The following is a 45,249-nucleotide window of genomic DNA, read 5'->3' on the forward strand; positions in this document are numbered from 1 at the left end:
ACTTTAGAAATGAGGAAGAGCTGAAGCAACCTTCATTTCTTCAGGAACAGTGACAATAACTTGATGAGCTTTTAAATGATATTTATCAATAATCCATTGGCGAAGTGTTTCTTTAGAGACATTAGCAGTACCTCGGAATTCATGTCCATTATCATGAGCTGTCCAGTTTCCCATTTTCTTGAAATCGGTATTCTTAAGTAAGTTAGGATATTGATCTAGTTCCTTAAGTTGAACAATAGTAAAAATGTTATCGTCACGTACAATGACGTTTTTCTTTAAAGCCTTACTAAAGTACCAGAAGAGAATAGCAACAGCACTAACTCCAACAACAAGTCCAGCAAAAGCAATTAAAAACTGTATGAAATTCATAATATTGCCTCCTTATGAGACATAGTATACTCTTTATCTAAAGCGTTTTCAAGCAAAAGATAACTTATTACTTTCCGTAGTATTATGGAAAAAGAATGCGTTTTCATTGTTATTTATGGAGTTTATAATAGAAGTATCAAAGTCAGGAGGAAAAACGATGACTACTTTTAAAGATGGATTTTTATGGGGTGGTGCTGTAGCTGCTCATCAACTTGAAGGTGGATGGCAAGAAGGTGGTAAGGGTATCAGTGTTGCTGATGTCATGACAGCTGGTCGCCATGGAGTTGCCCGTGAAATTACACCAGGTGTTTTGGAAGGTAAATATTATCCAAACCATGAGGCCATAGATTTTTACCATCGTTACAAAGGTGATATAGCGCTTTTTGCTGAAATGGGATTTAAGTGCTTCCGAACATCAATTGCTTGGACACGTATTTTCCCAAAGGGTGATGAATTAGAGCCCAATGAAGAAGGGTTGCAATTTTATGATGATCTTTTTGATGAGTGCTTGAAGCATGGAATTGAACCTGTAATTACTTTATCCCATTTTGAGATGCCTTATCATTTGGTTACAGAATATGGTGGGTGGAAAAATCGCAAATTGATTGATTTCTTTGTTCGCTTTGCAGAAGTCGTATTCAAACGTTATAAAGATAAAGTTAAATACTGGATGACCTTTAATGAAATCAACAATCAGGCCAATTACCAGGAAGATTTTGCACCATTTACGAACTCAGGTATTGTATACGAGGAAGGTGACGACCGAGAAGCTATTATGTATCAAGCAGCACACTATGAGTTAGTAGCCTCTGCTCGAGCAGTAAAAATTGGCCATGAAATCAATCCAGATTTTCAAATTGGTTGTATGATTGCGATGTGTCCTATTTATCCTGCAACTTGTAATCCTAAAGACATTTTAATGGCCATGAAGGCTATGCAAAAACGTTATTACTTTACTGACGTACATGTTTTTGGTAAATATCCTGAACACATTCTCAAGTATTGGGAACGTAAAGGAATTTCAGTTGATTTTACAGATCAAGATAAAGAGGATTTACTTGGAGGAACAGTAGACTATATTGGATTTAGTTACTATATGTCTTTTGCTATCGATTCTCATCGTGAGAATAATCCTTATTTCGATTATCTTGAAACAGAAGATTTGGTTAAAAATAATTATGTTCAGGCATCTGAGTGGGAGTGGCAAATTGACCCAGAGGGATTACGTTATGCATTAAACTGGTTTACGGATCATTATCATTTACCACTATTTATTGTTGAAAATGGTTTTGGTGCTATAGACCAAGTTGAAGCAGATGGCATGGTTCATGATGATTATCGAATTGATTACCTAGGAGCTCATATTCGTGAAATGAAAAAAGCTGTAGTTGAAGATGGTGTTGATTTAATGGGATATACTCCTTGGGGCTGTATAGACCTGGTTTCAGCCGGTACCGGTGAGATGAGGAAACGTTACGGATTTATCTATGTGGATAAAGATGATGATGGACAGGGAAGTTATGAACGCTCACCGAAGAAATCATTTAATTGGTATAAAGAAGTTATTGCATCTAATGGTGCAACGGTAGAATAAAATTAAGAAGCTGGGCGTATTCCCAGCTTCTTTAGTAAACATAGGAGAATAAATATGATTGGTAGTATTGCAGCAATTTTAACAACATTTGCCTTTTTACCACAAGTTGTGCGTGTGGTAAAAACAAAAGATACTGAATCAATTGCCTTAGGGATGTATGTGATGCAGGTTATTGGTATTGCTTTGTGGCTTGCCCATGGCCTTCATATTGGTGACCTACCTTTGATTTTGGCTAATAGTGTTTCCTTTTTACTATCTGGGATTATTTTGATTTATAAATTGAAGTACAAATAATTATTTTCCGTATCGTTGAGGAAAAATCAGCAATGGTAATTGTAAGCGTTTTACTTTATAATTAAAATGTAAATAAGAAATAACCCAATCAGGTATCAATTTGATGGGATTAGATTAAAGGAGAAAATCTTATGGCAAAAGCGTTGATTATTTGTGCGGCAGGAATGTCTTCATCACTCATGGCGAAGAAAACAACGGAGTTTTTAAAGGGGAAAGGTCAGGATATTGAGGTTGACGCTATTAGTGCTACTGAAGGCGGAAAAGCTATTGCAGCATCAGAGTTTGATTTGTACCTTGTAAGTCCTCAAACAAAAATGTATTTTAAACAGTTTGAAGAAGCAGGTGCTAAAGTCGGAAAACCAGTTGTTCAAATTCCACCTCAAGCCTATATTCCAATCCCAATGGGAATTGAAAAAATGGCTAATTTGATTGTAGAAAATATCTAATCTTCATTAAAGAAATAGTGCAAAAAATAGGTATTAGTTAATATTATCTATTAGCTAAATTATAAATGATTCATAATATGACTTATGCTCAATAAAAAGAATTTAAGGTGTGAAAATATCCTATAATAGAAGGTGAGAATATCATTTTTAGGAGGATATGAGAGTGTCAAATACTAGAGAAAAGAGCATCCTTCAATTCTTGTTAAAGCACAGGGAACGTTATGTTACAAGTAAGGAACTAGCTGAATACTTGACCTGTTCGGATAGGACTGTACGTAATCACTTAAAATCAATTGATCAAACCTTAGACCTTCAAGGTGTTAGCTTAGTGTCAAAACAAGGACAAGGTTATAGACTATTTTTTGAAAGTCAAGAAGCTCGCCAAAGCTTTCGCCTGATTTATGAATTAGGGGATGATTATAATACAAAATCGTCCATGGCTCAAGGTGATGATCGGCTAGCCTTCATTTTAAATAAGCTCTTGTTTGAACAGGTTCCGGTTCTTTTTGATGATTTAGTTGAGGAGCTATATGTTAGTCGATCAACTTTATGTAATGATTTTAAAAAGATTCGCCAGATGCTAGCTGACTACAGCCTAACTATAGAAAGTAGAGCGAATAAAGGTGTCTACGTTTCTGGTGAAGAACGAGACAAACGTCGCTTTATTATGAGTTATTTCTTGGAGAACCAGTTTTTTAAAGCATTACACTCTTATGTGAAGTCAAATTTTTTTGACCAAAATCTTCCATTAGAGGAATTGGCAAAGATTGTTTTAGAAGAATGTCAGGAAGCTAATCTGAAGTTATCGGATTTTGTTTTACAAAATTTAGTTGTTCATATAGCTTTAGCAATAGGCCGTATCAAGTCTGGTTTTGAAATTAGTAACTTAGATTGTCAGATGGCAGTTAACGACATCGAACGTCGGGTTGCTAAGAAGATTCTTTCAAGAGTTAGTAAGGTAACCAATCAAGAATTTCCAGTTCAAGAAATCGATTATATTACCTTACATCTGTTAGCTAAAAGTCAGTTACCCCAAAACAACCAAACAGAGTTTTCTAAAGAGGCACTGAGAGACTCGTTGGTCCAAAGTTTTGAAACCTTAGGGTTAGACGATATATACCACTTTTCCTCAGATTTTCAACTTGTTGAGAGTCTTATAACCCATTTGATGACCTTACAGGTACGTTTAGCCAGTCATATTAATCTTAGTAATCCATTGGTTGATGAGGTTAAACAGAATTATAGTGATGTATTCTTCATGACCAAGGAAATTCTTGCAAATATGGAAGCTTTTTCACAGGCTACTATATCTGACGATGAAATAGTTTATGTCTGTCTTCATTTCTTGGCTGCTATCGAACGTCGAAAAGAAAACCATAAATTTTCAGTATTGGCGATTTGTGCGACAGGATTTGGGGCTGCTCAAATGCTTAAAAATCGTCTTGAAGCTGAGCTTGGGAATCGTATCGAGGTTGTAGATGTCATAGGTTATTATGAGTTGAGTCAAGAAAAGATAGACGGTATTGATTTTATTGTATCGGCTGTTGATTTATCAAACCTTTACTTTCAGATACCCGTTTTTACAGTGAGTGTCTTTCTTAAAAACGAAGAAATATCTCAGATCCGTCACGCTATGGACCAGATGCAAGTTTCGAGAATTGGAAATCGTTCAGAAGTAGCTCGGATTAAAGACGATAATTTTAAACAATACTTTAGTCAAGATAACTTCTTTGTATGGACGAAATGCGATAAAACACGACTATTGGAAGAAATGGTTGAAGGTCTATCTGTCGGTGAATCAGATGATTTCAAACAATCTTTACTTTACGAAATTAAACAGCGTGAGGAATTAAGTTCTGTCGTCTTTTCCAAAAGAGTTGCGGTTCCACATCCCATTAGGCCTTTGGGGAAAGAAGTTAAAGTATCAGTTGCTATCTGTCAAGAACCTATATCTTGGGATAATCAAAGTTCACATATTCAACTTGTTTTTCTTTTATCACCATCATTATATGGTAATGATGGGTTGAAGGATGTGACGAAGAAAATAGTTTCCTTAACAGAAAATGATGACTTACAAAAGCAATTAATCAATTGCAAGGATTTTGAAGATTTTATTACAATATTTGAAAAAATAACATAGGAGGTTCATATGAATCAAGAAGAACTACAGGTTGCAGCCTTTGAAATTATTCTTCATTCAGGCACTGCTAGAACAGAAATTCATGAAGCGTTTGCCGATATGCGAGAAGGACGTTTTGACGAAGCGGAAGCTAAGTTAGACCATTCAAATGAAGAAATTTTAGAAGCACACCATGCACAAACAAAACTTTTGCAAGACTATGCAAGTGGTGTAGAAATTAAGATTGAAATTATCATGGTCCATGCTCAAGACCATTTAATGACTACAATGACTCTATTGGAAGTGGCAAAAGAAATGCTGGTTCTTCATAGAAAGGTTGGCTAAGCATATATAGTTAAACAAGGAGAAAGACAATGACAAAAAAAGAACAACTAGAAATCGAGCGTCAACGTCGGGAGACAGCATTAAAAAATACTTTCTTTAATCGCTACCTTCTTCTACGTTATACAATAGCACTCTTCTTTTTTGGCAATATCTATTGGCTTTTAAACCAATTTATTCGTCCTTCTTTTGTTATTGTTCTCCCTATCACACTAATTGTATTAGCGATTTTGGCTACTGTTGAGCAGTTTCGATTGTATGGCAAGCGTGATGAACGTTTGAAGGTGACTCAGATGTTTATTCGCTCACAGGCAGTTATTCAGATGGGACTACTTGTTCTAACTTGGACGAGTTTGTTCACAACTCTTTTCCCAATTTTTGAAAATAATCAAGCTGCACGTTTCTTCGTTTTCGTTATTCTTTTACTAGGTTTTGGCCTATGCTTGTTAAATCTTAAAAGAATTCAAGAAATATATGAACGTAAAGATAAGGCTTATCAACGCTTTATCCAGTTAGAAAAGAGTTCTGTGACCTTATAGCACCTTGCAAAAGGATAACTATTGAAATAAATTTATAATTATTATTAAGGAGGTCCGATTATGGATCAACAAAACGGATTATTTGGTTTCCTTGAAAATCATGTCATGGGACCAATGGGGAAACTTGCTCAGTTTAAAGTTGTACGTGCAATCACGGCAGCAGGTATGGCAGCTGTACCATTTACTATTGTTGGCTCAATGTTCTTGGTATTTAGTATTTTGCCACAAGCCTTCTCATTCTGGCCAATTGTAGCTGATATTTTCTCAGCTTCATTTGATAAGTTTACTTCTCTATACATGGTTGCTAACTATGCTACTATGGGTTCTCTCTCACTTTACTTTGTTCTCTCACTTGCTTATGAGTTAACCAAAATCTATGCAGAAGAAGAAGAATTAAATATGAATCCTCTAAACGGTGCTCTTCTTGCGCTCATGGCTTTCATTATGACAGTTCCACAAATCATTTTTGACGGTGGAATGATGAAGGCTGTAGGTAGCCTAAAAGAAGGTGCAGTCGTTGTTGACGGTTGGGCAATGGGTAATGGAGTTACTCGCTTTGGTACTACTGGTATTTTCACAGCTATTATCATGGCTATTGTGACAGTCCTTATTTATCGTACATGTGTAAAACGTAATTGGGTTATTAAAATGCCTGAAGCTGTTCCAGAAGGAGTTTCACGTGGATTTACAGCCTTGATTCCAGGATTCGTCGTTGCATTTGTAGTTATCTTTATTAATGGTGCACTCGTAGCGCTGGGAACTGACATCTTTAAAGTTATTGCTATTCCATTTGGGTTTGTTGCTAACCTAACTAACTCATGGATTGGATTAATGATTATTTATCTTTTAACTCAACTTCTCTGGATTGTGGGGATTCATGGCGCGAACATTATCTTTGCTTTCGTTAACCCGATCGCACTTGCTAACATGGCAGAAAATGCTGCTGGTGGACACTATGCTGTAGCTGGTGAATTTTCTAACATGTTTGTTATCGCTGGTGGATCAGGTGCAACTCTTGGCCTTTGTCTATACATTGCTTTTGCTGCTAAGTCAGAGCAACTAAAAGCGATTGGACGTGCCTCAGTTGTTCCAGCATTGTTCAACATTAATGAACCTTTGATTTTTGGTTTGCCAATTATCTATAATCCAGCATTAGCAATTCCATTTATCTTGGCGCCAATGGTTACAGCTACTATTTACTACTTTGTTAATGCATTACATTTGATTAATCCTGTTATTGCACAAGTTCCATGGCCAACGCCAGTTGGAATCGGAGCCTTCTTAGGAACTGCAGATCTCCGTGCGGTTGTGGTTGCTCTTGTCTGTGCAGTTGCTGCCTTCCTTGTTTACTTCCCATTCATCCGTGTTTACGATAAGAAATTGTTAAAAGAAGAACAAGAAGCTTAATTTATGATTAAAGATCTTAACGTTTGTTAAGGTCTTTTTTGTTATACTAATGGTATTCAATAAAACATTTGTTAAGCAGGAGCAAACCAATGAACAAATTCTTAAGAGTCTTATTTATCCTAGTCATCATCGCCATGACTGGTGCCATTATTTTTCAGCTATTCTTTCCCACCTATATGGGAAGTCATTCGGGTTACGGTATTTCAGTTGGATGGCAGAGGGAGATTGGTATTTGGAATGTGGCGGTTCTGGTCATCCTCCTTGCCGTTAACTTAAAGTACGATTGGTTTTATCTGAGAGCAGTTCTGATTGCTTTGATTCTGGGAGGCCTAGGTATTGGAACCAATCATTTCCTTAGCTATCTTCAATACCATCACTCTGTTAATGCTGTTGGAGCTTTTGAGAATTATCTTTTAGTTCTTGGCTGGATTGTCGGTTGGTGGCTAGAAAATTCTTCAAGAAAAACAGTTTAATTTTTCTGAAGTTATCGCCTGGCTGGCAACTCCCTGTGTTATAATAAATAGGCATTATCATAATCGAGGAAAACACATGTCTAAACAATTAAAAGGTAGTCTGATGGTCATAACTGCTGGGATTGCCTGGGGAATTTCAGGGGTTTCTGGTCAATACCTGATGGCTCATGGGATTAATGTCAATCTTTTGACGAGTTTACGTTTGATTCTGGCTGGTACTTTACTAACGGCTTCGGTCTTTTTTAGGCAGCGAGACAAATTAGTACAAGCCATTAAAGATAGGAAAACCTTAGTAAGTATCGCCTTATTTGCTCTCTTTGGTCTAGTCTTGAATCAGTATGCCTATCTCAGTGCTATTCAGTATACTAACGCTGGAACTGCGACAGTTTTACAGTATGTCACGCCAGTTCTTATCTTGGCTTTTGTGTGTGCTAAGAACCGCAGATTTCCAACGGTCTCAGAGTTAGTGGCGATTATCATGGCTATTGTGGGAACTTTTATCATCGCAACGCATGGTCAGGTGACAGAGCTAGCCATCACACCTATTGGTTTGTTCTGGGGCCTCTTTTCGGCGGTCACCTATGCACTCTATATCCTACTGCCTGCTAAGGCTATTGAAAAGTGGGGCAGTCTGATTGTCATCGGTCTAGGAATGTTACTCGGTGGTCTGGTCTTTCCGATTGCTATCCAAGCCTGGAAGTATGAGTTACCCTTGACTGGTGGAAATCTTTTAGCGCTCTTTGGGTTGGTCTTCATCGGGACAGTTTTTGCTTATACAGTTTTCCTCAAGGGAACAACCATGGTTGGCGCTATAAAAGGAAGTCTCCTGGCCTCGGTAGAACCTGTGGCATCGGTCATTTTAACGGTCTTAATCATGGGTGACCACTTCTTTGCCATTGATGTGCTTGGAATGATTTTAATTGTTCTTGCTGTTATCCTCATTTCGCTTAAGGATTTAGTAGCCCTTAAAAAACAAGAGAAAATTCAAAGATAAAGATAGAGCCCAAGTGATTGTGGCTCTTTTTCGATACCGTTGTGTCAAAGATGTTCTTAAAAAATAGGACTTAAGTCCCACACATAAACCTTAAAAATATGGTAAAATAAGAGGTAAACTAACATTTTGGAGAGAAAATGAGTATAGACGATTACAGGCCCCATTTTATGGTGGAGGCTGTTTATGATTTGAAACCTGACCAGCTACGTGAACACGGTATTCGTGCTGTCTTGGTCGATTTGGATAATACCTTGATTGCTTGGAACAACCCTGATGGGACTCCTGAGCTACGTGCTTGGTTAGATGAGATGACAGAGGCTGACATTCCGGTGGTTGTGGTCTCTAACAATAAACATGAACGTGTTGAACGTGCGGTTGCCAATTTCCATGTGGATTTCGTGAGTCGTGCCATGAAACCTTTTACGAAAGGGATTAATGAAGCGATTGAGCGTTACCACTTTAACCGTGACGAGGTTGTTATGGTTGGAGATCAGCTCATGACTGACATCAGAGCTAGCCACCGAGCTGGTATTCGCTCGATTTTGGTTAAGCCCTTGGTGCAATCAGATGCTTGGGTAACCAAGTTTAATCGTTGGCGTGAGCGTCGCATGTGGAAAAAGATTGAAAAAGCATATGGTCCAATGACCTTTAACAAAGGAATTTAATGGAAGAATTATTTTGTATTGGCTGTGGAGCCCAAATTCAAACAGAAGATAAAGAAAAGGCTGGTTACACACCCGCTAGCTCTATAAAAAAAGCTGAAGAAACAGGTGAGTTGTACTGTCAACGTTGTTTCCGCCTTCGTCATTACAATGAAATTGTGGACGTCCACATCACAGATGACGAGTTCTTAAAATTGCTTCATGAAGTTGGAGACAGTGACGCCCTCGTTGTCAATGTTGTTGATATTTTCGATTTTAATGGATCAATCATTCCAGGCTTGTCACGCTTTGTTTCTGGGAATGATGTGCTCTTGGTCGGAAATAAAAAGGATATCCTACCTAAATCTGTTAAAGATGGTAAAGTAACTCAATGGTTGACAGAGCGTGCCCATGAAGAAGGTATGCGTCCCGTGGATGTCATGTTGACGTCTGCCCAAAATCATCACGCCATTAAAGAGTTGATTCAGCGTATTGAAAAACTCCGTAAGGGTCGTGATGTTTATGTTGTCGGTGTGACAAATGTTGGTAAATCAACCTTAATTAATGCGATTATCAAGGAAATTACAGGAGATAAAGATATTATCACGACTTCTCGTTTCCCAGGAACAACCCTTGATAAGATTGAAATTCCTTTGGATGATGGTACTTACATTTTTGATACACCAGGAATCATCCACCGCCACCAGATGGCACATTATCTGTCAGCGAAGGATCTCAAGTACGTTAGTCCTAAGAAGGAAATTAAGCCAAAAACTTACCAGTTAAATGCAGGCCAAACCCTATTCCTAGGCGGTCTTGGACGATTTGACTTTATTGATGGGAATAAGCAAGGTTTTACAGCCTTCTTTGATAATAACTTGAAGCTTCATCGTACTAAACTTGAAGGCGCAGATGCCTTCTATGATAAGCATGTTGGAAGTCTTCTCATGCCACCTGGACCAAAGGATCTGGCTGATTTTCCAAAACTTGTTCGTCACGAATTTACTGTCAAAGATAAGACAGACATTGTCTTCTCGGGATTAGGTTGGATTCGTGTCCAAGGAAAAGCTGACCAACCAACCATCGTTGCTGCCTGGGCACCAGAAGGTGTTGGCGTCGTCGTACGAAAAGCGATTATTTAAACTTAATAAAGTAGTTAAAAGCATAAAAAGCGTCTTTTCAATGAACATGAAGTTTGCCTAGATTTACGTCATGAGCAAACGATGTGTTTTTCATTGTGATAGTAATCCAAGTAACATTTTATGTTACTTGGATTCGGAATTTTTGAGACCTTAGGCTCAAAAATTAGCTATAAAACCGAAGGTTTGCTAGCGTCCGTATCACCTAAGAAAAACAGCAAAAAAATTAAAAGGAATAAACATGTCATTAACATCAAAACAACGTGCCTTCCTCAAATCGGAAGCACACACTCTCAAACCTATTGTACAAATCGGGAAAAATGGTCTTAACGACCACATCAAAACTAGCGTTCGCAACGCCCTTGATGCCCGTGAATTGATTAAAGTAACCCTACTCCAAAATACTATGGAAGATATCCACGAGGTTGCTGAAATCTTGGAAGAAGAAATTGGCTGTGATACTGTTCTTAAGATTGGACGTATCTTGATTCTCTATAAAGAATCAGCTAAAAAAGAAAATCGTAAGTTGTCACCAAAGGTCAAAGCAATCCAAAAATAGTTGCTGACTTTGCTTGGTGAAGGACAAACTAAGGTATAGGAACACTTTTGAAGCATTAAAGCTAGCCTTAAGTCAGTTGTATAATGCTTGAGAAAGAGGAGGCGTACATGGCACTAGATCTCGTAACCCCATTTACAAAGGTTCAACTAGAGGAAGAAATCAAAGATACAGGCCGTAAGCAAGTGGGAATATTAGGTGGAAATTTCAATCCTGTTCATAATGCCCACTTGGTTGTTGCTGATCAGGTGCGTCAGCAGTTAGGTCTCGATGAAGTTCTTCTCATGCCTGAATATGAGCCACCTCATGTCGATCAAAAAGAGACCATTGATGAAAAACACCGCCTTAATATGCTTATGTTGGCTATTAACGGTATCGAAGGATTGGACATCGAAACCATTGAGTTGGAACGTAAGGGAATCAGCTATACTTATGACACCATGAAGCTCTTGACGGAAGCGAATCCTGATACGGATTATTACTTTATTATTGGAGCGGATATGGTCGAATACCTACCTAAGTGGCATCGAATTGATGAACTTATCGAGATGGTCCAATTTGTTGGTGTTCAGCGTCCTAAGTATAAGGCTGGAACCTCTTACCCAGTTATTTGGGTGGATGTTCCCCTTATGGATATTAGTTCGAGTGCAGTCAGAGCTTACATTAAGAAGGATCGCACACCTAACTTTATGGTGCCACAGTCTGTACTTGCCTACATCAAGAAAGCGGGGCTCTATAAATGACCTATGAAAAATACCTAGACTATTCTCGTGAAGAACTTCTTGAAAAAGTTCGAGCGGTCATGAGCCCTAAACGCTTCAATCATGTCCTGGGTGTTGAGCGAGCTGCTATTGCTCTTGCTGAAAAGTACGGATATGATATTGAGAAAGCTGGCCTGGCTGGTTTGCTTCATGATTATGCCAAGGAACTTCCAGATCAGGAATTCTTGGGGCTTATTGATAAATATAAGCTTAATCCTGAATTGAAACAATGGGGAAACAATGTCTGGCATGGCATGGTTGGGATTTACAAAATCCAAGAAGATTTGGGCTTGACTGATCCCGAAATTCTACGCAGTATTGAAATTCATACCGTCGGAAGCCATGAAATGTCAACCCTAGATAAGATTGTCTATGTGGCTGATTATATAGAGCATAACCGTAATTTCCCTTTGGTAGAGGAAGCTAGACAAGTAGCAGAGCAATCCTTGGATAAGGCAGTTGCTTTTGAGACAGTTCATACCGTGGAACACTTGGCTCATCAGGCCTTGCCGATTTTCCCACAAACCTTGGAAACCTATAATGCTTTTGTGCATTACTTAAAAGATTAATAACAAATTACTGGAGAATATCATTGACTAAAGAAGAATTACTTGAATTGGTTGTCAAAGCTGCTGATGAAAAGCGAGCTGAAGACATTGTTGCCCTTGATTTATACGGCCTTACAAGCCTAACAGATTACTTTGTTATTTTGAGTGCAATGAATAGCCGTCAGTTGGAAGCTATTGCTGACAACATCCGTGAGAAAGTGAAAGAAGCTGGCCTTGATGCTAGCCACATGGAAGGTGACAACAAAGGTGGTTGGATTCTTTTGGATCTTAACGACGTCGTTGTTCACATCTTTACAGAAGATGAACGTGCTCACTATAACCTTGAAAAACTCTGGCACGAAGCACCAATGGTGGATGTGTCAGCTTATTTGGCATAAAAATTGAACTCAGTTGGCGACAACTGGGTTTTGTTGCTTAAACTAAAGATTTAATAGGAAGGATAGAGCCTTGTGTTTAGTTGGTTTGTTAACTGAACACGAGCTAAAAGCAGTGAGAAAAAGATAAACTTTCCTTGTATCCGGCGATACGGCAGAAAGTTTCCTATTTTCTCTGTGCTTTTGACGCTCTTTGTATCTTGATTTATGGCTACTTATGAAACTTTCGCGGCGGTATACGACGCTGTTATGGATGATAGTCTTTACGATTTGTGGACGGATTTTTCCCTCCGTCATTTGCCAAAGACTAAGGATAAAAAGAAATTACTTGAATTGGCTTGTGGAACTGGAATTCAGTCTGTACGCTTTTCTCAAGCTGGTTTCGATGTAACTGGACTCGATTTGAGTGCTGATATGTTGAAGATTGCGGAGAAGCGAGCGTCTTCTGCCAAACAGAAAATTGACTTTATTGAAGGCAACATGTTGGATTTATCGCAAGCGGGCAAGTATGACTTTGTGACCTGCTACTCAGATTCAATCTGCTATATGCAGGACGAAGTAGAAGTCGGAGACGTCTTCAAAGAGGTTTACAATGCCCTGAATGAAGATGGTGTCTTTATCTTTGATGTGCACTCAACCTATCAGACGGATGAGGTTTTCCCTGGTTATTCCTACCATGAAAATGCAGAAGATTTTGCTATGCTCTGGGATACTTATGAGGATGAGGCACCGCATTCTATTGTCCATGAATTGACCTTCTTTGTCCGAGAGGAAGATGGTAGCTTTAGCCGCCATGATGAGGTTCATGAGGAGCGTACCTATGAGGTCTTGACTTATGATATCTTGTTGGAGCAGGCTGGCTTCAAATCCTTCAAACTTTACGCCGATTTCGAGGACAAGGAACCGACCGAAACTAGTGCACGTTGGTTCTTTGTGGCCCAAAAATAAGAGCCTATGACAGTTACAGGTATTATTGCTGAGTTCAATCCTTTTCATAACGGCCACAAGTATCTCTTGGATCATGCTGAAGGTATCAAGATTGTTGCCATGTCTGGGAACTTTGTTCAGCGAGGCGAGCCAGCTATTGTGGATAAGTGGACTAGAGCTCAGATGGCTTTGGAAAATGGAGCTGACCTCGTGGTTGAGTTGCCTTTCTTTACGGCAGTTCAGTCTGCTGATTATTTTGCTGCTGGAGCCGTCGATATCTTGTCCCGACTGGGAATTGATAGCCTTACTTTTGGTACGGAAGAAGTCCTAGACTACCAGGCTATAGCAGATGTCTATGCTGAAAAGTCAGAGGAAATGGAAGACTTTGTGGAAAGTTTGGCTAGTGATTTGTCTTATCCACAGAAGACTCAAAAAATGTGGGAAAAGTTTGCTGGTGTGGACTTTACTGGCAACACACCCAACCATATCCTAGGCTTAGCCTATGCCAAAGCTTGTGCTGGTAAGGGTATTAAGTTGACTCCTATTCAGAGACAAGGAGCTGGCTATCATTCCTCAGACAAGAAAGTATCTTTCGCCTCAGCGACCAGTCTACGTCTCCACAAGCAAGATAGTGATTTTGTGGATAAGTTCATGCCCAATAGCAAACTTTTTCAGACTTCTCCACAGGTCTCTTGGGATAATTATTTCCAATTGTTGGTTTATCAGATTCTTACAAACCCTGATTTGACTAGCGTTTTCCAGGTGAATGAAGAGATTGCCAGTCGTTTAAAAGCTGCTATTCGTGAGGTTTCTTCTGTGGAGGAACTAGTGGATAAGGTGGCGACTAAACGCTATACAAAAGCACGGGTACGTCGTATTTTGACCTATATCCTGGTTGGAGCTGTGGAAAATCCTTTACCTGAATCTATTCATGTGCTTGGATTTTCTCAAAAAGGGCAGGCTCATCTCAAATCTGTGAAAAAATCTGTGGATATAGTGGCTCGGATTGGAAGGGAGCCATGGGATATGCTTACACAACAAGCAGATAATGTTTATCAATTAGGTAACCCCGAGCTTTGCGAACAAAACTTTGGACGTGTACCGATTAGAGTAAAATAGTTTTATAGAAAGTCTACCTTTGGTAGGCTTTTTCTTATTGTTTCTTTACGAAGACTTGCTTATCAATTCTTAGTAAGTCAGAGTGATAATCTTTTTTGTGATATAATTAAGACAATTATTTACATAAAACTAGGGGAATATAATGCCTAATTTCAAAAATAAATTACCGTTGTTTCAGAAAAACGATGTTCAGATTTCAAATGTAGTCAATACAGTCTGGTCGATTGCTAATACATTACGTGGAGCTTATCGTGCAGATAAGTATCGAGATGTTATCATTCCTATGTTTGTTTTGACACGTTTAGAAGCTGCCTTATTGCCAACGAAAGATGAAGTAGTTGCTCTTTATAAGTCAAATCCCAATACACCAGAGAAGGTTCTTGAGAATAAAGCTGGCTACAAATATTACAATGTCAGTCCTTTTACGCTAAAAAATCTCCAAAATGATCCCAATGCTATTGAAGAAAATTTTATTGCCTATCTAGATGGTTATTCTTGTCGCGTGAAGGACATTATTGAAAATCTTAAGTTTAAAGAACAGGTCCACACGCTTGCACAGTCTGGTCGCCTTTTTACTGTGATTAAGAAGTTTTCTGAGATTGATTTGTCGCCAAGTTCAGTGGACTCTATGGTGATGGGCTATATGTTTGAGGATATTATCCGTCGTTTTTCTGAAAATGAGGAAGCTGGATCACACTATACACCACGTGAGGTCATTGCTTTAATGGTTAATTTGCTCTTGATTGAGGCAGATGAAGAGTTATTTGTCGATAAAAAAGAGTTGAAAATCTTGGATATGGCTGCTGGGACAGGTGGTATGCTGGCTACAGCCAAAAGTTATATCCGTCAGCTAGATACAGGAGCAACTGTTCGTCTTTTTGGTCAGGAAGTTTTACCTGAGACTTTCGGGATTGGTCGAGCTGATATGTTGATTCGTCAGGAAGATTCGGATTATTTTGTGAAGGCAGATACTTTGAAAGATCCAGATCCATTTCCAGATACGAAAATGAATTTTGTCATTGCCAATCCACCTTTTGGTCAATCATGGGGCGGGAAAGATGCGGATGATGGCGTCGAAGAAGCTGTTAAGGCAGATCATAAACTATTTGTGACTACTGAAGGTCGACAAGGACGTTTTGTAGCGACTCCAGGAACTGGCGATGCCCAACTTCTTTTCCATCTTCATGGTTTGGCTAAATTAGAAGAAAACGGACGAGCTGCCATTATTTCAAATGGTTCACCTCTATTTTCTGGAGGTACTTCATCTGGAGAAAGTCGAATCCGTCGTTATATTCTTGAGAATGACTTACTCGAAGCTATTGTCGCCCTACCTGGACAGTTTTTCTACAATACAGATATTGGGATTTATATTTGGATTTACAATAAAAACAAATCCCCTGAGCGTCAAAATAAGGTACAGTTTATCGATGCGACCGATGAGTTTGTTCCTTTACGTAAGTCTCTGGGGAAAAAGCGCCGTGAATTATCTCAAGACAATATCCGCCAAATCCTCCAATGGTATGATGATTTCAAAGAAAATGACCATGTGAAAATCTTTGATAAGAATGAGTTTCTATACCGAGAATATACTGTCATGCAACCTCTGCAACGTCGTGGTTGGATTACTGAAGAAACCATTGAAAAGGCAAAAAGTGTTTCTTTCCTAGCTAGACTATTTGACGAATATCAGTATCAAGAATTGCTAGAGATGGAACCACGTTCAGCCAAAGATGAGAAAAAATTACAGGACTTTGAAGTTGGAAGGGCTAAACAAGAGGTTATCTTAGATGCTCTTCGTGAAGGAATCACGGATGACAGTTATCCTAACTTTGAAACCTTTGTCCAAGTAATTAAGGACTTGTTGGGTGATATCAAGGTAACGCCTACTAATATCAAAGCCCTAGCACAAGCTATGAGTGAAATGGACAAGACCGCAGAAATCATCCGAACTAAGAAGAAAGACAAGCCTAATGAGATTGCTGGAGGGATTGTCTATGATAAGACGACTAAGGACAGTGAAATCGTCAAGCTGACAGAGGATGTTGAAGATTACTTTGCGCGTGAAGTCTATCCCCATGTACCTGACGCTCACTACTGGTTTGATGAGGAAAAAGGCTATGGAGCCGAGATTCCTTTTACCCGCTATTTCTATCAATACCAAGCACCAGAGAGTGCAGAGAAACTCTTGGCAGAGTTCTATGACTTAGAAGCAGAACTACAGACTCTCTTGGAGGAACTAAAACATGACTAGGATGAAAGAGAGTGGCATCGACTGGATTGGACAGATACCAGAAGAGTGGGAGAGTGGGAAAGTTAAGTATTTTTCAAAAATATCTGCAGGTGCGACTCCCGATAGAAATAATTTGTTGTTTTGGAACGGGGATATAAATTGGATGTCATCTGGTGAAGTTAATCAAGAAATTGTAAAATATACTGCTGAAACTATAACAAATTTAGCATTGAAGAAGTCTTCGACAAAACTGTTGCCTATTGGTACGGTAATGCTTGCTATGAATGGGCAAGGAAAAACAAAAGGTACTGTAGCAATTTTAGCTATTGAGACGGCATCAAATCAATCATTGGCCTCGTTTATAGTCGATGGAAACAGGCTAAATAATCAGTATTTATATTACTTTTTTAAAGCTGGATACTCTTATATAAGAGGGTTAAAAGGCGAGGATAGGGATGGACTAAACTTACAGTTAGTTTCAAATATCACTGTTCTTTTATTTGATATCAAAGAACAACAAAAAATTGCTGATTTTCTAGACAAGAAAACTGCCCAGCTAGATAAGGTAAAAAGTCTACTGGAAGAGCAAATTCAAAAACTCAAAGACTATCGCTCTAGCTTGATTTATGAGACCGTCACAAAAGGACTGGATAAAACAGTCCCTATGAAAGATTCAGGAATCGACTGGATTGGACAGGTACCCGAAGGGTGGGGAGTGAGTAAGTTGAAATTTACTCTTGAAAAAGTAAGTAATAATATTAAGGTTGGTCCATTTGGTTCGTCGTTATCAGGAGATGCAATAAGAAGTTCAGGTAAATGGGTATATAATCAGCGTAATGTTTTAGACAATAATTTTACTGAAACGGATACCTTTATAAGCGATGCAAAATGGAAAGAATTAAAAAACTTTTCTGTCGTATCTGGAGATATATTGTTGACCACTAGAGGCACTATTGGTCGTATCGCTATTGTTCCTAAAGATTATTTTGAAGGTATTTTACACCCTTGTCTTATGAAGTTTAGGGTAGATAGTCATATCGTTCAACCAAGGTTAATAAAGTATTTTTTTAATGATACTACACTCGTTAAAGAACAGTTAAAATTTTTGAGTAACAGCACCACGATTGATGTTATCTATTCTTACAATTTAAAAAATATTATTATCCCAATAATACCATTAGAGGAACAGTATGGAATTGTAGAATATTTAGATAAACAATGCTCTAATGTAGATGCTCTAATAAAAGTCAAACAAGAACAAATTGATAATATTAACAAACAAAGACAGACTCTAATTTATGATTATGTGACAGGGAAGAGAAGGGTATAGAAGAGTAACTTGTATTTGGTTGAAACAAGTGAATGATAGGATGGTCTTAAAATATGGAAGAAAATTATAGTCTATCTGTATCTCAAATAAAGAAATCGATTAAGGAAAATTCTTTAATCTTATTTGTTGGTGCAGGAATATCTGCTAATTCAAATTTGCCGACTTGGGGAGAATTGATTCAATCATTTAAGAAAGAATTAAATTTACCAGATGACAATTCAGATGATTATCCAAGAGTTGCACAGTATTATTATGATACCTTTGGGAAAAATCGGTATACAAAAAAGATAGAAGAAGTTTTCTCTAGTAAAGGGATAAGTAAACCAAATGAGTTACACACATTAATAGAAAAGATAGCTCCAGAACATATAATTACGACAAATTATGATTCTCTACTGGAAGATCAATTTGAAAGTGGCTTGCTAAAGTACAACGTCGTCGCTGAGGATAAAGATATTCCATACACAAGTCCTGGAAGATATTTAATTAAAATGCATGGAGATCTTAATAAAAATAATATTGTATTGAAAGAAGAAGACTACTTAGACTATGCTTCGAACTTTCCAATGATTTCAAATTTAATACAGACATTAATCATGAACCATACATTATTATTTGTGGGATACTCTTTAAAAGATTCTACTTTTAAAGCTATATTTCGTCTGGTTCAGAATGCATTTAAGTCGGATGCTAAATTCGCTTATCTTTATATTCCTGAAAAACAATCGACTTTTGAAAGAGATTTGTACAAGAAACAAGGAGTTATCGTTTTTTCTAATGATAGATGTTCGGATGATGTAGAGGAAGTATCAGAGGGACAAAATAAAAAATTTTTAAATACAAAGAAATTTTTAGAGGATTTATCATTCGATGAAAATAGAACATTAGACAATGTTGATGGTTTATGGGGACAACTTGCTTTCTTGGATAGACTCAGTTTCATCGATTCAAGAGATTTTTCCAGATATTCAGCTTTAAAGAAACGAGCTTCAAATTGGAATGATGGATATCGTTGGTTTGGAAATGATAAATCAAGATTTGAAGTTGAGGGTCATGAGGAATTACGAGATATGGTAAAGAAAAAATCCCTCTTAAACCATTTTTTGGATATTGACTTTGAAGAACGTAGAGATTTAAAAATAAATGGATTTTTAATGGAGGCATTCGAGTTATATGAAGAAAAGCAATATTCTCTAGCAAAAGCAAAGTTTAGAGAGCTAGCGAATACAGCATTTCGTCAGAAAGACTATTTTAATTTCCTTCTGTGTGAATTTAATTTTCAACGCATCCCCATAAATCTTTTTGAAGAAGCACCTATTTATGCTGAACCATTATATAGTGGGGAACTAAATGAACTAACGGAACAAATTATTAATTCGGTTACAGGTGATGAGAAAAAAATTGTCGAATTTTTTAGAGATTCAATACTAAACCTCAATTTTTTATACAGAAAATTAGAAATGATTAATGAATTATTCGATAAAATTCGTGAAGAACATGAAAACTATAGGAGGGGAGGACAGTCTTTTAATAATCATCTCTATAATGCTGAATTTGAAGTAAAAAATCTTTATAACTTTATAAAACTAAACTGTTTATGTGTTGAACATTATAAAATATTTAAATCAATCATTAATAGATATTTAGAAATGTTGTTACTCAGTTATGATAATTCATGTGTAAAGCATGTGAAGTCCATTTCTGATGGGACAGCATCATTGATTAGGGAACTTGATTTGGACGATGTTCAATTGATTCTTCCTAGTATCGATTTTAAAGTTTTGAATTTATACTTCAGAAATTGTTCATTTAGTAAAATAAAAGTTACTGAAGAAGCAAAAGAGTTTTTATTTAACAGAATAACTTATCTGCAGGAAAAAGTTAAATCTCATGTAGACGGTAATCTACATGACCTAAGAAATCTGCTAAATTTTCTGCCTCTGGTTGATGATATAGATGTATCAATAATAATAAATATTTTAGATTCTCAAACACTTTATTTTAATATAGATAAAGAAATTAAGGGACTTATTAAAATTGTCCTTGAAAATGAAAGTGCAATTAGCAATGATTTGTTGAAATCTAAGATAGTTGAGATTGTTAATAAACATTTAAATATAATTTTGGAAAATAATTTTTCTTTATATCATTCAGCGTATCCATTTTATTCTCAGTTATTAAAATACTGCTCAACTGAAGAAGAAACTGCGAGAGTAGTACTTGAAAAGCTCAATATAGATATTTTAAAAATTAAATATCGGAATAAAGATGTTAAAAATATTATGGAGTACTCTGATTTGTTACGTCATTTATTTAAAAATCTGGAAGAGAGTACTAAACAAGATGTTCTAGAAATTCTAAACGCTTATGAGGATTTAGAAAATATCATTTATTATAAAGTAATTGAACTGATGCTTTCTAAAGTGTATGCTTTTCCTAAGCTACAAAATAAAGTCTACCAATACTTGATTAAAAGAGTTAATGAGAGTTATGAGGAAGGAGTTGAAACTTCCTCAGACCTAAGGAAGCAATCGGTAGCAGATTTGTATAACCTAAGTAGAGAAGGATATTTTTCAGAGTTTGATATTTTAAAAGATATCAAAGAAAATATTCGAGGGGTTTATCCTGAAGTAGACTGGACTTGGTATGGGGATAGAAGTGATGAGGTTATTCGTCGTTTGTTAGAGCATAGAACTCCAAATAATATTAAAAATTATGTTTCAAAAAATGAAGAAGATAATAAATTGATTGATGACTATATTATCAGAACTCTTGATAAAGAAAAAATTACGTTTAAGAAATGAACTGGAAGAAAGTGAGAAGTTATGGCAAATTTGGGCATGAAGGAGCGTTATGATTTCCAGCAGTGGATTATCAAAGACTTGAAAGAAAAAAATGGTTATATCCAACGGGATACTGCTCAGTACAATCCTAGATTAGCCATGGATGTGGACCTCTTGTGGGATTTTCTGATGGAGACCCAGAAGGAGACCATGGATTATCTCCTTAAAAAGTTGAACAAGGATACGATTATCAATTTAATCAATAAAGAAATCGTCAAGGGCGGCTTTTTGTTCGCCTTAAAAGAGGGGGTCTTTATTGAAAACAAGCAACTCCGTCTCCTTTGTCGTAAACCCGCGACCAGTTTTAATGAAAAAGCTGTAAAGCAATATCACGCAAATCGTCTATCTGTCATTGAGGAAGTGGTTTATGAAGAGAGTGACCGTATTGATCTTGTTATCTTTATCAATGGATTAGCCTTATTTGCTATCGAGCTTAAGTTTAATCCTAGTGGTCAATCTGTCCAAGATGCCATCAAGCAACTCAAAGGTCGTAATGCTAAGAATCGTCTCTTTCGTTTTGAACAAGGTGTTCTAGCTTCTTTTGCTGTAGATACCTTGGAAGTCTACATGACCACACAGTTAAAAGGACAAGAAACCTACTTCTTACCTTTTAATATGGGGAAAGGTCAAGGGATTGATATGGGAAGTGGTAATCCTCATAATTCTGATGGTGTCGATACAGAGTACTTGTGGTTAGATGTGATGACCAAGGATAGTATCCTCCAGCTGATAGAGAGCTTTATCTTTTTTGAGATTGATAAGAAGGATCCGAAAAAGAAAACACTGATTTTTCCAAGATATCATCAGCGTAGAGCTGTTAGTCGCTTGCTTGAAGATATGAGGAGTAATCATACTGAGAGTAATTACCTAATTCAACATTCAGCTGGTTCTGGTAAAACAAATACCATAGCATGGTTGGCTCATAGTTTGGTCTCTTTACATGATGAAGAAAATAATAATATTGTAGATACTGTATTGATAGTGACAGATCGTATTGTTGTTGATCGTCAGTTACAAGATGCGGTTAAGCAGATTGGTCATAAAAATGGTGTGGTGAAGGTTATGGGAGATCGAGAGACTTCAAGTGATTTAGCTGATGCCATTGCGGGGAATACAAAAATCATTGCGACGACAATCCATAAGTTTGCACAGATTAATCAGTCAGATTGGATGTCTGTGGGCAATACTGCTAACAAGAAGTTTGCTATTTTGATTGATGAAGCTCATAGCTCTACGACAGGTTCGTACATGAGTTCTGTTAGTCAAGTCTTAACCGAGACTGATATTGAAAATGGAACGATTGAAGAGCTTCAGGAGGTCACAGCAGCAGATGCCATTGAGAGAGAAATTGCTCGTACAGGTAAACAAGCTAATGTCTCTATTATTGCGTTTACAGCAACACCTAAAGCAACAACATTGCAACTATTTGGTACGACTCAACCAGATGGCTCAAAAGCTCCATTTGATGTTTACAGTATGAAACAAGCTATTGAAGAAGGTTTCATTCTCGATGTTTTAAATAATTACACTACTTATAAGACCTACTACAGATTGAATAAAGCTGTGGAAGAAGATCCTGAATTAAAAACCACCATTGCCAAACGCAAGATTGCAAAATTTGTGGAATTATCTGATGAAAACATTGACCAAAAGGTTGAGATTATCATGGATCACTTTATCAGTCATGATATCATGGCGGAACTAGGTGGACAGGGAAAGGCGATGATAGTAACGTCAGGGCGTGAAGCCGCAGTTAAGTACCAGCTAGCTTTTAAGAAGTATTTTAAAGAGCATAGTATAACAAGTATTGGGACAATGATTGCTTTTTCTGGAAAAGTTAATTATTTAGGAAGTGAATACTCTGAATCTGCTATGAATGGCTTCAAAGAAGATGATTTAAAAGATAACTTTAATACTGATGATTATCAGGTTTTGATTGTAGCTAATAAATATCAAACAGGGTTTAACCAGCCCAAATTGGTGGCTATGTATGTGGATAAAAAATTACGTAATGTTGCAGCTGTTCAGACGCTATCTAGACTAAATCGGATTTTTAGAGGTTACAACAAGAAAACCTTTATTCTTGATTTTAAAAATACTTATGATGATATTCGTGCTGCTTTTGCTCCTTATTATCGTGAGACAATCTTGGCTGATACAATTACTCCAAGTGATATTCTTGATTTGGATAGAAAGATTGACGAATATAGTATTTTGGATAATAGTGTTGTTCACGAGTTCAATCAGTTCTTATACCAGGAAAAAAGGTCTAGTCGAGAAAAGCAAAAAATGGTTGCTCTTCTTAATAAAGGATATGATAGAATCAAGAGGTTTGATGAAAAAGACCAATTGTCTATTAGAAGAGTGATTCGTAGTTTTATACGTATGTATACCTTCTTAATCCAAGCTACTGCATATCAAAATGAGATGTTACATGAACGCTATAACTACCTACAAAGTCTTGTAAAAATGATTGATGTTCGTTTGGGCGGTAATGATTTTACGATTGCGGATAAAATTGTAGTTGATTACATGAAGCATAAGCAAACTGGTTATTTTACTTCATCTCCTGAATTGGAGAACGATCCAGAGTTGAAACTACCAAAACCTAATCTAACTTCTATTACGGATGAACAAGAGAAGCGCCTGTCAGAAATTTTAGAGGAAATAAATGAACAGTTGAACTTGAATATTGATTCAGAAGTTGGAATCAGTGGAGCAGTCTCTATTCGCGAATTGCTGAAGAAAAATGCAAGACTTAAACAATCAGCACATGTTAACTCTCGTGAAGACTTTAAGTTTGCTTTTGAAGAGGAAATAGACAATGCATTAACAGAGGGCTACTCTCAAAGTCAAGATTTGTTTGGAGCACTTCTGAATAATGAGGCTTTTAAAAAGCGTATGGCAAATATTTTTCTCAATGATGTTTATAAATCTTTAAAAGAAGAGACTTTAGAGAATACAGAAAATAATGTTGATTAGAGCTGGTATTGTTAGTTAAAAAAGTGATATAGGTCTACCTCTGGTAGGCTTTTTTGATTCTTTTTTCGAATAGATGTAATAGAAAGGATGGACTTGTACAAGTTCCTGACAAGTTTGGTCTTTTGGTATATAATAAAAGAAAAGAGGAAAATGAGGTATGCTAATGGAAGCAGTCGTCTATTCAACGTTTCGAAATCATTTAAAGGATTATATGAAGAAGGTTAATGATGAGTTTGAACCTCTAGCTGTAGTCAATAAAAATCCTGATGAAGATATTGTAGTGGTCTCAAAGAGTGAATGGGATAGCATTCAAGAAACATTGCGTATTGTTCAAAATAAAGAACTATCAGACAAGGTTTTAAGAGGAATGGCTCAGGTACGTGCTGGAGAGACTCAAGAACATGCAATAAAGGAGTAGAAAATGTTACTCACTTTTACTGAAGATGCATGGACAGATTATTGTTATTGGCAAAATCAGGATAGGAAGACACTTAAACGAATCAATAAGCTGATTAAAGATATTCAGCGGGATCCTTTTTCAGGTATTGGTAAGCCAGAACCCTTAAAGTATGGCTTTCAAGGAGCTTGGTCTCGACGAATTGATGCTGAAAATCGTTTGATTTATATGATTGATGGTAAGAGCGTCGCTTTTCTATCTTTTAAAGATCATTATTAGGTCTACCTTTAGTAGGCTTTTTTTACTTTTCGGCAAATATTCTCAAAAAGGTCAAAAAAGATCAAACAAAACTATTGACCTTTACTGACTAATAGTGTATGATAGTTACATAAGGATTTATCCTCCTTATAAATCTTGTGGCGTGGGTTAGTTCCTTGTAAAAAGGTAATTATAGCTTGGCTACAAAAAAATGATAACAAAGGTCAAAAAAAGTCAAAAAAACCATTGACTATTACTGACCAATGTTGTACAATATAAACATAAGGAAATGAAATCCTTATGAAGGCTATGTCAATAGCCCATATACCAATAAAAAAGGATTGCAGCTAGTCTGCAAAAATTTTCATCTGAAAGGTCAGTAAAAGTCAAAACTAAATTCTTGACCTGATTAAATGAAAGGTATATGATAAAACTATAAGGAAAAAGGATTCCTTAATGTACAAGTTTCTTTCGTCGAAACTCTTCATAGTTTCGAAAGGGGCTTGGAAGTTAGCTATATTGAGAGATTCACAGAAAGAAGGTGGCTCTTATGCTAAATGACAATTTGTTTAAGACTGAGAAAGTTCTCAGTCTCCTACCAAGAGCAAAACCTGAAATTATTAGAAGAGTAGTTGAAGCTACTAAAAATTTTTAGGGTTTTGGTCAGTAAAAGTCAAAACTTACACATTAACATAAAAAATAACATTTAAAAAATTTCACAAGAAAACACAAAACGAGGTAATTATATGAACAACAACTTTAACAATATGGACGATCTTTTCAATCAATTGATGGGGAACATGGGTGGTTACCGTTCAGAAAACCGTCGCTACATGATTAACGGTCGTGAAGTGACACCTGAAGAATTTGCTATCTACCGTCAAACAGGTCAATTGCCTAGTAATGAAGGTGAAGCAGTGAACCCAACTCAACATCAAGGTAAAGGACCTAAACAAGATGGTATTCTTGCTAAACTTGGTCGTAACTTGACTGAAGAAGCTCGCGAAGGTAAATTGGATCCTGTTATCGGACGTAACAAAGAAATCCAAGAAGCTTGCGAAATCTTGGCTCGTCGTACCAAGAATAACCCAGTCCTTGTCGGGGACGCTGGTGTTGGTAAAACAGCTGTAGTTGAAGGTTTGGCTCAAGCTATCGTTAATGGTGATGTCCCAGCTGCTATCAAGAACAAAGAAATCATCTCAATTGATATTTCTGGACTTGAAGCTGGTACGCAATACCGTGGTAGCTTTGAAGAAAACATTCAAAACTTGGTAAATGAAGTCAAAGAAGCTGGAAATATTATCCTCTTCTTCGATGAAATCCACCAAATTCTTGGTGCCGGAAGCACTGGCGATGGCCAAGGGTCTAAAGGTCTTGCTGATATCTTGAAACCTGCTCTTTCACGTGGTGAATTGACAGTGATTGGTGCAACAACTCAGGATGAATACCGTAACACTATCTTGAAGAACGCTGCTCTTGCTCGTCGTTTCAACGAAGTTAAGGTTAATGCTCCTTCTGCTGAAGATACCTTCAAGATTCTCCAAGGTATCCGTGATCTTTATGAAAAACACCACAATGTTATCTTGCCAGATGATGTCTTGAAAGCAGCAGTAGATTTCTCTGTCCAATACATTCCACAACGTAGCTTGCCAGATAAGGCTATCGACCTTGTCGATGTAACAGCGGCTCACTTGGCTGCTCAACACCCAGTGACTGATGTGAATGCTGTTGAACATGAAATCGAAGAAGAAAAAGCTAAACAAGAAGCTGCAGCTGCCAAAGAAGACTACGAAGCAGCTCTAAATGCTAAAGTTCGCATTGAAGAACTTGAAAAGAAAATTGCTAACCACACAGCAGACCTTAAAGTCACTGCAACTGTTAACGATGTGGCTGAATCTGTAGAACGTATGACTGGTATCCCAGTATCGCAAATGGGAGCAACTGATATCGAACGTTTGAAAGATATGGGCCACCGTTTGCAAACTAAGGTTATCGGTCAAGATAAAGCCGTTGAAGCAGTGGCACGTGCCATCCGTCGTAACCGTGCAGGATTTGACGAAGGTAACCGTCCAATTGGTAGCTTCCTCTTTGTAGGACCTACTGGTGTTGGTAAAACTGAGTTGGCTAAACAATTGGCTCTTGATATGTTCGGAACAAAAGATGCTATCATCCGTTTGGACATGTCAGAATACAGCGACCGCACAGCCGTTTCTAAATTGATTGGTACAACAGCTGGTTATGTTGGTTATGATGACAATAGCAATACTTTGACAGAACGTGTTCGCCGTAACCCATACTCAATCGTCCTTCTCGACGAAATTGAAAAGGCTGACCCTCAAGTCATCACCCTTCTCCTCCAAGTTTTGGATGATGGTCGTTTGACAGATGGTCAAGGTAACACTGTAAACTTCAAGAATACTGTGATTATCGCAACTTCAAACGCTGGCTTTGGTTACGAAGCTAACTTGACAGAAGATGCTGATAAACCAGAACTTATGGATCGTTTGAAACCTTACTTCCGTCCAGAATTCCTTAACCGTTTCAATGCTGTCATCGAATTCTCACACTTGAGCAAAGAAGATCTTTCTAAGATTGTAGACCTTATGTTGGTTGAAGTTAACAAGACGCTTTCTAAGAAAGACATTGACTTGGCAGTTAGCGAAGCTGCTAAAGAATACATGACTGAAGAAGGCTACGATGAAGTCATGGGTGTTCGTCCACTCCGTCGTGTGGTTGAACAACAAATCCGTGACAAAGTCACAGACTTCCACTTGGATAACCTTGATGCTAAACACCTAGAAGCTGATATGGAAGATGGTGTCTTGGTTATCAAAGAAAAAGATGCTGAATAAGAAGTATAAAACCTCCTAATCCTATTATGAAGCAGAGATGTTAGTAGACATCTCTGTTTTTTTCTTTTTTATTTAAGACTTTCCTTGGGTGCTACGGACGGAAGCGACTTCCTAGAGAAATTCCATTCCTAAGATTTGAGACTTAGGCTCAAATCTTCCGAGTGAGAGAAGTAATAGGACTTCTCTCACTTTTAGCACAGCGGAAAGTCTTGCTTTGTGTATAGTTGTGACTTTTATATTTATTCTTAAATATAAAATGAGATAAAATTGTTTAAATTATGATAATATGATAAATAGTTAAAAATATATTCTATTTTCAAGAAAGCGTTGACAACGCATTCATATCGCTATATAATTTTTGTGTAAAATTAAATTTTAGTTAGTGATTTCTTGGGTTTAATATTACAATCTTTTGTTATTTGATAAGGAGAAATAATGTTAAAAGTAGTTTTATGGATTTTGGCTATTCTACTTCTTGTAGGAATAGCAATGTTGAACCCCCTAATTGCAGCTGGTATTGTGATTGCAGGATTGTTAATCCAGTTGTTTTTGAAGAAATGAGTTAATAGGGAAAAAGTATGAAAAAGATAATATATGGTATTTTAGCGATTTTATTAGTGATTGTCGTAGGATTCATTTTTCTTAGCGTATATAAAGGGAGTGAGTCATCTGGTAATCAAAAACCAAAGACAGAAATCATAGTAAATGTAAAATCTTTGGAAAAGGTCAGTGAGTTAGTTTTACTCAATGCATCTATTCAAAAAGTTAAGTCAATAGAAAATAATACAAAGTTATTTGGTAGTAACTTTGTAATACCTGGTTCAGAAAAGAAAGCACTCATTATTCTAAATTATACGGCAAAATTCGGTATTAAGAATGATGTAACCATTAAAGATAATGGTAATCATAATTATCAAGTTACATTACCCAAATTTGAAGTTATTGGTGTTGAATTAGATAAAGACAAACCTTATACACTCTACGATACTAGTGGGGGGATTCTTAGTTATTCGACTAAAGACATAGATACTGGTGAGGCTGTTGCAGAAGGTTTTTCAAATAAGGAACAACAAGGTTTTATAAAGGACAATAAAAAATTATTAAAGGAGTCAGCCGAGAAGTACTACTCTACAATGATTAAATCTTTGGACCACGAGGCAAAAGTGACAATTGAAACTCAAAAATAAAGGTGAGGAAAAGATATGTTAAAGTAAATTTTTAATGTTAGCGTTTATGTATTTGCAGTTTTTGGATTTATATTTACATTGTTAATATTTTTTTTAGCTATTAGAGATTCTTCGAATGAAAATTCTACTAATGGCAATAATACGTCAAAAGTAGGACCAAGTATTATGGGTTCGAAAAAAACAGTAGCAAAAACGGAAGAACTATATAGTGATAAAAATATTAAAATAACAAGAACTGGTGGAAATATTATTATTGATAACTTAACGGATAAAGAAATTAATATTGAATCAACTTTTGTAATTAACAATAGTATTGAAGCAACGCCATTTAGTTCTTCACAATCTAGTATTGATCCGAAAGGAAAGCAGTCAGTTTCTATATCAGAATTTGTTGCAGTTAATCCAGGACAGAAAGTTGAGGAATCAGACGAAAAAGCAAAAGATGCAAACTACTATAAGCATAAAATGAAGAGCGGCGAAAATATCAGTTGGACTGCTAATATACAGAATGGTGACTTTGATACTATGGATTCATTTAGTATAAATTTTGATTACTAATTGTAAGGAGGGGTACAATGACTTTTTTGGATAAATTGCTAAGTAATAAAATTGTTAATACAAATGGTTATACACGTTCAGATACTGGTACCAAAGTTCATTCCTATTTAAGGACACATCCCAAAAATCAAGGATTAGCGAAATCAGCCACACGTTCTATTATTAATGCTTTAAAAAAGAAATAGTAATTATATGAAAATAGATTTAGTAGTGTTCTCTTTAATCTGATTAGTGGTGCCTTTTATTATTGAATGGTACTTTCTGTTGTGAAAAAAGGAACATTGAGTGACTATTACACTATCCATAAACTTTTTATAAGTTTTCATCATTGATAAAAAAGGTAAGTAGCACAAACTACTTACCTTTATTCTTTATCATCACCTTGATACTTTTGCAAGCGTTCTTGGATGATGTTGAGTCGGGGTTCGAGGTCTTTTTTGAAGACGCGTTTTTTATAGTTGAGGTCTTGTTTGATGTCAGCGAGAACAAGGTTTTGTTCCTTGATGATGTCGAGGTTGCGTTTGATATTGTCCAGATCGTGAGAGATATTTTCTCGTGATTGGTTGAGGTCTAGGATTTCCTCTTTGATGTCTTCACGTCGTTTATAGGCGTAGTAGGCACCGTAGGCAAGAGTTCCAAGAGCTAGAAAGCGTCCGATTTTCATTCTGTTACCTCTTTAGCGATGCTGTCAGCAAGGTCGGCCAGGGCAGCGAAGTCTGGTTCGTGTTCGTCAAATCCCATGTGGATACCATCGTCTGCACCGTAACGAGGAACGAGATGGATATGAGCGTGGAAGACGGTTTGTCCTGCAACTTCTTCGTTGTTATTAAGGATATTCATGCCGATTGCTCCAGTTGCTTTTTGCACCGCACGAGCAATTTTTGGAACACGGCTAAAGACAGTCTCAGCGGTCTCAGCAGACATTTCTAAGATGTTACGAACGTGCTCTTTAGGAATAACCAAGGTATGTCCTTTTGTAGCTTGTGAAATATCGAGGAAGGCTAGAACCTTGTCGTCCTCGTAGACTTTTGATGAAGGAATTTCTCCAGATATAATTTTACAGAAAATACAATTATCCATAATAACGACCTTTCCATGAGTTTTTGTTATAATAGATTATATCATACCAAAGAGAGAAAAGATAATGCTTAAATTAGAAAAGGTGACGGGTGGTTACGCTAATATTCCCGTCCTAAAAGATGTGACTTTTGAGGTGGCTGATGGCGAATTAGTTGGTCTTATCGGTCTTAATGGTGCTGGGAAATCAACAACAATTAACGAGATTATTGGTCTCTTAACACCTTATGGGGGACAGATTGCCATTGATGGGTTAACCATTCAGCAAGATTCAGCTAGCTATCGTCAGAAGATTGGTTACATCCCTGAAACGCCAAGCCTCTATGAAGAATTGACGCTTCGTGAACATTTGAAAACGGTGTTGATGGCCTATGGTCTTGATGTGACTGAAGGAATGGCACGTGCGGACAAGTACCTTAAGCTCTTTCGTTTAGATGAAAAGCTAGATTGGTTCCCGACTCAGTTTTCAAAGGGGATGAAGCAGAAGGTCATGATTATCTGTGCCTTTATTGTGAATCCAAGTCTTTTCATTGTTGATGAACCCTTCTTGGGCTTGGACCCCTTGGCAATCTCCGACTTAATTGAGCTTTTAGCTGAGGAAAAAGCTAAGGGCAAGGCAATTCTCATGTCTACACACGTTTTGGATTCGGCTGAGAAGATGTGTGACCGCTTCGTGATTTTGCACCATGGACAGGTCTTGGCACAGGGAACTCTTGAGGAGCTCCGTCAGACTTTTGGCGATGATAGTGCTAGTCTTAACGATATCTACATGCAGTTAACTAAGGGAGAATTGTCATGATAGCTAAGCTATTTAAGGAGCGTAGCAAGCGATTCAATGCCCGCTGTGCTAAGTATAGTCGCTACGTCTTTAATGATCACTTTATCTTGGTTCTTCTCTTTCTGCTAGGTTTTGTATTGGTTCAGTATAGCCAGTTGCTTCGACATTTTCCAAAGAATCCGTGGGCAATCATTCTTGGTTTGCTAGTGCTTTGTCTTCTATTGCCTTTCTGGGGGAATATTGCGACTTATTTAGAGCCAGCTGATAAGCATTACCTTTTGGTGAAGGAAGAAGAGGTGTTAGACCATGTTAAGAAGGCAACAGGGCGTGCTTTTAGATTTTGGGTAATCGTACAAAGCCTGATTTTTATTTTGGTTATTCCGCTCTTTTTAGCCTTGGGACTTCCAGTTTGGGGAGTTATCCTTGTAGCTGTGGCTATGGCTATTCTTAAGTACTTCATTTTTCAGAAAAAGGCTCAACCTTTTTATAAGCAGTCTGGACTGAATTGGACTGAGGCTATTGCAGCGGAAAATAAGCGTCAACAATCGATTCTGAAGTTCTTTTCACTCTTTACCAATGTTAAAGGGATTACGTCGAGTGTTAAACGCCGTGCTTATTTGGATGGTATTCTCAAACGTACAAAGAAAGACAAGGAACATACTTGGTACAATCTTTACCTAAGAGCCTTCTTGCGTTCTGGGGATTACTTTGCCCTTAGTTTACGCCTGTTTGCCCTAACACTTCTAGTTATCTTTTTGGTTCCTGAAAAATGGTTGGCTATGGTGCTTGTGGTTGTTTTTGATTACCTCTTGCTCTTTCAGCTCACGGCACTTAAATCGCACTTTGCTTATCAGAGAATGGCTAACCTTATGCCAGTTGGAAAAGACATGCAGGTAAGCAATCTTAAGCGCTTGATTAGCCAGATTGTACTTGGGATGACTCTGGTACAGGCTATTTGTCTCTTCGACCTTAAGTTTAGCCTGATTTTGGTTGGAATGATGCTAGTTCTGAGCCTTGTTTACCTACCAGCCAAGCTTAAGAAGATGATTGACTAACACCTATTAAATAAGTTAAAATAGAAACGAATGACTAAAGAAAAAGGAGATGCCTAGGTGACATCAACAGATAAAGATTTGAGCCTGACTCCTCTCAAAGGAAATAGTGGTAAGGCCTATATGGGAACTTACCCAAACGGAGATCGCGTCTTTGTGAAGATGAATACAACACCAATCTTGGCAGCTCTTGCCAAGGAACAGATTGCACCACAGCTCTTGTGGGCTAAGCGTCTGGGAAATGGTGACATGATGAGTGCACAGGAGTGGCTTGATGGTCGTATTTTGACCAAACATGACATGAACAGTAAACAGATTATCCAAATTCTTGGTAATTTGCACCGCTCTAAACACTTGGTTAATCAACTCTTGCAGTTGGATTATCATATTGAAAATCCTTTCGATCTTCTACACGAGTGGGAGGAAAATGCCGCTTACCAATTGCGTGAAAATGGCTTCCTTCAAGACGTTGTTAGAGATTTGAAACGTCATCTTCCAGAGTTTCGTGCGGAAATTGCAACAATTGTTCACGGAGATGCTCGTCATAGTAACTTTGTCATCACAACCTCAGGATTGATTTATTTGGTTGATTGGGATTCTGTACGTCTAACAGATCGTATGTATGATGTGGCGCAGATCCTCAGCCATTACATTCCATTGGCACATTGGCCACAGTGGTTGTCATACTATGGCTATAAGAACAACGACCTTGTGATGGACAAGATTTATTGGTATGGGCAGTTTTCATATTTGACACAGATTTCAAAATTCTTTGATAGTCGTGATATGGAACATGCCAACCGAGAAATTTATGAACTTCGTAAATTCAGAGAGACCTTGCACAGATATTAGAAAGTAGACATGCGAGTTAGAAAACGTAAAGGTGCAGAGGAACACCTAGCTAACCATCCTCAGTACGTTATCCTTGAGCCGGAGGCTGCTAAAGGTAAGTGGCATGAGCTTTTTGGTAATGACAATCCTATCCATATCGAGGTAGGATCTGGTAAAGGGGCCTTCATTACTGGTATGGCCCAACAAAACCCTGACATCAACTACATTGGTATTGATATTCAGCTGTCTGTATTGAGCTATGCCTTGGATAAGGTTTTGGCTTCGGGTGCTGAAAATGTCAAACTCTTGCGCGTGGATGGTTCAGCCTTGACCAATTATTTTGAAGATGGCGAAGTGGATATGATGTATCTGAATTTCTCAGATCCATGGCCTAAGAGTCGCCACGAGAAACGTCGTTTGACATACAAGACTTTCCTAGATACTTATAAGCAAATTTTGCCTGAAAATGGAGAGATTCACTTTAAGACAGACAATCGTGGACTTTTTGAATACAGTTTGGCGAGCTTTTCACAGTATGGAATGGTTCTCAACAAAGTTTGGTTGGACCTTCATGCAAGTGATTATGAGGGCAATGTCATGACTGAGTACGAGCGTAAGTTCTCAGAAAAAGGTCAGGTCATCTACCGAGTAGAGGCTCAGTTTAAAGATTAATTATTGAAAACTTGATTAAAAATAACGATTAGCCTATTGATGGCTAATCGTTTGATGTGGAGAGGTCGCATAGAGGCCGAGTGCGCACGCTTGGAAAGCGTGTAGTCCTTAACGGGGCTCGGGGGTTCGAATCCCCTCCTCTCCTTTGAGAAATAGATAAAAATCCCTTCTGCCATAGAAGGGACCTTTTTGTTGTCCTTAATTGAAAAATCTTCCTAGTCCCAAGGGCTTTGAGTGCCTGCGACCCAACCAGTACAGAGGGCGCTAGTGATGTTAAAACCGCCGGTATGGGCATTGATGTCAAGGACCTCTCCTGCAAAGTGTAGGTGAGGGACCTTTTTACTTTCTAGGGTCTTGGGATTAATCTCCTTAAGGTCAACGCCACCTTTAGTCACAAAGGATTTGGCAAGTGACATTTTACCTGTGATTGGGATTTCCATGTCCTTAAGCTGACTGATAATGTTTTCCAAGTCTTTGGGGTGCAGTTGTTTAACCTTGCTATCAGCCTTATCTTCTGCTAGGAATTCAGCAACACGCTCAGGCACAAGCGCTTTGAGGGTGTTTTTGACAGATTTCTCACGGTTTTCCTCAAAGTAAGTCTTGAGATTTTCTAGACTTTGGTTGGGAAGAAAGTCCAGATGAGCGATCTCACCACCCTTAACAAAGCTGGAAAGACGTAGGGCAGCTGGTCCAGACAGTCCAAAATGGGTGAAGAGAAGGTCGTGGGTAATCTTGTGTTTGCCATAGGACAGGGTGACATCGTCAAGAGAAATTCCCTGTAAAGCCTTGTGGGGAAAGTCGGTTAGGAGTGGACTTTCCGCAGCTTCAAGATCAGTGACATGGAGCTTAAAATGGCGGGCAATTTCATGTCCAAAACCAGTTGAACCAGTCGATGGGTAAGATTTTCCTCCAGTTGTGACGATGAGTTTATCACTGGTAAAAGTCTGGTCTGAAGACTTAACTTGGAATTGCTCATCGACTTTTTTGACGGAGACAACTTCTGTATTGGTAAGGATACTAGCACCCAGTTCTTGAATTTTATTTTCCAGAGCTTGGATGATGGTCCGTGATTTATCTGTCTTAGGGAAGACACGTCCGTGATCCTCAACCTTGAGTTTGACACCATTGTCCTCGAAAAAAGCAATGATATCGTGGTTATCAAATTGTGAAAAGACGCTATAGAGGAAACGTCCATTACCAGGAATGCCTGCTAGAAGATCGTCTAAAGTCCCGTTGTTAGTAACATTACAACGTCCACCACCAGTACCAGCCAGCTTCTTTCCGAGACGTTTGTTTTTTTCAATTAGGAGGGTTTGTTGGCCATAGAAGGCTGAGGCGATGGTCGCCATCATGCCAGCAGGCCCCCCACCAATAACGATAGTATCAAAATGTTTCATGCCTTTATTTTAGCATAATTTAAAAAGGGAGAATAGTTGGTAAATGGTCAGTTTTTTTAGACAATTTATGTTAGAATAGGAGTAGAAGTTTAAATTAGAATAGTTATTAACTATGGAGGAAAATATCGTGTCTGAAAATAACATGAAACACCGTTCATCTGTCTACGATAGCATGGTTAAATCACCTAACCGTGCCATGCTTCGTGCGACTGGGATGACGGATGATAGTTTTGAAAAGCCTATTGTTGGGGTTATCTCAACTTGGGCTGAGAACACACCATGTAATATCCACTTGCACGGTTTTGGTCAAATTGCCAAAGAAGGTGTTAAAGACGCGGGTGCTTGGCCAGTTCAATTTGGTACGATTACCGTTGCTGATGGCATTGCCATGGGGACACCAGGGATGCGTTTCTCATTGACATCTCGTGATATCATTGCTGACTCAATCGAAGCAGCTATGGGTGGTCACAACGTCGATGCCTTTGTTGCTATCGGTGGATGTGATAAGAACATGCCTGGTTCTATGATTGCCATTGCTAACATGGATATTCCAGCGATTTTTGCCTATGGTGGTACCATTGCACCAGGTAATCTTAACGGTAAGGATATCGACTTGGTTTCTGTTTTCGAAGGTATCGGTAAATGGAACCACGGTGATATGACCGCTGAAGAGGTTAAAGAACTTGAATGTAATGCCTGCCCTGGCCCTGGTGGTTGTGGTGGTATGTATACTGCCAATACAATGGCGACAGCCATCGAAGTAATGGGAATGAGTCTTCCAGGATCATCATCTCACCCTGCAGAATCAGCTGAGAAAAAAGCAGATATCGAAGAAGCAGGTCGTGCGGTTGTTAAGATGCTTGAACTAGGTCTTAAACCATCAGATATCTTGACACGTGAAGCCTTTGAAGATGCCATCACTGTCACAATGGCACTTGGTGGTTCAACCAATGCGACACTTCACTTGCTCGCTATTGCTCACGCTGCTAATGTTGATTTGACACTTGAAGATTTCAACGATTTCCAAGAGCGTGTACCTCACTTGGCTGACTTGAAACCTTCAGGTCAATATGTCTTCCAAGACCTTTACAACGTCGGTGGTGTGCCAGCCGTTATGAAATACCTTCTTAAGAATGGTTTCCTTCACGGTGATCGTATCACATGTACTGGTAAGACTGTTGCAGAAAACTTGGAGGCCTTCGATGATTTGACACCAGGTCAAAAAGTCATCATGCCGCTTGAAAATCCTAAACGTGCTGATGGTCCATTGATTATCTTGAAAGGTAACTTGGCTCCAGAAGGTGCGGTTGCCAAAGTATCAGGGGTTAAAGTTCGTAACATCACTGGTCCTGCTAAAGTATTTGACTCAGAAGAAGATGCCATCGAAGCAGTTCTTTCTGATGAAATCGTTGATGGCGACGTAGTTGTTGTACGTTTTGTAGGTCCTAAGGGTGGTCCTGGTATGCCAGAAATGTTGTCATTGTCATCAATGATCGTTGGTAAGGGTCAAGGGGACAAGGTTGCCCTCTTGACAGATGGACGTTTCTCAGGTGGTACTTACGGACTCGTTGTTGGTCACATTGCTCCTGAAGCTCAGGTTGGTGGACCTATTGCCTACCTCCGTACAGGTGATATGGTTACAGTTGACCAAGATACTAAAGAAATTACTATGCACGTTTCAGACGAAGAGTTGGCGAAACGTAAAGCTGAAACTGAGTTGCCACCACTTTATAGCCGTGGTGTCCTCGGTAAGTATGCTCACATCGTTTCATCAGCATCTCGTGGTGCCGTTACCGACTTCTGGAACATGGATAAATCAGGTAAAGCCTAATTTGCTAACATAAAAGAAATCACACCGGACATTTGTTCGATGTGATTTTTTTGTGTTAAATCCTAAGACGGTTGATTATAGTATCATGACAAGTGATCGTCTATCTGCTGTTAGCCTGATAAAAAACCGATTGGAGATGTCCAATCGGTTTTCCTTTTATTTTCCGCCTCGAGGTGAGATACCAAGGGCAATGCGTCCATAACGACTGATACGTGTCATCTTCCAGGCTGGTGAATAAGTGGTTTCCACCTTGACGGAGTTAATGCCGTCAATGGATTTTAGCTTTTCAGCGATTTCATAAGGCATAGTCTCTTCACAGCCACACCCAGTATCAGTAAAGGTCATAAGGAAGTAGCAGTGGCCATTTTCATCGACGGTGATTTCATAAATCAAACCAAGGTTGTAAATATCTAGCTCAATCTCAGGGTCGAATACAGTGGTCATTTGTTCAACGATTGGATCTAAGAAGGGCTGGGCCAAATCATTGACCTTAATATCATCACGGAAGTTTTTCATAGGACTCATTCTTTCTATTTTGCTTTTGTTTATTATGGCATAATTTAGGGCTTTTTTCAATCTCGGATGGCAATATGAGGCTTTAGTAAGCGAGTAAAGTAACAATAAAAAAACTCCAACAGTCAAACCGTTGAAGATAATGTGATTTATGCTTCAATATCAAGTCGTTTTGCAACCAAGGTTGCTCGAATACCATCAAAAATTGGAGCAAGAATGAAAATCCCAAACCTTGTGGAATTGTTCCCACCATTCCTAGATACAACAGATCTGATACCGACCAAACCCAATTTGGAAGTACCGATTGTTTAAGTCAAAGACTCTCCTTCTATATACATTTATACCTACACATAGTTTACCAAAAGCTTAGCTTACTATCAAGTAAATTGTTTGAAGAGTGAAAGGAAAAAAGTCCTTCAGATATCCAGAATAACTAGTCAAATTGACAGAAAGGAGTGATTGTGATATTCTCATAGTAAGACATTTCAAGAGAAAATGAGGCTATTATGAGTATTGAAAAGACAGTCAGCGAGATTGCTGAAATCCTTGGCGTTAGTCGTCAAGCAGTCAATAATCGTGTCAAACAACTTCCAGAAGAAGATTTAGAAAAAAATGCTAAAGGGGTTACTGTCGTTAAACGCAGTGGCTTGATTAAGTTGGAGGAAATCTACAAGAAAACCATCTTTGACGATGAGCCAATCGATGAAGAAACAAAGCAACGTGAGTTGTTAGAGATTCTTGTAGACGAGAAAAACTCTGAGATTGCCCGTCTTTATGCTCAGTTGAAGGCTAAGGATGAGCAGTTGTCTAACATGGATGATCAATTGCGTGTCAAAGACGTTCAAATCGCTGAAAAGGACAAGCAAATCGATCAACAGCAACAATTGACCTTGACTGCTATGAAAGACAAGGAAGAGCTTAAACTGGAACTTGATGAGGCTAAGGTTGAGGTTGACGAAGCCAAGGCCCAAGTGGAAGAAATCCAGACCAAACAAGAAGAAGCTTCAAAAAAAGGTTTCTTTGGACGTCTATTTGGAAAATAAAAAAGAAGCTGGGACTCAGTCTCAGCTTTAACTATTATAGGAGATAAAATGGAAAATTTAGAAACTTATATTGCCTTTGATTTGGAGTTCAATACAGTGGATGGGGTTAGCCATATTATTCAGGTATCGGCCGTTAAGATAGACCAGCATGAGGAAGTGGGCCAGTTTGATTCTTTCGTCTATTCGGACGTTCCTTTACAGTCCTTTATCAATGGTTTGACGGGAATTACAGCGGATAAGATTGCCAAGGCACCAAAGCTAGAGTCCGTTCTGGCGGATTTTAAATCATTTGTTGGTGACACTCCACTTATCGGCTACAATGCCCTTAAGTCGGACTTGCCTCTTTTGTCGGAAAATGGTTTGGACTTGGAAGAGCAATATGCTTTAGATGTTTTTGATGAGGCTTTTGACCGTCGTGCTACTGATTTGAACGGTATTGTTAACCTTAAGTTGACTAGTGTGGCAGATTTCTTTGGAATTAAGGGACATGGCCATAACAGCTTGGAGGATGCTCGTATGACCGCACAGATTTATGAGAAGTTTCTCGAATTAGATGAGAATGCCAAACTTTTGGAACAACAGGAAGAAGTCAGTAACAATCCTTTTGCTGCTTTAGGTTTGGGAGGCCTTTTCGACTAAAGCTTTACAAGAGCTGTAAAGAGTGATAGCTAACTTTTTCTGTAAGAAAAGAAAATCCTCTAGGGTTATAGCTTGCATATTACCTTGCGTTATAAGGTAGAATCTAGGTATCAAAGGTGGTGAAAGACCTTCTTTGATAGAAAATCTTAAAAGGAGGTGACTGAGATGTCGCAGTTTTCAACAGGAGAGTTGGCTAAAGCAGCAGAAGTGTCTGTTAGGACTGTCCAGTACTATGATCAACGAGGGATCTTGACGCCATCTGAAGTCACAGAGGGTGGTCGGAGAATCTATCACGAATCAGATTTGGAACGCCTACAAGTCATTTGTTTCTTAAGAGATTTGGATTTCTCAATTAATCAAATCAAGAAACTCTTGCAAGAGGAGAATAGGGAACAGGTTTTAGAGCTTTTATTGACAGATCAAATTGAAAGCTTGGAAAAGTCTTCAGAGGAAATAGAGGTCAAACTAAAACGTGCCCGTCACTTGCAAAAAGCAACTGCTAAACGACATCAACTTTCGCTGGAAGATTTGTCAGACATTTCACGTCTTATGGAAAATCAAAAATCATGGCGTCATTTGCAGTTGAGAATATATGGGAGTGTCATTCTAATCTCCCTTCTTTATCTGATGAGCCTACTGGTTGTTATTTATTATTTTAAGGATCCCAGAGGTTTGTTTGTTGTCTGTCCTGCTTTTATTATAGTAATGAATTTAGTGATGTTTCACTATAGAAAGCAGTTTGAATACCTCTGTCCTAATTGTCATAGGACCTTTGATCCAAGTTTTAAAGAATTTGCTCTTGCCGGACATACCCCAAGGACTCGTAAGCTGACTTGTCCTCATTGTCATGTGAAGACCTACTGTCTAGAGTTGGCTAAGACTAAAACAAAATAGGTTATCGAACATAAAAAATGCTTGAGAATTACTTCTCAGGCGTTTTTAGCTTATTCAACTGAGCTTAGGGCTTCAAGCATATTAAGTTTGGCAAGACGTTTGTTGACGACGAAGCCAAGGATAATAAGGATTATGCCGATAAGAACAGCTGGTAAAAGGTAGGTAGCCAGTCCGATAGATGGATCAAACATGATACGATCTGGCGGAATGATGCTTACCATATATTGGTGGAGTACCTGTCCAAGACCAAACCCTACGAAGATACCGATGATAGAAAGGTAAATGGTTTCACGATAGATGTAGAGGGATACTTCGTTATTGTAGAAACCAAGAACCTTAACGGTTGAAAGTTCGTGGATACGTTCTGAAACGTTGATGTTAGTGAGGTTATGGAGAACAACCACAGCAAGGAGAATGGAAACCGTAATCAAGATACCAATAACCTGTGTCAATGAATTGACCATAGTGCTGATTTGCAGTTTAAGGCTGTTATTTTGAACAACACCATAAACATTTGGTAAGTTGATGAATTTGGCTGCCATATTTTCAACATTTTGCTTTGTTGGTTCAGCGAGAGTAACAAGGTTGGCATTATTCACTGAAGGTGTCCCAAAAGCTTTTTGGTAGTAGCTAGCATTCATAAAGAGGAAATGCCCCATGTACATTTCAGTGATACCAGCTATCTTAATCTTGACAGATTCATCCTGACTGTTTTGCACAGTAATGGTATCTCCAACCTTGAGGTTTAGGAGTTTTGCCATTTTTTCAGAGATAATAGCTCCGTCATTAGATAGCTTGAGAGTCTTATTACGGTCTCGGTCATGCAAGCTAACGTAACTATCAACGAGTTTATCGTCACGGTCGTTAAAGACAAGGGTTGAGATTTCCTGAGTGTCCTTGTTGCTACCGGCAATTTTTTGCAAGGTTTCAAAATGGACATTCAAGTATTCTTTAACATCCTTGCTATCGAGGAGTTTAGTGAGTTCCTCATCCAAAGCACTTGACGTATTTGGTTGCTTGGCAACAATCATATCATAGTGAATGATGTCTTCAAACTGTTGCTGGTTAAGGTTAGATACAGAAGATCGAATTCCTAAACCTGCGAAGAGCAGTGCGATAGAACCTGCGACACCAAAGAGGGTCATAAACATCCGTTGCTTATAGCGGAAAATATTACGCATGGTAACTTTTTCCGTAAAGCTGAGACGTTTCCAAAGAGGTGTGATGCGCTCTAGGACAATCTTAGCTCCTGCACGAGGTGGTTTTGGAAGGAGGAGTTGGGAAGGTTTTTCCCAGAGCTCTTTCTTGGCAACCGCAAAGGCAGGTAGCACAGCAGATAAGAGACCTAAAAGGAAGGCCACAAGAGTAAGTCCTAGGTAGAAGTGCAATTCGAAAGCAGGAAGCTGCAAATCGCTCTTATAAGTATTGTGGATTAGAATCGGAAGTAGTGTATGACCGGTAATAACACCTGCAGTTGTACCAGTAATACTCGTTATCAAACCATAAATGACGAATTTATGGATAATTCGCGAATTACTGTAGCCTAGGGCGTTGAAGATACCAGCCTTACCACGTTCCTCTTCAACAAAGCGTCCCATGGTTACAAAGGTAACCAAAGCAGCCATAAAGTAGAGAGCGACAGGGAAGATGTTACTCACATCGTGAATGATGTTAATATTACTTTCATAAGCAACATATCCCTCAGAACCCGGAATCTCTCGACGAGAGTAGAATTGATAGCTAGGCGCTGGTAAATTATCAACCATTGCTTGACTTTCTTCGAGTTCTTTTTGCTTGGCTTCAATTTTGGTAGTAGCTTCTTTGACGCTAGCGGCTTCGGCTGGGTTGCTTGTAGCCATTTGCTGGGTCTGTGCGAGTGCCGTTTCAAGTTCTTGTTTAGCTTGAGTAATTTGAGCTTGAGACTGTGACTTGATTTCAGCGAGGCGTTTCTCAGGTTCGTCTTTAAAGAGTTCCTTGAGTTCAGTCTTTCGTTCAGAAATCTTATTTGCGTATTTCTCACTAAAAGGACTAACGTTTTCCAAATCCTTGTAGCGGATGCGGGCAATCATGTAATCATTAGAAGTGAAGTCCGTCTCTGGAACAATGGCATAGCCATCCAGTTTCCCCGTACCAGCACTGGCATTACCAAGGCGGTTCCTAGAGAGAAGTTCAGAGGAATTAACAAAACCAGTAATGGTATATGTTTGTTCCTTTAATTGTTTTTGCCCTGAGCTATCTACTGGCTCAGAAAAGTTAATCTTATCTCCGACGCTATATTCTTCTTTATAGGTTGAGGAAAGAGCGATTTCCCCGTCCTTAGTAGGAAGTTTCCCCTCAATAAGGTCGTAAGTAGAGATTTTCTTAGGTTTAGAGAAAATACGAAATGCTGTATTCTTCCCCTTGATGACAGCATCTTTGAAATAACCATACTCGATGTCTACATTCTTTTTCTTAATCGAATTGAGAAGGTCCTGATCGGTTTGGTTGATACTGTAAGTGCTGATTAAGCTCAAGTCAGCTGTTTGATGCGTCTTGAAGAAGTGTTCCCCAGTTTTTTTCATATTAGGAGAAGTTACTTTAAGACCAATCAAGGCAAAGGATCCCAGTGCCATAAGCAAGGCAATAGAGAGCATACGCCCTTTAGAAGCTACAAAGGTTCGCCAAACATCTTTCCAATAAGTTGTTTTTTTCATGACGGTGCTCCTTTCTAGTATTCCAAGTCCTCGATTTTTTGTGGATTAGGATTAAGTTCCACACTCTTAATCTTGGCATCGTGCATTCGAATGACACGATCGGCAATTGGAGCTAGAGAAGCATTATGGGTCACGATGATAACAGTTGTTCCCTGTTTGCGAGCCATTTCTTGAAGGAGAGTCAGGATTTGTTTCCCTGTTTGATAATCCAGAGCCCCTGTTGGTTCATCACAAAGAAGGATCTTTGGATTTTTGGCAACGGCGCGTGCAATGGCAACACGCTGTTGCTCCCCACCAGATAGTTGTGATGGGAAGTTGTCTAAGCGGTCTCCCAAACCGACTTCGACGAGTGTTTGAGTAGCATCTTTAGCGTTTGGAACGATTTCGGATGCTAGTTCGACGTTTTCCCTGGCCGTAAGGTTAGAAACTAAGTTGTAAAATTGGAACACAAAGCCAACGTCCTCACGACGATATGTTGTCAGTTCTTTAGCTGTGTATTCAGAGATATCCTTACCATCAATAATGACGCGGCCTTCGTCATTGGTGTCCATACCACCCAAGATGTTAAGAACGGTTGATTTCCCGGCACCAGAGGCACCGAGAATAACGACAAGCTCCCCTTTTTCAATATCAAAGCTTACGTCGTTGTTTGCGATAATTTCCAGATCACCGGTTTTATAGCGTTTATAGCTATGCTTCATTTGAATATAAGCCATGAATTTCCCTTTCATACGAAAATAATGATGCTGATAATTACCTATCTTTCCGTACTCTATTGTAACGGATTTTCCTTGGAATATCTAGGTTTTGTAGCAAAAAAAGGTTTAAAAGACGATAAGATTTTCTTACATGTGACAGAAATTTGAGTGAAGCGTTTACACATGAGAAAAACCTATTCTAGATGAGCTTTGAGTGAGTTGAAAATTTGGTGGAATAGTTATAAAGTTAGGTTATTTTTAGTCTTTTACTGAGTAGATTTACTGTTTTTCCAAATTTCCATCATTGTCGAAGACTTTAGGTCGGTAAATGTTTCACCATAGGGGTGTCAAAGGGGATCTGCCTTTGCGTCAGAGTTGATGATGAGTAAAGAGTTTTTCATAGTTTCGAGCATGGATCTATCCAGAATACCACCATTTTTTTGAATTTGGAGGATACGTTTTTTATATGGGTTGATTTATTCATGGGGAAATAGCGGCCTTTTCGTAATCATTTTTTGTGTGTTAGTTATTTTTAAAGAAGTTGTAAATGCCTTAAAAATAGATATCTTAATGAGAAATGTTCATCTTTAGAATGAGTTGTTTATTGGGAGGTGTTTTATAAAGTTACTTATAAATCCTTTTGTTGTAGCTTTCTTTGGGCTAATCGGGGGACTTTAGTTTCTAATCTTATTTTAGGATGTTGAAAACTCCACTTCCTGACACAAGAATTCTATTTTATAGTTACATTGAAAGTGTTTGGACAGAATTTTGCTATCCGATAAAATTTTTGGGGAGATGAGTCAGCAAAAGTCGTTTTTGAAGAATTTGTCTAAAAAACAAGTATTATTTCCCTAAGCACTACTTAAAGAAATTACCATTTGCATAGCGTAAAAAGGCTAATCTGATAATAGATTATCATCAATTTTAAGACATGAAGTTGTCATTTATTTAAAATGCTTAAAAATTAAAGAAATGCTTGAAATCAAGGGTTTTGCATGCTAAGATTGTTATCTGGGTGAAGGGTTGGTCAAACAGCTCAACCAACCTTTTACCTCCTACAGCAGCAAATTGGACTCGGTTGTTAGCCAGTTAGAGCTAACCAAACAAATAGTGAGGGATTTATGATTAAGAATAAAGATAATGGTTTTATCGGCAAAGCAATAATCTGCTTGATTGCTACTTTGGGGGCTCTAGCTCTATTCATGGGTACCAGTGGAGCTTCAGCTGATGTCAAAGAAGCTCCAAAACTTGATTTAGATGCTAATCAAACTAAGGTTCAAACCGTTAGTGATGAGGAATTGAAGACTTATGATGGGCAAGCTCAAGATACGAAGAAACAAGATACACCTGGACAAAAACAGCCAGAAACTGAAGGATCTAAGACTTCAGATGAAGAAACTCCAGACTACATCGTTATCACTGAAGTAGTGGATTCGTCGGAGCATAAGCAGGACTCTAATCAAGTGGTTGATGGCGTCGCTCAAACGCTCGACCCAAACTTGTTGAATGAGATTTTAGCTCAAACTAGCGAAGTTGGGGAATACCAGATTTATGTCAAGAATGATGATGAGTTATTAATCTCAGGACCTGTACCTTCCCAAACAGCGAATGAAGATGTGAATTACCCTACTTTAGAAAGTTCATTGGATTCAGCGAGTATTTACTTAGGTCAAAAGAATCGTTATAAATTGGCAAACGAAGAAGACGCACAGTCAGGTCTTGCTTTGGTTGAAGAATAAAATTTTTATATGACTAACACAAAAAGACTTGGATTTCTTGTCCAAGTCTTTTGTATGTTATGACTGAGTTGCTAGATGAGTATATAGAAAAA

At 38.2% G+C, this 45,249-nt stretch carries 44 protein-coding genes and 1 tRNA gene; 38 read left to right on the top strand and 7 right to left on the bottom strand.

Going from position 1 to position 45,249, the window contains the following annotated elements; genetic code table 11:
- Positions 1–3: 3 nt before the first annotated feature.
- Complete coding sequence (locus HMPREF2979_RS04910; RefSeq protein ID WP_070655422.1) at positions 4–369, bottom strand: hypothetical protein; 366 nt, start codon at positions 367–369, stop codon at positions 4–6.
- Between the two features lie 157 nt (positions 370–526).
- Here HMPREF2979_RS04910 and HMPREF2979_RS04915 point away from each other — a divergent pair, with 157 nt between their 5' ends.
- From HMPREF2979_RS04915 to HMPREF2979_RS10315, 28 genes are all read left to right on the top strand, one after another.
- The gene (locus HMPREF2979_RS04915; protein ID WP_070655424.1) at positions 527–1,963 is read left to right on the top strand and encodes a 6-phospho-beta-glucosidase; all 1,437 of its coding nucleotides are present in this window, start codon (positions 527–529) and stop codon (positions 1,961–1,963) included.
- Between the two features lie 54 nt (positions 1,964–2,017).
- Entirely contained in the window at positions 2,018–2,257 is a 240-nt protein-coding gene (locus HMPREF2979_RS04920) for a SemiSWEET transporter (RefSeq protein ID WP_004183305.1), read from the top strand.
- 131 nt (positions 2,258–2,388) lie between these two features.
- Positions 2,389–2,703: a PTS cellobiose transporter subunit IIB gene (locus tag HMPREF2979_RS04925; RefSeq protein ID WP_003096262.1), complete on the top strand. Its 315-nt coding sequence runs from the start codon at positions 2,389–2,391 to the stop codon at positions 2,701–2,703.
- Between the two features lie 157 nt (positions 2,704–2,860).
- On the top strand, positions 2,861–4,843 hold the full coding sequence (locus HMPREF2979_RS04930) for a BglG family transcription antiterminator (protein WP_186821180.1): 1,983 nt from the start codon (positions 2,861–2,863) through the stop codon (positions 4,841–4,843).
- A gap of 9 nt (positions 4,844–4,852) precedes the next feature.
- Positions 4,853–5,167: a PTS cellobiose transporter subunit IIA gene (locus HMPREF2979_RS04935; protein WP_003096270.1), complete on the top strand. Its 315-nt coding sequence runs from the start codon at positions 4,853–4,855 to the stop codon at positions 5,165–5,167.
- A gap of 29 nt (positions 5,168–5,196) precedes the next feature.
- On the top strand, positions 5,197–5,703 hold the full coding sequence (locus HMPREF2979_RS04940) for a hypothetical protein (RefSeq protein ID WP_004183299.1): 507 nt from the start codon (positions 5,197–5,199) through the stop codon (positions 5,701–5,703).
- Between the two features lie 60 nt (positions 5,704–5,763).
- Positions 5,764–7,110: a PTS cellobiose transporter subunit IIC gene (celB, locus tag HMPREF2979_RS04945; protein ID WP_037599149.1), complete on the top strand. Its 1,347-nt coding sequence runs from the start codon at positions 5,764–5,766 to the stop codon at positions 7,108–7,110.
- A gap of 89 nt (positions 7,111–7,199) precedes the next feature.
- A complete protein-coding gene (locus tag HMPREF2979_RS04950; protein WP_037611907.1) occupies positions 7,200–7,583 on the top strand; it encodes a hypothetical protein in 384 nt (127 codons plus the stop codon).
- Between the two features lie 76 nt (positions 7,584–7,659).
- Positions 7,660–8,577 (top strand): DMT family transporter, encoded by a 918-nt coding sequence (locus tag HMPREF2979_RS04955; protein ID WP_070655429.1) that lies wholly within the window; start codon positions 7,660–7,662, stop codon positions 8,575–8,577.
- A gap of 137 nt (positions 8,578–8,714) precedes the next feature.
- Positions 8,715–9,242: a YqeG family HAD IIIA-type phosphatase gene (locus HMPREF2979_RS04960; RefSeq protein ID WP_002884676.1), complete on the top strand. Its 528-nt coding sequence runs from the start codon at positions 8,715–8,717 to the stop codon at positions 9,240–9,242.
- Complete coding sequence (gene yqeH, locus HMPREF2979_RS04965; protein WP_070655431.1) at positions 9,242–10,360, top strand: ribosome biogenesis GTPase YqeH; 1,119 nt, start codon at positions 9,242–9,244, stop codon at positions 10,358–10,360. Before HMPREF2979_RS04960 ends, yqeH begins: the two co-directional genes overlap by 1 nt.
- Positions 10,361–10,598: 238 nt before the next feature.
- Positions 10,599–10,916: a ribosome assembly RNA-binding protein YhbY gene (gene yhbY / locus HMPREF2979_RS04970; protein ID WP_002884193.1), complete on the top strand. Its 318-nt coding sequence runs from the start codon at positions 10,599–10,601 to the stop codon at positions 10,914–10,916.
- A 107-nt stretch (positions 10,917–11,023) separates the two neighbouring features.
- Entirely contained in the window at positions 11,024–11,656 is a 633-nt protein-coding gene (locus HMPREF2979_RS04975; protein WP_070655433.1) for a nicotinate-nucleotide adenylyltransferase, read from the top strand.
- The gene (gene yqeK / locus HMPREF2979_RS04980; protein WP_070655435.1) at positions 11,653–12,243 is read left to right on the top strand and encodes a bis(5'-nucleosyl)-tetraphosphatase (symmetrical) YqeK; all 591 of its coding nucleotides are present in this window, start codon (positions 11,653–11,655) and stop codon (positions 12,241–12,243) included. The genes HMPREF2979_RS04975 and yqeK overlap by 4 nt, the downstream gene beginning before the upstream one ends.
- A gap of 23 nt (positions 12,244–12,266) precedes the next feature.
- Positions 12,267–12,620, top strand: a complete 354-nt coding sequence (gene rsfS / locus HMPREF2979_RS04985; RefSeq protein WP_014632696.1) for a ribosome silencing factor — start codon at positions 12,267–12,269, stop codon at positions 12,618–12,620.
- A gap of 204 nt (positions 12,621–12,824) precedes the next feature.
- A complete protein-coding gene (locus HMPREF2979_RS04990; protein ID WP_022496427.1) occupies positions 12,825–13,565 on the top strand; it encodes a class I SAM-dependent DNA methyltransferase in 741 nt (246 codons plus the stop codon).
- A gap of 6 nt (positions 13,566–13,571) precedes the next feature.
- A complete protein-coding gene (locus HMPREF2979_RS04995; RefSeq protein WP_070655437.1) occupies positions 13,572–14,663 on the top strand; it encodes a nucleotidyltransferase in 1,092 nt (363 codons plus the stop codon).
- Positions 14,664–14,805: 142 nt separating this feature from the next.
- Positions 14,806–16,914: a type I restriction-modification system subunit M gene (locus tag HMPREF2979_RS05000; RefSeq protein ID WP_070655439.1), complete on the top strand. Its 2,109-nt coding sequence runs from the start codon at positions 14,806–14,808 to the stop codon at positions 16,912–16,914.
- Positions 16,907–18,223, top strand: coding sequence for a restriction endonuclease subunit S (locus HMPREF2979_RS05005; protein WP_070655441.1), 1,317 nt, complete (start codon positions 16,907–16,909; stop codon positions 18,221–18,223). Before HMPREF2979_RS05000 ends, HMPREF2979_RS05005 begins: the two co-directional genes overlap by 8 nt.
- A gap of 53 nt (positions 18,224–18,276) precedes the next feature.
- On the top strand, positions 18,277–21,027 hold the full coding sequence (locus HMPREF2979_RS05010) for an SIR2 family protein (RefSeq protein ID WP_070655444.1): 2,751 nt from the start codon (positions 18,277–18,279) through the stop codon (positions 21,025–21,027).
- Between the two features lie 21 nt (positions 21,028–21,048).
- On the top strand, positions 21,049–24,048 hold the full coding sequence (locus HMPREF2979_RS05015; protein ID WP_070655446.1) for a type I restriction endonuclease subunit R: 3,000 nt from the start codon (positions 21,049–21,051) through the stop codon (positions 24,046–24,048).
- 163 nt (positions 24,049–24,211) lie between these two features.
- The gene (locus HMPREF2979_RS05020) at positions 24,212–24,466 is read left to right on the top strand and encodes a type II toxin-antitoxin system Phd/YefM family antitoxin (protein WP_013991075.1); all 255 of its coding nucleotides are present in this window, start codon (positions 24,212–24,214) and stop codon (positions 24,464–24,466) included.
- 3 nt (positions 24,467–24,469) lie between these two features.
- The gene (locus tag HMPREF2979_RS05025; RefSeq protein ID WP_070655448.1) at positions 24,470–24,724 is read left to right on the top strand and encodes a Txe/YoeB family addiction module toxin; all 255 of its coding nucleotides are present in this window, start codon (positions 24,470–24,472) and stop codon (positions 24,722–24,724) included.
- 725 nt (positions 24,725–25,449) lie between these two features.
- Positions 25,450–27,555, top strand: a complete 2,106-nt coding sequence (locus tag HMPREF2979_RS05030; RefSeq protein ID WP_070655450.1) for an AAA family ATPase — start codon at positions 25,450–25,452, stop codon at positions 27,553–27,555.
- 435 nt (positions 27,556–27,990) lie between these two features.
- Complete coding sequence (locus HMPREF2979_RS10435; protein ID WP_002884447.1) at positions 27,991–28,116, top strand: hypothetical protein; 126 nt, start codon at positions 27,991–27,993, stop codon at positions 28,114–28,116.
- A gap of 17 nt (positions 28,117–28,133) precedes the next feature.
- Positions 28,134–28,742, top strand: a complete 609-nt coding sequence (locus HMPREF2979_RS05035; protein WP_002884297.1) for a DUF4230 domain-containing protein — start codon at positions 28,134–28,136, stop codon at positions 28,740–28,742.
- Between the two features lie 165 nt (positions 28,743–28,907).
- Positions 28,908–29,300, top strand: coding sequence for a hypothetical protein (locus tag HMPREF2979_RS05040; RefSeq protein WP_070655452.1), 393 nt, complete (start codon positions 28,908–28,910; stop codon positions 29,298–29,300).
- A gap of 17 nt (positions 29,301–29,317) precedes the next feature.
- Complete coding sequence (locus tag HMPREF2979_RS10315; protein WP_186821181.1) at positions 29,318–29,485, top strand: hypothetical protein; 168 nt, start codon at positions 29,318–29,320, stop codon at positions 29,483–29,485.
- A 179-nt stretch (positions 29,486–29,664) separates the two neighbouring features.
- On the opposite strand, the gene HMPREF2979_RS05045 is transcribed toward HMPREF2979_RS10315, so the two are convergent.
- Together HMPREF2979_RS05045 and HMPREF2979_RS05050 are read right to left on the bottom strand one after the other, a co-directional pair.
- Complete coding sequence (locus HMPREF2979_RS05045) at positions 29,665–29,964, bottom strand: hypothetical protein (RefSeq protein WP_002884229.1); 300 nt, start codon at positions 29,962–29,964, stop codon at positions 29,665–29,667.
- Positions 29,961–30,380, bottom strand: a complete 420-nt coding sequence (locus HMPREF2979_RS05050) for an HIT family protein (RefSeq protein ID WP_002891660.1) — start codon at positions 30,378–30,380, stop codon at positions 29,961–29,963. Before HMPREF2979_RS05050 ends, HMPREF2979_RS05045 begins: the two co-directional genes overlap by 4 nt.
- A gap of 64 nt (positions 30,381–30,444) precedes the next feature.
- Here HMPREF2979_RS05050 and HMPREF2979_RS05055 point away from each other — a divergent pair, with 64 nt between their 5' ends.
- From HMPREF2979_RS05055 to HMPREF2979_RS05075, 5 genes are all read left to right on the top strand, one after another.
- Positions 30,445–31,176, top strand: coding sequence for an ABC transporter ATP-binding protein (locus HMPREF2979_RS05055; protein WP_014634937.1), 732 nt, complete (start codon positions 30,445–30,447; stop codon positions 31,174–31,176).
- A complete protein-coding gene (locus HMPREF2979_RS05060) occupies positions 31,176–32,210 on the top strand; it encodes an ABC transporter permease (RefSeq protein ID WP_371748832.1) in 1,035 nt (344 codons plus the stop codon). The genes HMPREF2979_RS05055 and HMPREF2979_RS05060 overlap by 1 nt, the downstream gene beginning before the upstream one ends.
- 57 nt (positions 32,211–32,267) lie before the next feature.
- The gene (gene ccrZ / locus HMPREF2979_RS05065; RefSeq protein WP_002884270.1) at positions 32,268–33,059 is read left to right on the top strand and encodes a cell cycle regulator CcrZ; all 792 of its coding nucleotides are present in this window, start codon (positions 32,268–32,270) and stop codon (positions 33,057–33,059) included.
- Positions 33,060–33,068: 9 nt separating this feature from the next.
- Positions 33,069–33,710, top strand: coding sequence for a tRNA (guanosine(46)-N7)-methyltransferase TrmB (gene trmB / locus HMPREF2979_RS05070; RefSeq protein ID WP_003096317.1), 642 nt, complete (start codon positions 33,069–33,071; stop codon positions 33,708–33,710).
- Positions 33,711–33,768: 58 nt separating this feature from the next.
- Positions 33,769–33,855: transfer RNA gene (locus HMPREF2979_RS05075), tRNA-Ser, on the top strand.
- Positions 33,856–33,925: 70 nt separating this feature from the next.
- On the opposite strand, the gene HMPREF2979_RS05080 is transcribed toward HMPREF2979_RS05075, so the two are convergent.
- Entirely contained in the window at positions 33,926–35,107 is a 1,182-nt protein-coding gene (locus HMPREF2979_RS05080; protein WP_070655454.1) for an aminoacetone oxidase, read from the bottom strand.
- 112 nt (positions 35,108–35,219) lie between these two features.
- Between HMPREF2979_RS05080 and ilvD the strand changes: the two genes are divergently transcribed.
- Positions 35,220–36,938: a dihydroxy-acid dehydratase gene (ilvD, locus tag HMPREF2979_RS05085; RefSeq protein WP_014632703.1), complete on the top strand. Its 1,719-nt coding sequence runs from the start codon at positions 35,220–35,222 to the stop codon at positions 36,936–36,938.
- A gap of 156 nt (positions 36,939–37,094) precedes the next feature.
- On the opposite strand, the gene HMPREF2979_RS05090 is transcribed toward ilvD, so the two are convergent.
- On the bottom strand, positions 37,095–37,454 hold the full coding sequence (locus tag HMPREF2979_RS05090) for a metal-sulfur cluster assembly factor (protein WP_070655456.1): 360 nt from the start codon (positions 37,452–37,454) through the stop codon (positions 37,095–37,097).
- A 503-nt stretch (positions 37,455–37,957) separates the two neighbouring features.
- On the opposite strand from HMPREF2979_RS05090, the gene HMPREF2979_RS05095 reads away from it, so the two are divergent.
- The 3 genes from HMPREF2979_RS05095 to HMPREF2979_RS05105 all read left to right on the top strand — a co-directional run bounded on the left by HMPREF2979_RS05095 (position 37,958) and on the right by HMPREF2979_RS05105 (position 40,027).
- Entirely contained in the window at positions 37,958–38,494 is a 537-nt protein-coding gene (locus tag HMPREF2979_RS05095; protein ID WP_002884601.1) for a DUF536 domain-containing protein, read from the top strand.
- 48 nt (positions 38,495–38,542) lie between these two features.
- Positions 38,543–39,133: a 3'-5' exonuclease gene (locus tag HMPREF2979_RS05100; RefSeq protein WP_070655458.1), complete on the top strand. Its 591-nt coding sequence runs from the start codon at positions 38,543–38,545 to the stop codon at positions 39,131–39,133.
- Between the two features lie 165 nt (positions 39,134–39,298).
- Entirely contained in the window at positions 39,299–40,027 is a 729-nt protein-coding gene (locus HMPREF2979_RS05105; protein WP_070655460.1) for a MerR family transcriptional regulator, read from the top strand.
- A gap of 50 nt (positions 40,028–40,077) precedes the next feature.
- Here the strand turns inward: HMPREF2979_RS05105 and HMPREF2979_RS05110 are convergent, their stop codons facing one another.
- The gene (locus HMPREF2979_RS05110; protein WP_070655462.1) at positions 40,078–42,720 is read right to left on the bottom strand and encodes an FtsX-like permease family protein; all 2,643 of its coding nucleotides are present in this window, start codon (positions 42,718–42,720) and stop codon (positions 40,078–40,080) included.
- A 14-nt stretch (positions 42,721–42,734) separates the two neighbouring features.
- Positions 42,735–43,436, bottom strand: coding sequence for an ABC transporter ATP-binding protein (locus HMPREF2979_RS05115; protein ID WP_002884692.1), 702 nt, complete (start codon positions 43,434–43,436; stop codon positions 42,735–42,737).
- A 1,103-nt stretch (positions 43,437–44,539) separates the two neighbouring features.
- Here HMPREF2979_RS05115 and HMPREF2979_RS05120 point away from each other — a divergent pair.
- Positions 44,540–45,157 carry a hypothetical protein gene (locus HMPREF2979_RS05120; RefSeq protein ID WP_070655464.1) on the top strand — a complete coding sequence of 206 codons (618 nt, stop codon included), beginning with the start codon at positions 44,540–44,542 and terminating at the stop codon, positions 45,155–45,157.
- Positions 45,158–45,249 lie beyond the last annotated feature (92 nt).

Origin of the sequence: Streptococcus sp. HMSC078H12 (assembly GCF_001814615.1) — a bacterium.
Classification (GTDB): Bacteria; Bacillota; Bacilli; order Lactobacillales; family Streptococcaceae; genus Streptococcus; species Streptococcus salivarius_F.

Coding starts and splice junctions, on each gene's coding strand:
- HMPREF2979_RS04910 (WP_070655422.1), bottom strand. CDS start 369: ATGAATTTCATACAGTTTTTAATTGCTTTTGCTGGACTTGTTGTTGGA.
- HMPREF2979_RS04915 (WP_070655424.1), top strand. CDS start 527: ATGACTACTTTTAAAGATGGATTTTTATGGGGTGGTGCTGTAGCTGCT.
- HMPREF2979_RS04920 (WP_004183305.1), top strand. CDS start 2,018: ATGATTGGTAGTATTGCAGCAATTTTAACAACATTTGCCTTTTTACCA.
- HMPREF2979_RS04925 (WP_003096262.1), top strand. CDS start 2,389: ATGGCAAAAGCGTTGATTATTTGTGCGGCAGGAATGTCTTCATCACTC.
- HMPREF2979_RS04930 (WP_186821180.1), top strand. CDS start 2,861: ATGAGAGTGTCAAATACTAGAGAAAAGAGCATCCTTCAATTCTTGTTA.
- HMPREF2979_RS04935 (WP_003096270.1), top strand. CDS start 4,853: ATGAATCAAGAAGAACTACAGGTTGCAGCCTTTGAAATTATTCTTCAT.
- HMPREF2979_RS04940 (WP_004183299.1), top strand. CDS start 5,197: ATGACAAAAAAAGAACAACTAGAAATCGAGCGTCAACGTCGGGAGACA.
- celB (WP_037599149.1), top strand. CDS start 5,764: ATGGATCAACAAAACGGATTATTTGGTTTCCTTGAAAATCATGTCATG.
- HMPREF2979_RS04950 (WP_037611907.1), top strand. CDS start 7,200: ATGAACAAATTCTTAAGAGTCTTATTTATCCTAGTCATCATCGCCATG.
- HMPREF2979_RS04955 (WP_070655429.1), top strand. CDS start 7,660: ATGTCTAAACAATTAAAAGGTAGTCTGATGGTCATAACTGCTGGGATT.
- HMPREF2979_RS04960 (WP_002884676.1), top strand. CDS start 8,715: ATGAGTATAGACGATTACAGGCCCCATTTTATGGTGGAGGCTGTTTAT.
- yqeH (WP_070655431.1), top strand. CDS start 9,242: ATGGAAGAATTATTTTGTATTGGCTGTGGAGCCCAAATTCAAACAGAA.
- yhbY (WP_002884193.1), top strand. CDS start 10,599: ATGTCATTAACATCAAAACAACGTGCCTTCCTCAAATCGGAAGCACAC.
- HMPREF2979_RS04975 (WP_070655433.1), top strand. CDS start 11,024: ATGGCACTAGATCTCGTAACCCCATTTACAAAGGTTCAACTAGAGGAA.
- yqeK (WP_070655435.1), top strand. CDS start 11,653: ATGACCTATGAAAAATACCTAGACTATTCTCGTGAAGAACTTCTTGAA.
- HMPREF2979_RS04990 (WP_022496427.1), top strand. CDS start 12,825: ATGGCTACTTATGAAACTTTCGCGGCGGTATACGACGCTGTTATGGAT.
- HMPREF2979_RS04995 (WP_070655437.1), top strand. CDS start 13,572: ATGACAGTTACAGGTATTATTGCTGAGTTCAATCCTTTTCATAACGGC.
- HMPREF2979_RS05000 (WP_070655439.1), top strand. CDS start 14,806: ATGCCTAATTTCAAAAATAAATTACCGTTGTTTCAGAAAAACGATGTT.
- HMPREF2979_RS05005 (WP_070655441.1), top strand. CDS start 16,907: ATGACTAGGATGAAAGAGAGTGGCATCGACTGGATTGGACAGATACCA.
- HMPREF2979_RS05010 (WP_070655444.1), top strand. CDS start 18,277: ATGGAAGAAAATTATAGTCTATCTGTATCTCAAATAAAGAAATCGATT.
- HMPREF2979_RS05015 (WP_070655446.1), top strand. CDS start 21,049: ATGGCAAATTTGGGCATGAAGGAGCGTTATGATTTCCAGCAGTGGATT.
- HMPREF2979_RS05020 (WP_013991075.1), top strand. CDS start 24,212: ATGGAAGCAGTCGTCTATTCAACGTTTCGAAATCATTTAAAGGATTAT.
- HMPREF2979_RS05025 (WP_070655448.1), top strand. CDS start 24,470: ATGTTACTCACTTTTACTGAAGATGCATGGACAGATTATTGTTATTGG.
- HMPREF2979_RS05030 (WP_070655450.1), top strand. CDS start 25,450: ATGAACAACAACTTTAACAATATGGACGATCTTTTCAATCAATTGATG.
- HMPREF2979_RS10435 (WP_002884447.1), top strand. CDS start 27,991: ATGTTAAAAGTAGTTTTATGGATTTTGGCTATTCTACTTCTTGTAGGA.
- HMPREF2979_RS05035 (WP_002884297.1), top strand. CDS start 28,134: ATGAAAAAGATAATATATGGTATTTTAGCGATTTTATTAGTGATTGTC.
- HMPREF2979_RS05040 (WP_070655452.1), top strand. CDS start 28,908: ATGGGTTCGAAAAAAACAGTAGCAAAAACGGAAGAACTATATAGTGAT.
- HMPREF2979_RS10315 (WP_186821181.1), top strand. CDS start 29,318: ATGACTTTTTTGGATAAATTGCTAAGTAATAAAATTGTTAATACAAAT.
- HMPREF2979_RS05045 (WP_002884229.1), bottom strand. CDS start 29,964: ATGAAAATCGGACGCTTTCTAGCTCTTGGAACTCTTGCCTACGGTGCC.
- HMPREF2979_RS05050 (WP_002891660.1), bottom strand. CDS start 30,380: ATGGATAATTGTATTTTCTGTAAAATTATATCTGGAGAAATTCCTTCA.
- HMPREF2979_RS05055 (WP_014634937.1), top strand. CDS start 30,445: ATGCTTAAATTAGAAAAGGTGACGGGTGGTTACGCTAATATTCCCGTC.
- trmB (WP_003096317.1), top strand. CDS start 33,069: ATGCGAGTTAGAAAACGTAAAGGTGCAGAGGAACACCTAGCTAACCAT.
- HMPREF2979_RS05080 (WP_070655454.1), bottom strand. CDS start 35,107: ATGAAACATTTTGATACTATCGTTATTGGTGGGGGGCCTGCTGGCATG.
- ilvD (WP_014632703.1), top strand. CDS start 35,220: ATGGAGGAAAATATCGTGTCTGAAAATAACATGAAACACCGTTCATCT.
- HMPREF2979_RS05090 (WP_070655456.1), bottom strand. CDS start 37,454: ATGAAAAACTTCCGTGATGATATTAAGGTCAATGATTTGGCCCAGCCC.
- HMPREF2979_RS05095 (WP_002884601.1), top strand. CDS start 37,958: ATGAGTATTGAAAAGACAGTCAGCGAGATTGCTGAAATCCTTGGCGTT.
- HMPREF2979_RS05100 (WP_070655458.1), top strand. CDS start 38,543: ATGGAAAATTTAGAAACTTATATTGCCTTTGATTTGGAGTTCAATACA.
- HMPREF2979_RS05105 (WP_070655460.1), top strand. CDS start 39,299: ATGTCGCAGTTTTCAACAGGAGAGTTGGCTAAAGCAGCAGAAGTGTCT.
- HMPREF2979_RS05110 (WP_070655462.1), bottom strand. CDS start 42,720: ATGAAAAAAACAACTTATTGGAAAGATGTTTGGCGAACCTTTGTAGCT.
- HMPREF2979_RS05115 (WP_002884692.1), bottom strand. CDS start 43,436: ATGGCTTATATTCAAATGAAGCATAGCTATAAACGCTATAAAACCGGT.
- HMPREF2979_RS05120 (WP_070655464.1), top strand. CDS start 44,540: ATGATTAAGAATAAAGATAATGGTTTTATCGGCAAAGCAATAATCTGC.